The organism is Bacillus sp. Marseille-P3661, assembly GCF_900240995.1.
GTDB lineage: Bacteria > Bacillota > Bacilli > Bacillales > Bacillaceae_J > OESV01.
Genome location: NZ_LT965954.1, coordinates 980,417 through 1,038,087 on the forward strand (window position 1 = coordinate 980,417; position 57,671 = coordinate 1,038,087).

Annotated in this window: 49 protein-coding genes, 1 riboswitch and 1 other annotated feature (2 of these 51 running past the window's edge); of the genes, 16 read left to right on the forward strand and 33 right to left on the reverse strand. The window is 36.1% G+C overall.

Annotation, left to right across the window (positions count from 1 at the left end; all coding sequences use genetic code 11):
• Positions 1-500: the final stretch of a sulfatase-like hydrolase/transferase gene (locus C1724_RS15935; RefSeq protein ID WP_102347692.1), read on the forward strand. 1,282 nt of this gene lie to the left of the window's left edge; only the last 500 of its 1,782 coding nucleotides appear in the window; the start codon falls outside the window, past its left edge; its stop codon occupies positions 498-500.
• Between the two features lie 274 nt (positions 501-774).
• On the opposite strand, the gene C1724_RS15940 is transcribed toward C1724_RS15935, so the two are convergent.
• Both C1724_RS15940 and C1724_RS15945 read right to left on the reverse strand, forming a co-directional pair.
• Positions 775-1,236, reverse strand: a complete 462-nt coding sequence (locus C1724_RS15940) for a CoxG family protein (protein ID WP_102347693.1) — start codon at positions 1,234-1,236, stop codon at positions 775-777.
• A gap of 334 nt (positions 1,237-1,570) precedes the next feature.
• Positions 1,571-2,839, reverse strand: a complete 1,269-nt coding sequence (locus C1724_RS15945) for an ATP-binding protein (RefSeq protein WP_102347694.1) — start codon at positions 2,837-2,839, stop codon at positions 1,571-1,573.
• 217 nt (positions 2,840-3,056) lie between these two features.
• On the opposite strand from C1724_RS15945, the gene C1724_RS15950 reads away from it, so the two are divergent.
• Complete coding sequence (locus tag C1724_RS15950) at positions 3,057-4,076, forward strand: DUF3231 family protein (RefSeq protein ID WP_102347695.1); 1,020 nt, start codon at positions 3,057-3,059, stop codon at positions 4,074-4,076.
• Between the two features lie 77 nt (positions 4,077-4,153).
• On the opposite strand, the gene C1724_RS15955 is transcribed toward C1724_RS15950, so the two are convergent.
• Positions 4,154-4,771, reverse strand: coding sequence for a stalk domain-containing protein (locus tag C1724_RS15955; RefSeq protein WP_219723271.1), 618 nt, complete (start codon positions 4,769-4,771; stop codon positions 4,154-4,156).
• Positions 4,772-5,094: 323 nt separating this feature from the next.
• Here C1724_RS15955 and C1724_RS15960 point away from each other — a divergent pair, with 323 nt between their 5' ends.
• Positions 5,095-6,795: a methyl-accepting chemotaxis protein gene (locus C1724_RS15960; protein WP_102347696.1), complete on the forward strand. Its 1,701-nt coding sequence runs from the start codon at positions 5,095-5,097 to the stop codon at positions 6,793-6,795.
• A gap of 207 nt (positions 6,796-7,002) precedes the next feature.
• On the opposite strand, the gene C1724_RS15965 is transcribed toward C1724_RS15960, so the two are convergent.
• Complete coding sequence (locus C1724_RS15965; RefSeq protein ID WP_308410506.1) at positions 7,003-7,584, reverse strand: CBO0543 family protein; 582 nt, start codon at positions 7,582-7,584, stop codon at positions 7,003-7,005.
• A 371-nt stretch (positions 7,585-7,955) separates the two neighbouring features.
• On the opposite strand from C1724_RS15965, the gene C1724_RS15970 reads away from it, so the two are divergent.
• On the forward strand, positions 7,956-8,345 hold the full coding sequence (locus C1724_RS15970; RefSeq protein ID WP_102347698.1) for an SET domain-containing protein: 390 nt from the start codon (positions 7,956-7,958) through the stop codon (positions 8,343-8,345).
• A gap of 54 nt (positions 8,346-8,399) precedes the next feature.
• Here C1724_RS15970 and C1724_RS15975 read toward each other — a convergent pair whose 3' ends face one another.
• Positions 8,400-8,981 carry a hypothetical protein gene (locus C1724_RS15975; protein ID WP_102347699.1) on the reverse strand — a complete coding sequence of 194 codons (582 nt, stop codon included), beginning with the start codon at positions 8,979-8,981 and terminating at the stop codon, positions 8,400-8,402.
• Between the two features lie 314 nt (positions 8,982-9,295).
• On the opposite strand from C1724_RS15975, the gene C1724_RS15980 reads away from it, so the two are divergent.
• Positions 9,296-10,372, forward strand: a complete 1,077-nt coding sequence (locus tag C1724_RS15980) for a hypothetical protein (RefSeq protein WP_102347700.1) — start codon at positions 9,296-9,298, stop codon at positions 10,370-10,372.
• A gap of 89 nt (positions 10,373-10,461) precedes the next feature.
• Here the strand turns inward: C1724_RS15980 and C1724_RS15985 are convergent, their stop codons facing one another.
• The 3 genes from C1724_RS15985 to C1724_RS15995 form a co-directional block, all read right to left on the reverse strand.
• Positions 10,462-10,974: a DUF4825 domain-containing protein gene (locus C1724_RS15985; RefSeq protein WP_102347701.1), complete on the reverse strand. Its 513-nt coding sequence runs from the start codon at positions 10,972-10,974 to the stop codon at positions 10,462-10,464.
• Positions 10,975-11,137: 163 nt separating this feature from the next.
• Positions 11,138-11,851 carry a GntR family transcriptional regulator gene (locus C1724_RS15990; RefSeq protein WP_102347702.1) on the reverse strand — a complete coding sequence of 238 codons (714 nt, stop codon included), beginning with the start codon at positions 11,849-11,851 and terminating at the stop codon, positions 11,138-11,140.
• A 151-nt stretch (positions 11,852-12,002) separates the two neighbouring features.
• Positions 12,003-12,866, reverse strand: a complete 864-nt coding sequence (locus tag C1724_RS15995) for a mechanosensitive ion channel family protein (protein WP_102347703.1) — start codon at positions 12,864-12,866, stop codon at positions 12,003-12,005.
• A 356-nt stretch (positions 12,867-13,222) separates the two neighbouring features.
• On the opposite strand from C1724_RS15995, the gene C1724_RS16000 reads away from it, so the two are divergent.
• On the forward strand, positions 13,223-14,590 hold the full coding sequence (locus C1724_RS16000) for an MFS transporter (protein WP_102347704.1): 1,368 nt from the start codon (positions 13,223-13,225) through the stop codon (positions 14,588-14,590).
• Between the two features lie 94 nt (positions 14,591-14,684).
• Here C1724_RS16000 and C1724_RS16005 read toward each other — a convergent pair whose 3' ends face one another.
• The 3 genes from C1724_RS16005 to C1724_RS16015 all read right to left on the reverse strand — a co-directional run bounded on the left by C1724_RS16005 (position 14,685) and on the right by C1724_RS16015 (position 17,750).
• A complete protein-coding gene (locus tag C1724_RS16005; RefSeq protein ID WP_102347705.1) occupies positions 14,685-15,905 on the reverse strand; it encodes a CynX/NimT family MFS transporter in 1,221 nt (406 codons plus the stop codon).
• Between the two features lie 14 nt (positions 15,906-15,919).
• Positions 15,920-16,741: an alpha/beta hydrolase gene (locus C1724_RS16010; protein ID WP_102347706.1), complete on the reverse strand. Its 822-nt coding sequence runs from the start codon at positions 16,739-16,741 to the stop codon at positions 15,920-15,922.
• A gap of 455 nt (positions 16,742-17,196) precedes the next feature.
• Positions 17,197-17,281, reverse strand: a riboswitch (cyclic di-GMP riboswitch).
• Positions 17,282-17,495: 214 nt separating this feature from the next.
• Positions 17,496-17,750, reverse strand: a complete 255-nt coding sequence (locus C1724_RS16015; protein WP_102347707.1) for a GlsB/YeaQ/YmgE family stress response membrane protein — start codon at positions 17,748-17,750, stop codon at positions 17,496-17,498.
• 234 nt (positions 17,751-17,984) lie between these two features.
• Between C1724_RS16015 and gmd the strand changes: the two genes are divergently transcribed.
• Positions 17,985-18,953 (forward strand): GDP-mannose 4,6-dehydratase, encoded by a 969-nt coding sequence (gmd, locus tag C1724_RS16020; RefSeq protein ID WP_102347708.1) that lies wholly within the window; start codon positions 17,985-17,987, stop codon positions 18,951-18,953.
• Entirely contained in the window at positions 18,946-19,893 is a 948-nt protein-coding gene (locus tag C1724_RS16025) for a GDP-mannose 4,6-dehydratase (protein WP_102347709.1), read from the forward strand. The genes gmd and C1724_RS16025 overlap by 8 nt, the downstream gene beginning before the upstream one ends.
• 140 nt (positions 19,894-20,033) lie before the next feature.
• On the opposite strand, the gene hprK is transcribed toward C1724_RS16025, so the two are convergent.
• The 3 genes from hprK to C1724_RS16040 form a co-directional block, all read right to left on the reverse strand.
• Positions 20,034-20,972, reverse strand: a complete 939-nt coding sequence (hprK, locus tag C1724_RS16030) for an HPr(Ser) kinase/phosphatase (RefSeq protein WP_102347963.1) — start codon at positions 20,970-20,972, stop codon at positions 20,034-20,036.
• A 268-nt stretch (positions 20,973-21,240) separates the two neighbouring features.
• Positions 21,241-22,239 (reverse strand): inorganic phosphate transporter, encoded by a 999-nt coding sequence (locus C1724_RS16035; RefSeq protein ID WP_102347710.1) that lies wholly within the window; start codon positions 22,237-22,239, stop codon positions 21,241-21,243.
• Between the two features lie 12 nt (positions 22,240-22,251).
• Positions 22,252-22,869 carry a DUF47 domain-containing protein gene (locus C1724_RS16040; protein ID WP_102347711.1) on the reverse strand — a complete coding sequence of 206 codons (618 nt, stop codon included), beginning with the start codon at positions 22,867-22,869 and terminating at the stop codon, positions 22,252-22,254.
• A 2,027-nt stretch (positions 22,870-24,896) separates the two neighbouring features.
• Between C1724_RS16040 and C1724_RS16045 the strand changes: the two genes are divergently transcribed.
• Together C1724_RS16045 and C1724_RS16050 are read left to right on the forward strand one after the other, a co-directional pair.
• The gene (locus C1724_RS16045) at positions 24,897-26,258 is read left to right on the forward strand and encodes a YheC/YheD family endospore coat-associated protein (RefSeq protein ID WP_102347712.1); all 1,362 of its coding nucleotides are present in this window, start codon (positions 24,897-24,899) and stop codon (positions 26,256-26,258) included.
• The gene (locus C1724_RS16050) at positions 26,255-27,466 is read left to right on the forward strand and encodes an ATP-grasp domain-containing protein (protein ID WP_102347713.1); all 1,212 of its coding nucleotides are present in this window, start codon (positions 26,255-26,257) and stop codon (positions 27,464-27,466) included. Before C1724_RS16045 ends, C1724_RS16050 begins: the two co-directional genes overlap by 4 nt.
• A gap of 55 nt (positions 27,467-27,521) precedes the next feature.
• Here C1724_RS16050 and C1724_RS16055 read toward each other — a convergent pair whose 3' ends face one another.
• From C1724_RS16055 to C1724_RS16090, 8 genes are all read right to left on the reverse strand, one after another.
• Positions 27,522-28,502: a phosphatidylglycerol lysyltransferase domain-containing protein gene (locus C1724_RS16055; protein ID WP_102347714.1), complete on the reverse strand. Its 981-nt coding sequence runs from the start codon at positions 28,500-28,502 to the stop codon at positions 27,522-27,524.
• 455 nt (positions 28,503-28,957) lie between these two features.
• A complete protein-coding gene (locus tag C1724_RS16060) occupies positions 28,958-30,100 on the reverse strand; it encodes a mannitol-1-phosphate 5-dehydrogenase (RefSeq protein WP_102347715.1) in 1,143 nt (380 codons plus the stop codon).
• A gap of 71 nt (positions 30,101-30,171) precedes the next feature.
• Complete coding sequence (locus tag C1724_RS16065; RefSeq protein WP_102347716.1) at positions 30,172-32,076, reverse strand: PTS mannitol transporter subunit IICBA; 1,905 nt, start codon at positions 32,074-32,076, stop codon at positions 30,172-30,174.
• Positions 32,077-33,056: 980 nt separating this feature from the next.
• A complete protein-coding gene (locus tag C1724_RS16070) occupies positions 33,057-34,532 on the reverse strand; it encodes a protein adenylyltransferase SelO (protein WP_102347717.1) in 1,476 nt (491 codons plus the stop codon).
• 150 nt (positions 34,533-34,682) lie between these two features.
• The gene (locus tag C1724_RS16075) at positions 34,683-37,067 is read right to left on the reverse strand and encodes a polyprenyl synthetase family protein (protein ID WP_102347718.1); all 2,385 of its coding nucleotides are present in this window, start codon (positions 37,065-37,067) and stop codon (positions 34,683-34,685) included.
• A 224-nt stretch (positions 37,068-37,291) separates the two neighbouring features.
• On the reverse strand, positions 37,292-38,290 hold the full coding sequence (locus C1724_RS16080) for a DUF3231 family protein (RefSeq protein WP_102347719.1): 999 nt from the start codon (positions 38,288-38,290) through the stop codon (positions 37,292-37,294).
• 262 nt (positions 38,291-38,552) lie between these two features.
• On the reverse strand, positions 38,553-39,491 hold the full coding sequence (locus tag C1724_RS16085) for an SDR family NAD(P)-dependent oxidoreductase (protein ID WP_102347720.1): 939 nt from the start codon (positions 39,489-39,491) through the stop codon (positions 38,553-38,555).
• Positions 39,492-39,539: 48 nt separating this feature from the next.
• Positions 39,540-40,115, reverse strand: coding sequence for a TetR/AcrR family transcriptional regulator (locus C1724_RS16090; protein WP_102347721.1), 576 nt, complete (start codon positions 40,113-40,115; stop codon positions 39,540-39,542).
• A 556-nt stretch (positions 40,116-40,671) separates the two neighbouring features.
• On the opposite strand from C1724_RS16090, the gene C1724_RS16095 reads away from it, so the two are divergent.
• Positions 40,672-41,922: a cation:proton antiporter gene (locus tag C1724_RS16095; RefSeq protein ID WP_102347722.1), complete on the forward strand. Its 1,251-nt coding sequence runs from the start codon at positions 40,672-40,674 to the stop codon at positions 41,920-41,922.
• Between the two features lie 121 nt (positions 41,923-42,043).
• On the opposite strand, the gene C1724_RS16100 is transcribed toward C1724_RS16095, so the two are convergent.
• The 6 genes from C1724_RS16100 to C1724_RS16125 form a co-directional block, all read right to left on the reverse strand.
• Positions 42,044-42,721 carry a phosphoribosylanthranilate isomerase gene (locus C1724_RS16100; RefSeq protein ID WP_102347723.1) on the reverse strand — a complete coding sequence of 226 codons (678 nt, stop codon included), beginning with the start codon at positions 42,719-42,721 and terminating at the stop codon, positions 42,044-42,046.
• Positions 42,718-43,431, reverse strand: coding sequence for an indole-3-glycerol-phosphate synthase (locus C1724_RS16105; protein ID WP_180994298.1), 714 nt, complete (start codon positions 43,429-43,431; stop codon positions 42,718-42,720). Before C1724_RS16105 ends, C1724_RS16100 begins: the two co-directional genes overlap by 4 nt.
• Before the next feature lie 31 nt (positions 43,432-43,462).
• Positions 43,463-44,494 carry an anthranilate phosphoribosyltransferase gene (gene trpD, locus C1724_RS16110; protein WP_102347725.1) on the reverse strand — a complete coding sequence of 344 codons (1,032 nt, stop codon included), beginning with the start codon at positions 44,492-44,494 and terminating at the stop codon, positions 43,463-43,465.
• A gap of 305 nt (positions 44,495-44,799) precedes the next feature.
• Positions 44,800-45,591: a tryptophan synthase subunit alpha gene (trpA, locus tag C1724_RS16115; protein WP_102347726.1), complete on the reverse strand. Its 792-nt coding sequence runs from the start codon at positions 45,589-45,591 to the stop codon at positions 44,800-44,802.
• Positions 45,584-46,768, reverse strand: coding sequence for a tryptophan synthase subunit beta (gene trpB / locus C1724_RS16120; RefSeq protein ID WP_102347727.1), 1,185 nt, complete (start codon positions 46,766-46,768; stop codon positions 45,584-45,586). The genes trpA and trpB overlap by 8 nt, the downstream gene beginning before the upstream one ends.
• 88 nt (positions 46,769-46,856) lie before the next feature.
• Positions 46,857-47,100, reverse strand: a binding site (T-box leader).
• A 140-nt stretch (positions 47,101-47,240) separates the two neighbouring features.
• A complete protein-coding gene (locus C1724_RS16125; RefSeq protein WP_102347728.1) occupies positions 47,241-47,747 on the reverse strand; it encodes a hypothetical protein in 507 nt (168 codons plus the stop codon).
• 565 nt (positions 47,748-48,312) lie between these two features.
• On the opposite strand from C1724_RS16125, the gene C1724_RS25710 reads away from it, so the two are divergent.
• The 3 genes from C1724_RS25710 (at position 48,313) to C1724_RS16140 (ending at position 49,499) form a co-directional block, all read left to right on the forward strand.
• Positions 48,313-48,462, forward strand: coding sequence for a hypothetical protein (locus C1724_RS25710; protein WP_180994299.1), 150 nt, complete (start codon positions 48,313-48,315; stop codon positions 48,460-48,462).
• A gap of 291 nt (positions 48,463-48,753) precedes the next feature.
• The gene (locus C1724_RS16135; RefSeq protein WP_102347730.1) at positions 48,754-49,143 is read left to right on the forward strand and encodes a hypothetical protein; all 390 of its coding nucleotides are present in this window, start codon (positions 48,754-48,756) and stop codon (positions 49,141-49,143) included.
• 5 nt (positions 49,144-49,148) lie between these two features.
• Complete coding sequence (locus C1724_RS16140) at positions 49,149-49,499, forward strand: RsiV family protein (RefSeq protein WP_102347731.1); 351 nt, start codon at positions 49,149-49,151, stop codon at positions 49,497-49,499.
• 125 nt (positions 49,500-49,624) lie between these two features.
• Here the strand turns inward: C1724_RS16140 and C1724_RS16145 are convergent, their stop codons facing one another.
• From C1724_RS16145 to C1724_RS16155, 3 genes are all read right to left on the reverse strand, one after another.
• Positions 49,625-50,356, reverse strand: a complete 732-nt coding sequence (locus C1724_RS16145) for a polysaccharide deacetylase family protein (protein WP_102347732.1) — start codon at positions 50,354-50,356, stop codon at positions 49,625-49,627.
• Between the two features lie 97 nt (positions 50,357-50,453).
• The gene (locus tag C1724_RS16150) at positions 50,454-50,810 is read right to left on the reverse strand and encodes a hypothetical protein (protein WP_102347733.1); all 357 of its coding nucleotides are present in this window, start codon (positions 50,808-50,810) and stop codon (positions 50,454-50,456) included.
• Between the two features lie 182 nt (positions 50,811-50,992).
• Entirely contained in the window at positions 50,993-51,523 is a 531-nt protein-coding gene (locus tag C1724_RS16155; protein WP_102347734.1) for a cell wall hydrolase, read from the reverse strand.
• 575 nt (positions 51,524-52,098) lie between these two features.
• Between C1724_RS16155 and sstT the strand changes: the two genes are divergently transcribed.
• A complete protein-coding gene (gene sstT, locus C1724_RS16160) occupies positions 52,099-53,331 on the forward strand; it encodes a serine/threonine transporter SstT (RefSeq protein WP_102347735.1) in 1,233 nt (410 codons plus the stop codon).
• A gap of 85 nt (positions 53,332-53,416) precedes the next feature.
• Here the strand turns inward: sstT and C1724_RS16165 are convergent, their stop codons facing one another.
• Both C1724_RS16165 and C1724_RS25335 read right to left on the reverse strand, forming a co-directional pair.
• Positions 53,417-54,340 (reverse strand): DMT family transporter, encoded by a 924-nt coding sequence (locus C1724_RS16165; RefSeq protein WP_102347736.1) that lies wholly within the window; start codon positions 54,338-54,340, stop codon positions 53,417-53,419.
• A gap of 127 nt (positions 54,341-54,467) precedes the next feature.
• On the reverse strand, positions 54,468-54,638 hold the full coding sequence (locus tag C1724_RS25335) for a hypothetical protein (RefSeq protein WP_142386560.1): 171 nt from the start codon (positions 54,636-54,638) through the stop codon (positions 54,468-54,470).
• A gap of 2,916 nt (positions 54,639-57,554) precedes the next feature.
• Between C1724_RS25335 and C1724_RS16170 the strand changes: the two genes are divergently transcribed.
• Positions 57,555-57,671, forward strand: partial view of a copper amine oxidase N-terminal domain-containing protein gene (locus C1724_RS16170; protein WP_102347737.1) — the 5' portion only. 342 nt of this gene lie beyond the right edge of the window; only the first 117 of its 459 coding nucleotides appear in the window; the start codon lies at positions 57,555-57,557; its stop codon lies beyond the right edge, outside the window.

The window sequence follows — 57,671 nt, forward strand, 5'->3', positions numbered from 1 at the left end:
TCATTACTGGTGATTCTAACCTTACACAAGCTAATGAACCACTTTACTTTATGACAGATGATGAAGTAACGAAAGGGCTAAACCAACAAAGTTTTACCGGCCAACCATACGAATCTGTAAAACAACCGAATCATCTTGAGACTGTTATTACTACATTAAAAACAGGCGAAAATAATCAAGAAGAAAAATGGAAACTATCCCGATATTATGATAATCCTCAATTTTGGAGTAACCCAGGGGTTGAAGATGTTAGGACGGTACAACAAGGGAATATTCCCCTTCCTGATGACTCTGTGGCTTCAGTTTGTATTACCTATACTAAAACTCAGCCAGTGCCTGAACAATTTGAATTATATAATGTCACACGCGATCCTTTTGAGGAAATAAATCTAGCACATTCTGATAACGAAACACCTGAATCAAGAATTGTACAACAAATTTTAATGGGCGTTCTTGCAGAACAACGTCAACTTAAAAGACTATCTCCCAATAATGGATAATTCTCTACCTTAGTCTGAAACAAAAGCATTGAATCTGATTGCACTCTTTATTAAAGTGGTCATTCCATCAAAGCCATTTTTATATCTAAAAAAAGGCCTATTCCCTTGATGCTTAAATGAGACTTTAAGTACCTAGTGAATAGACCTTATTTATTTCATTAACATCATAGCACATTAGTTTGAGCGGTATGCTTTCTCACTAGCAATAATAGTAGGATGAAGAGATGAATATCGACGAGTGGAGATGATTTGTTCTATAATAATAGGTAGTTTTCTACCTAATTTCGACTGGACTTTCTTCGGATTCCAACACTTTTGTCAGATTATCCTTTAGTATTTTGCAGTCGCGTGGTAATGTCTTTGATAATAAAACATTTACTACTTTAGCCGCCAATCCCTGTCCTGACATATCAAGATTAAATTCTACATCGGTAGCATCATCCCCAACAGCTACTGCTTTATAAGAACCAACACCTTTAATGCCTTCGGTTTTTGCCTCTAGGGTAAAAGCAATTCGATCAGGAGCTACTCGCTCAGTTACAGTAACTGTAAAGTCTACTTTTCTCTTAAAAATTCCTACATCACCTTTAAGGCACCAAATTGAAACGTTCTTATCAACTTCCTTAAAAGAGACATAGCCTGGCATACACGGAGCCCAATTTTCCATATCCTTAATAAAATCCCACATTGTATGGATATTTTGATTAACACGGCCATGCTCTTTAGCTATTGGCATAACCCTATCCCCTTTCAACCATAGTTTTAGTTATCTTTCTAATTGTATGTTACAAACAATTTGTCCTTGAACTTTTGAATTAAACACACTATTCCAATTTTAATACTTAGTTTAACGACTGCCAGAACCTAAGTTTTACAAATCTTTAACAGTATTTGCATCATGACGCCAGCAATGTAATTTTCCCAAAATTACTCATTTAAAACATTACTACATTAATCTATGGTGTTTTAATTACATAAAAAAGTAGCCAATGAGTACTATACCATTGGCTTTTCACTTATATTTAATTTTTTAGAATAGAATTATTATTCTATCCTGTGATCTACAAATATTAGCTAACTACTTCTTCATAGCTTTTATTACAAATACGTGGCAATAAGATTGTAAAAGTGGTGCCTTTCCCTACTTTGCTATTTACTTTTATTTCTCCATTTAATTCCTGTATCACTCGATAAGCTACCATCATACCGAGTCCGGTTCCTTTTTGGCCTTTCGTAGTGAAGTACGGTTTTCCTAGTCTCTCAATTTGTTCAGGAGACATTCCTACTCCTGTATCTTTAAAAGAGACCTTAAATGTCTGTTCATCAATATGCACACTTATCAACAAATCCCCACCATCCGGCATAGCTTCAACAGCATTTTTAAGTATATTTAAGAAAGCCTGTTGAATAATTCTTCTGTCACCTTGAATCCAAAATATTGAAAGTTCTCTTTGAATTATAATCGAGTGCATATTGGCAAGCGGTTTGATTAATTCAATTGTATAGCTTATTAGCTCTTCCATATTGATATTCTCCACTTTTTCAGGGGCAGGTTTTGCAAAAGTTAAAAAGTCACGAATAATTCCTTCTGACCTTTCTAATTCCTCCATTGCAATCCCAATATATCTTTTCTTTTGTGAATCATGTTCGCCTTCCTTTAAAAGCTGCATGAACCCTTTTGCCCCTGTTAAACCATTTCTAATCTCATGTGATATAGATGCACTTAGGTGGCTGATTATTTCCATCTTTTCAATATCTAATAGTCTATTACGAATTTCGAAATTCAACCTAATTCTCTCGATAGTTAAAATAATGAGGACAATACACCAAACCTTAATAAAAGCGCCTAACATTAATATATTTACAGGCGTATTTGATACAATTAGATGTGAGTAAATAAAATGACTTGTGAGTATATGGAAAAAGACAAATCCAAGTGACATCAAGATTTTATTTTTTATTCCAGATTTCAAATAATGTTTATGAATAAAATAAATAAAAATTGGAATTAGCGCATAATTAAGAACTACCCCATATAAAACTAGGTCTACGCCGAGGATGAATCGATAAAAGACGATAAATATATACAACCCAAAGCTTGTGAGTGGACCACCGTACAAGCTTGCTATGATAAACGGTACGATCCGTATATCTATATTAAAACCATGACTTACATGAAAGGGAAAAGTCATACAAAAAAAGATTGAAATTAAACCAGCAAAAAATGCGTATATCATAACTACTTTTTTTGTTAATCTTTTAGTATATACTTCAAGAATATGCTGTGTAACTAATAATACTACCAGTAGAAATAAAACATTGATTAGTATCTCTTTCATTATTAAACTCCTAATAAATAATTAGTAGTATTGTATCATAATTTTTCGAAAAACTTATGTAATTTTTAAAATAATGCAAATTAATAAACAATTATTTGGAACTTCAGTAAAAAAAGGCTTGGAGAACATGACCTTTCCGCTCTATTTAAACACTTTACTTTCATAATTACTGCAATATCCGGGAATATTATCGGCATCAAGTACAGGAGGTCGTCTAATGGATAGCCATCACGATCCAATTAAGCTAACCGCGGCGGAATTGTCTTATTTATGGACTAGCTATATTACCGATAGTATGTCAGTGTGGATTTTACGATACTTTCGTCAAAATGTTGATGATCAAGATATAAAAACGCTTTTAGAGCATGCTATCGACTTATCACAGCAGCATATTGAAATTATTAAAGGAATTTTTATTGGAGAAGTAATTCAGGTTCCACAAGGTTTTACTGAAAATGATGTTAATCTAAGAGCCAAACGCTTATTTTCAGACGTATTCTATTTAAAATACATACGCAATATGGCTAAAGGCGGATTAGTGACCTACGGGAGGATATTACAAAATGTATATCGCCAAGACATACGATCATTTTATTCAAAGTGCCTTACATCTACGTTGGAGTTGGATAATGAAGCGACTAATATGCTATTAGAAAAAGGCCTTGATCTCCGCCCACCAACTATTCCTTATCCGAAAAAACTGGAATTTATTCATAAGCAATCCTTTATTTTAGAAGCACTAGGACGAAGGGAATCCTTAACCGGGACAGAGATTACCAATCTCCATGCTAATATCGAAACGAATCAATTTGGAACTTGTATTGCGATTGCTTTTAGTCAAGTGGCCCAGTCAGACAAAGTCCGCCAATATTTATTACGAGGTAAAAATATTGCTTTAAAACATATAGAGGTTTTTCGGAGTTATATGGAGATGAATTCCTTACCTGTTCCAATGTCCATTGATCAGGAAGTTACCGATTCGACCGAATCTCCCTTCTCAGATAAATTAATGATGTTTCACTTTAGCTTAATGATTTATGCTGGAATCGGCAACTATGGAATAGCAATATCTGAAAGTCAGCGAACAGATTTGGTTGTCGATTATTCTAGACTAACAATGGAAATTTTGAAGTACTCTGAAGATGGCAGTAATCTTATGATCGCCAACGAATGGCTCGAACAACCACCTTTATCTGCTGACCGGAAAAGCTTAGCAAAGAAAAATAAGTCTATGTAATCAAACTGAAGATTGCAAACAAACAAAATGGCCGCTCACCACTCAGCATACAGTTGGAGACAGGCCATTTTATTACCTTAATTTAAATTCAAACGGTATGAATAATCATTCGCCATTTTTTCCTCATATAAACCTAAATTACTTGTTTCAGGTTTATATGGAAGGTGGAAATATTCTGTATAAAACTTTTGGCTATACGTACCCGGTGCTGTTTCTTTTAATATGATCGTTTCATAGGTTGCAATTTTGTTATTTTGATTTAGCACTAGGAAGGTAGCAGTAGCTTGTGTATCAAGTTTCTCTGAAATGGTATAAATAATCTCACCCTCTTGCTGCCCGCTTATAATATCAAATGTCTTCATGACATTCGGTTTCGCGACATAATCAACCACTTTCACACCATTTTTCTCAATTACTGCATGATCATCTTGTGGCTCCATTAGGTCAATTCGATTATTTGTACCATCCCACTCAACGTTAACCCCTATCGCTTCACTTACCGCTCGCAATGGGACATAGGTGCGATTATTATACATAATAGCTGGGTTATCCGTTACATCAATGTTTTTACCTGAGTTGACAATTTGAATATGCGGAGCTAATAACGCACTAATTTTTGTGCCTGCTCCAAATGCTACAAAAGGCACTGCTAAAAAAACAACTGTAAAGAGAATAATAAACTTCTTTTTAATCAAATTCTTTACCTCCCTTAAAATTTCTCACCGTTTAATACTCTTACAATATTACCCAACAAACAAGATAAACATTTCCTGATTTTGTAAAGTTTATTGCAGTAAAAAAGACACAAAGGTCCCATGAAATCTACTATTTATCAGCATCCCCTTAAGACCTTAGAACGGTTCGCTTTCTTCACTAATAATGACCTTTGTTCTATATATTTAGATTTAAACACACAACTCCAGTTTCTTAGTACTTAGATTTATTTTTTGAAAAATCTGTATATTCTAGCAATATTATTATATAATAACAGGTAAATTTACCTAATGGAGGAACAGAGATGAGGTTAACGGTAGGAAAAAAATTAGTTGGCGGAGTTTCAATTATGATATTTTTAATTATCATAATTGGAGTTCTTGCTAGTAATCGTATAAGTTTTATAAATGATAATTTAACAAACATAGCAGATTCCTGGTTACCTGGAGTCGAACTTATAAATAGATTTACTTATTTGAGTGAACATGTGCTTACCTTAACCATGCAGCACATTAATACGGATAGCCTTCAAGATAAACAAAAATTTGAAGAAGAAATTCAAGCTACTATTGAACAGGCTACCACAACATTGAATGACTATTCTGCAACTATTTACTTGACAGAAAATCGAAAAAACTTCAATGAGTTATTAACAAAATGGGATAGTTATCTCACAAGTAACACCGTGACATTAAATAATAGTAGAAATATAGATAAAGTAGCCGCAAATTATAATTTGGAGAAAACTATTAAAACTTTTAAAAGTATGCAAACTAACCTAAATGCTCTTGTTGAAATTAATAAAAATGGCGCAGTACAGGCAAGTCTAGAATCCAATACAGCGATGAAAACTTCACAAGTTATTATTATAATCGGCATGATTGCCGGAATAATCCTCGGTGGAGCTCTAGTTTACCTTTTAAATAGGGCTATCAGCAAGCCATTGGTTAGAGTAACAAATACTATAAAAGAAGTAGCAAATGGTAACTTAAAAGTTGATGATATTGAAATAAAAAGTCATGATGAAATTGGCGAGCTTGCAACCTCAGTAAACACTATGAAAACAGAACTTTCAAAAATGATAACCAATATGATTGTTGCATCGCAAAGTGTTAAAAGTCAGAGCGATGACTTAACTAATGCTGCAAATGAACTAAAACTAGGTGCAGAACAAGTGGCATCAGCCATTCAACAAATTACTTCCGATGCCGAGGAGCAGGCAACATCATCAACGAATGCTGCTGTAACAGTTAGTAACTTTAATAATCGCATTATTGAAACAAGTGAAAACGGATTAGTACTAAAGCAGAAAGCAGAAACTGTTTATAATGAATCACTTAATGGAAAGCAATTGATGGATCAGTCTGTTGACCAAATGAAGAAAATTAATGAGATTATGCTATTATCGATGGAGAAAGTGCTAGAACTTGATAAAAGTAATCAAAATATAAATCAATTAGTAAAAGTAATTCGAGATATTGCTGAACAAACAAATCTACTTGCCTTAAACGCAGCAATCGAAGCCGCCCGAGCAGGTGAACACGGAAGAGGATTCGCGGTAGTCGCAAACGAAGTAAAAAAACTAGCAGAACAAGTTGCCAACTCAATTAAAGAGATTACAACTATCACTGAAACAATAAAAATGGAATCAAGGTCTGTTGTTGAATCACTAGAGCTTGGAACTGTAACCACTAAAGCAGGCAATGAATTTATTGTTAATACGGGCTCAACTTTTGATAGTATCATTGAAGAAGTAAACGCTATGGTCTCACTCGTATACAGCGTATCAGATCATTTAGAGCAAACTAAAATTGATAGTGATGAAATAAATCAATTTACTCAAGAAATGTCATCTATATCTGAAGAAACGGCAGCTAGCACTGAACAGACTTCAGCTTCTATACAACAGCAAGCAAGTACAACAGAGTCTATTGCTGACAGTAGTAAAGCTCTCTCTGAGCTATCTGGTGAATTGTTTAATACGGTTAAGAAATTTAAAGTATAAGTTAATCGCCTGGTAAAATAACAATCTCTAAATTAACCTACTAGCGGGCTCTGAAATTGAAAAATCATAGCATAAAGCAAAGTAATAAGGCCAAATCACATATGATTTGGCCTTTAATAGCATTCGTACTCTATTCAACCTTCTCTTACTGCAATTGTCCGACTGGACTGCCTATTTGGACGTATCTTATCTTACTCTAGATAATAGTTAAACCCTCCCTACTATCTTTTGCAAAGTTCGAATTCCTATTAAGATGGCAACACCAGCAGCTAGTAAAGTATTTAACTTTAAAAAATTAAAGTTAATTCTTGCATTTATAAAATCCCTTCCTTTTTCAAGCTGTAGGACAATGTTTCGCTTTACAGGAACTTTAAACTTAATTAAGAAAAATAGCGTTGAAAAAATTGATAATATCATAGTAAGTATAGCATTCTTTTTTAAAAGCAAGCTATACAGGTACATTTTTACATAAATTAATAAAGACCAACCTATATTCCAGCCATGATCAAAATATAATACCTGCAGTTTCTTATGTGCAACCCACTCAACGAGTGTCGACATTATAACCCATTTTGTAAAATATAAAATTTGTTTGTATAATCTTTTTGGGAATTTAGCTAAAAATAACAGCATTATAAGCGGATCCATCGCCAATATATGTAAACATCTAAGCTGCTTAGTGGTAAACACCTTTGATCTTAAATCCCACATTAGGTAATCTTTACATAATAAATAATAAAGACAATTGAAAATGCTCACATAAAATATACATGGAAAGTACTCTAACATATCCCGCCAAGTTTTATGCCTTGTGTTTTGGATTATGAGCCATATGACTAATAATACATGCAATTATAACCAACTCATTTCGATAATATTTTCTTTCAATTGCTCATAAAAATAGTTCCTTTTGTGCATAGTATGGCCATAATTTTAAAAAATAAATAACATAAGCCCATAGTCATACAAATCAGCTTTGGTCTTTACAATATGGTATTGAATACTAAACTAAAGGGTAAAATATTTGCTTAAATGATCATCTACTGTCACACTAAGAAGAAATAGGGCTTGTTTTTTTCCGACGCTTAAAGAGTACTTAGGTCGCAAAGAAATGGTTAGCACAGTTACACAATACAGGACAGAATGAGTAGGAGACTAAAATGATTGAAATAAAGACTTCAACAATTAGTGAAGGAGAGTTCAACAGAGGAGTATTTGCAACACGCGATATAGAAAAAGGAGAGCTTATACACGCTGCACCGGTTATCTCTTATCCAAATGCTGAGCATGCTTTCATAGAAAAAACCACTCTTGCTGATTATGCGTTTGAATATGGTATTAACCATACAGCTATCTTATTAGGCTATGGGATGTTATTTAATCATTCATATAGTCCTAATGCTACTTACGAAATAAACTTCGATAATCACACATTTGACTTTTATGCATACAAAAATATAAAAGCCGGTGAAGAGATTTTAATTAACTATAATGGTGATGTCGATGATAATGAACCGCTATGGTTTAATAAAGAGAACTCTGAAGAGTAGTAAACCATAGAGCCTTGCTCGATGCGAAGCAGTATTACGCATTGAGCCAAGGCTCTATTTACTTTCTTTAATTTCATCCCCTCTTACATTGTCATTTAATAATTTAACCATCTTCTCTTTCACCTGATCTGAGGTAACGATACAACTAAACGAACGGACTTTAGTTTTTATTATTACTTCATAGCCTTCGTTAACTTCAATTGAATAGCCATAGTATTTATGATTAATATTAATAGGTACAATTTGATAAGATCTTATCTTGTTCCATGGAATAAATCGACTTCCACATAATATACCATCTTCTACAAATGCGAATAAATTTAATAGATCATGTGAATAGGACAAAGGGAGCAAAAATAACAAGTAGAAAGTCCAATCCATTTCTCCTGACTTATATCCTGCAATAAACATTACGATTATGAATAAAAGCATAAATGAATATAGGATGATACCTACTTTTTGTTTTGAATAAACCGGTGGGTCCACTACTTTCTGAGGATATTTTCTAATAACACCAAGTTCAGCGATATTCATAGGTAACAGGACAGCTTGTTTCATTTTTATCAGGACTTGAATAAAACTATACATGTAGTATCCAATAATAATAAAAAATAATAATTCTATAATTAAATTCAATACATTCACCACTTTTCAGATTAAACAATGCAATCGGTTATTATTCCTACGATATTTCAAAAATAAAACTTACTGGTACCTCTAAATACGATTTCCTAAGCAAAAGGTTTCAATCTCCCTGAATAGCTCTGCCTAGCGCTCTATCTTAAACATAAAGAATTAAACAAACGTTTAATTAAACTTTTTGTATGCTATTAAGTGTAACTAAATTACATTAGACACGACAATTATAGTAGTAAGTTAATGTGTCTTATGTATACCAAAATTAAGAATTGTATGCTAAACTTCTACACTTTAAGGAAAGGATGGGATCCATGAATAAATTCATACTCAGCATTTTACTATGTTTTACTTTAGTTAGTTTGACTGCTTGTACCAACAATGAACCGGAGACTAAAACCACCGCTCAAAACAAGCAAATACAAGCCGAAGTGAATAAAGAGACGGTGCCCCCTGAATTTAATAAACAAACAGCTTTGAACTTAATGAACGAATATTCCTCATTGATGAACTCTCTTTTAAAAGATGCACGCGATGACTTAAAAATCACCTCATACCAATCTAAAGAAGAGATCACTATTCATTTAAATGAAATTATGTCGAAGAATCTTGCTTCAACAATGACTGACTCATTTTTTACCGAAAAAGCAGAAGGGTTATACGTGATTCCGAGAGACGCCCCTACCTTCTTAAACGAATCACAGCCTTTTGATATCGAGAAGGTTACGGATACACATTATAAAATTATTCAAGAACAAAGTAATGAGTTAATTGGTCATGTAACAATGGTTTACCATGCAATATTAGAGAATAATAATTGGCTCATTAGCGATATAGAATCACTCGAAATGAATTCACTCACTAAAGAGGAGCCCCTAACTGATTCGGAGCCAACTGAAGATTTGTCAGAAGTAGCACAAACTGTTGTAAGCTTAATTGCCGATAAAGACTTTCATTCACTTTCATCCATGATAAATCCAGAAAAGGGCGTTTTATTTTCTCCATATGTATATATTGAAAAGGATGCAATAGTCTTTCCACCGAAAGATATTAAAACTTTCTTTGAAAACAGCTCTGTATATACATGGGGAACCTTTGATGGCAGTGGTGAGCCAATAACACTTACACCAAGTGACTATTATGAAAAGTTTATCTATGAAAAACCCTATATTGAAGCAGAGGAGATACTTGTCAATGAGTTCAAACAACGTGGCAATACAATCAACAATATAAAGGACCGATTTCCAAATTCGGCTATTGTCGAGTTTCATATAACCGGAACTAGCGAATTTGCTGGAATGGACTGGGCAAGTCTCAATCTTGTCTTTGAAAAAGAGCCTAATGGTGTGTGGACACTAGTTGCTATCATAAATGATCGCTGGACCATATAACCCCCCGATTGTCACTTACATCGGCCTGATGAAGAGGGTTCTACGCGTTTTTCTACCCTGTTTCCCTCTTCATCGGTCTAGTTTTAGCTCTACAAAGCCAACAACTCCGCAAACCTAATATCAGACTGTGAAAATTCACGTACGTCTTTGTTTAATCTTTCTTCAGCCCATTCCCGAGTAAATTGGAAAGGCGTTCCCGATACCTCATCTTCAACAAAAAACTCAACTATATCTGCATTACCAATTAGCGAAAACATTAAGATAGCATTTTCCTCAAGCTGCCTTTGTAGTGAAGATATCTCATATTCATATCTTAACTCGGGATTATTCTTTAAATAGACAATCACCTTGTAAGGCCGGTTGGCAGTAATAAGCTCAAAAGATTCATTAACTAGCGGTTCGGGATATTTAAGCAATGAAAGGATATTACCAACCTTTGACGCATCACCTATATAATCCGTTTTGTATGACAGATACTGCTGAGCGTTTCGAATTGATTTGTCTTTACTCCCAAGTGGAAACTGAAACCACAGAGCAGCTATTATACCTAGCAATAAAAATGCCAGCCCACCGCATATTACAGCCTTCTTTAAATTTAACATCTTATTAAACCTCGTTTCCGTAGCCTATCTATACCTCCAATAGACGTTAAGTTTTAAGTATAGTTGCAGATTTAGTAGAACTTTTTATATCCTATGGACCCATTTGTCCGCAAACAATCCTGCAATAGAGTTTTAAAAACTTAAAAATGCCAGTATTCATTATTTAAAATACTGGCATTTTGTATGCGAAATCAAAATAATCGACATATGGACTAGTTTCACTGTATAAAACAGCCCACTGCTGAGTTGGCTTTAGGATATGTTGCCTAATACACTCGTCAATTTTCTTTAAGTTTTTAGTCTCTATCTTCTCAATTATTTCTCTATGCTGTTGGATAGCCGTTTTAAAGCTATGTTCCATTTCATCTAAAAGTCTAATACGATTATAATGAGTGCTCAATCGCATAATGGCTTCCCACACATTTTCCTTTTGATTTCCTTGATATATAGTTTTATGAAATTGCTTATCTAATTCATGGAATTCTAATGCACTTCCACCTTTTTCACTTAATCTTTCTTGCAGAGATACGATTTTTTTCAACTCATATAATCCTTCTTCAGGAAACTCTTCACAAGACAATTTTAAAACCTCTCGCTCTAAAGCGTAGCGCATAAAAGCCGCTTCCTCGATTAATAGAGGATTAATCTTTGAAACATACGTACCCACTTGTGGACGAACTTCAACTAAATGCTCTTCCCTAAGTTTAGCCATTACTTCTCGAATTGGCGTCCTAGAAATTTGTAATTTTATCGCCAATTCAGCCTCACTGATTGCTTGACCAGGCTTTAATTCTAATGACATAATGGCATCTTTCAATATCCGATAAGAATATTCCTTATTATTTTCACCCGCTACCTTCTTTTTTACAGTAAACATATGTCCTACACCTCTAAAGTTTATTAAAGCGCCTTCACTTGTATACTAGCATGCTTAATTTATAATTTCTAGTGCAAAAAAAATGCCTAACTTCGAAAGCGTTACGCAAACGCAGGAAGTTAAACACTGAAATCTTAATATATGTTATTACTCACGCTTGTCCTAAAACTTTTTCTGTACCTTCATTTGTTTTATTAATATAAACTTGATGTGGAAAAGGAATCTCAATACCATTTGCATCAAACGCTTCTTTGATTGTTTTACGCAGCTCGCGCTCAACTCCCCATTGTTCTCCATTTTGAGTCTTAGCAATAACACGTAAAACAACATCCGATGATCCTAGAGCTTGAACTCCAATTACACTTGGACCTTCTGCAATAACAGAACTCTCAGCGGCCACTCGGTCACAGGCAGCTTGCATTACTTCTATTGCTTGATCGATGTTTACATCATATGCTATACCAATATCAACAAGAGCACGCATATTTCCTCGTGAATGGTTTCTCACACTAGTTATATCACGATTCGGAATAAAATTAAGTGTGCCATCAAAGCTGCGAATTTGTGTAGTCCGCAAGCCGACTACTTCAACAACTCCATCAATACTGCCAACTGTTACATAATCATTAACATCAATTTGCTTTTCTAATAACAAGAAAAAGCCAGTCACAACATCGCTAACAAGTCCTTGAGCTCCAAAACCAACTGCTAGTCCAACAATCCCTGCGCCAGCAATTAAACTTGCAACCGATAATCCAAAAATACTGAATAACGTTGCCACAAGAATAAAGATTAACACATATGAGAAAATATTCTCCGCTAGCCTTTGTAATGTCAACGCGCGACCTTCCGAAATATCCTTTCTATTACTAAGTTTGTTAAATGTACGCTCTAACAATTTCTTGCCAATTGCCTTAACTATAATAAAAGCCAGGAAAATACCAATTACCTTTAATGCCACTAAGCCAGCATTAATTAGTAGTGCTTCCCAATTAAAGTTTCCTAAGTTAAACAAATAATCATCTCCTCAATTCTCTTGATGTTTTCAGCAAAATATAACTTGTATATCAGCGGTTAATTTATTCTCTTATTTGTTATAACATAATCATCAATAAACGTCACGGACGTTGTCTGACTGCTACTGATTATTCCTAATACAAGCTTTATTTATTTTAGTTTAATAAGATAGGATAATAGGAATTTTCACATAGATGATTTAGAATATTTATAGAAAGGCTGAAAACTTTAAAGCTAACATTCAACCTCACAAAAAAGCTATGATTGCCATAAAATCTGCTACGTATAAATTTTTAATAAAAAGAACTATTAAAGTACCACTTTAGGTACATATAAGAGGAGTTTGAAGTGAATATGTCACATAGCCCAAATGAACTTTTAGCTAAAAAAAACAATCTAATCATTTTAGCTGTCGCATTGGGAGCCATATTAAATCCATTAAATACAACGATGATTACAGTTGCATTGCCAGACATACAGAAGGAATTTGCATTAACATCTAACCAAGTATCTTGGTTAATTTCCTCCTATTTTATTGTAAGTGCGATCTGTCTGCCGCTGATTGGTAAATTAAGTGACTTTTACGGTAGAAAACAAATATTCTTAATTGGATTATTACTGGTAGCTATATCATCCTTGACAGCTCCCCTATCCAATAACATGTTATTTTTATTAGGGATGCGCTCGATTCAAGCCATTGGTACATCCGCTTTATATCCAGCTGGTATTGGCATTGTACGATCCTTTATATCTAAAAATCAAAATCGAGTGATTGGTACACTAGCGGTCTTTGCCAGTACTTCTGCAGCTTTCGGACCAACGATTAGCGGCATACTAATTCAATATGGTGGCTGGCCGATTATTTTTTATGTGAATTTTCCCGTAATTATTTTATCCGCAATTTTGGCTTATAAGTATATACCTAATGATACTAAAGTGGCTAAAGCATCTTTTAAATGGGATTCACCTGGAATATTTTTATTTAGTCTATTAATATTCTTCTGGATGTATTTTTTCCAAGATTTCAAAAATGGCTTGAATGTGTGGGCCCTTGTTATTTCTGTAATGGTAAGCTATTTATTTTATCAGCATGAAAAAAAGAGTTCAGAGCCATTTATTAATGTTAATTTTTTATTAAAAAATTTAAATATATCATTAGTTTTCATTCAATATATTTTTACAACACTGGTCTTTTTCGCAATGCTACTGTCAATGCCTACTTATCTACAAAGTGTGCTTATGTTAAACTCCAAATCAACTGGTATTACAATGCTTTCTATTTCTGTATTTGCAATGATAATGACTCCACTTGCAACAAGGTGGATGGAAAAGTCAGGTTTCAGAGTCCCTTTAATGTTTGGGGTGGCAGTAGGAATAGTTGGGGTTATCCTACTTTTCACTACAAACCATACCATTTATTGGATATTAATTATATTATCGATTATTGGCATAAGTAATGGAATTTTAAATGTCGGCTTACAAACTGTTTTGTATAGCTTTGTTTCTAAGTCCGAAAGTGGCATAGCATCAGGATTGTTAATGACTTCTAGGTTTATTGGTAATATTCTTGCCTCAAGCTTATTTGGAGTTATGTTTGCTACAGGCATAAGCGATCAAAATTTAACCTCCATGTCGATTGTTTTATTGATAATTTCTGTTGTTTTAATACCGGGAATGCTTTTAATAACCAATGCAAAATATCTTCTTAAGAAACAAGCATAGATAGTTTGATCTATAGATATCGACAAAAAACCAGCTCTCGTAACTAGAGCTGGTTTCTATATTATTATAACTTGATAACTTGATTACACACATACTACTTCTCAAAAACCGTTCGATTTCTCCCTGCTCCAAGCCCAGCTGCAACCATCAGAAACACAGTTAGTAGTAACACAACTAAGGCTGGTGCCCAAGAGTGGGTTACGTCGTATAGAACTCCAACTACAAACGGACCTAGTGCAGCCAGTATGTAACCCCCTGATTGAGACATACCTGATAACTCTGCAGCTTGTTTCGCATTTTCTGTTCTCAACCCAAGTAATGTAAGCGCCAAACTAATATTTGCTCCTTGACCAATTCCAATTAATATTGAGGATATGATCAATATAGTATTGTTAACACTGCTTAACAATCCGCTTAGTCCAATTATCCATAAAATCCCTATAGCTACAACAATCCCTCTTTGATTTTTAAAGCGCTCTGCATACACTGGCGTTAAAAATGTTGCTGGAAGACCACAAAGTTGCATAATTGATAGCAGCCATCCTGCCGTTGCCAAGCTCATTCCTTTAGCAATAAGGATCTCTGGCAACCACGCGATCACACAATAGTATAAAAGCGATTGCAAACCCATAAAAGCAGTTACCTGCCATGCAATAGCTGAGCGCCATAATCGATTTTCTTTTAACTGAACGGATGTCGTCACGGTAGGATTATTGCTTTTCTTGAGCTGCGGGATCCAAATAATTGCTGCTATTACTGCAAATAAGCCCCACGTCAGCAATGAACCTCTCCACCCTAACTGTAAATCTTCCGCTAGAATGACACTAAAGCCTGATCCTAACGCAGCAATCACAGCCATTGACGTTGTATAGATACTTGTCATTAGTCCTACTTTTTCAGGAAATTTATTTTTAATAATACCTGGTAATAAAACATTAGAAATAGCTATGCCTATCCCAATCAATGCAGTTCCCACGAATAATAATGAAATAAACCCACTTGAACGTATCAGAATGCCACCTACGAGTACCATTAAACCAACAAATATCATTCGTTCATTACCATAACGATGACCAAATTTTGGTGCTAAAATGGATAGAATCCCAAATGAAAGTAACGGAAGTGTCGTGATAAAACCAGCTAAACCAGCTGTGATCCCCGTATCTGCACGAATTAAACTAACTAACGGCCCAACCGATGTCAACGCTGGTCGTAAATTAAACGCAACCAAAATAATTCCTACTAACAATAGTGTTTTCCCTACTGTTCTTGTTTCGGTATTTACTAAAGTTTGACTTTTAGTCTGACTTTGCATTATGAAAACTCCTTTTATTGAAATACCTCTTCTATCCACTTTTTTGTCATTTGATAGGTAACAGGATGAGATAATATCCCATCATGATTTGCTTCACTAATCATATGTACCTTCGCATTATTATACTTTGTAAATAGTGGGTGATATTGGTCAGCTACAAATTCCTCATCTTTATCTCCTACAAGTACTAATGTAGGTTTATGCAATGCTTTTAGACTATCTTTGTAAAGATGTGGAAAACGAGAGAAAAATAGTCGGTAACTCAGTTGAAGGGTTTCCCTGCCATGTTGAATATGCTCGGGCTTATTATTTGTATATACCATCCAATTGTTAAATTTAGTAATCCTAAGACGATTAAGGAGCATTAATGAAAGTAATTTAATGAAACTTACACTCGAGCTGCTATTTTCGTTTTTTTTCGGTGTTGTTGGAGCAAATGGATGAATAAAGGGTGCCAGCAATAAATATCCATGGATATGCTCGCTATATGAGCTTACTGCAAAGCGCAGTGTCGTACCTCCGCCAGCAGAGTGGCCGGCTAGAATGATCGTTGGGTTGTTATGTTTACGATTGATCCAATTTATGAAGTCCATTAAATCATCCTCATGCTGGCCAATATAATCCAAGTCCCCTCTCCGTATTGACTGCTTTCCATAACCACGTAAATCTGGTGTATATACATGCGCAAGATTTTCATTTGCAATAAAATCGGCGATCGGACTTAAATATTTATGATCTTCACTTATTCCATGGAGCAAGATCATCACGTTATCTGATTCTGCTGGATAATAGTGAAAAAACAGGTCACTTTTATCCCTTGCCTGAAAAGAGTCCATTGTTAAAATCCTCCAAATAATGAGTCTGTTAATATTATACTATGTTTTTTTAATATTACAATAATTCAGGCTACTAGAACAAAAACCAAAAACTACACTAACATACTTACCTATTTCTAAGACATGCCAGGGTTAATTTCTCTAAGGACACTAAAAAGTCCGCAACGTCTTCTTCTTTATCCTGCGAATATATTGCACTCGTACTATTTTTAACTCAAATAAAAAGCGCCTTAACCCAGAACAAAAAGTTCGTGAAGTAAGGCGTTTTTTTATATGCTAATATACTACCTAAAATCTAAACCATAATGAATTATTCCATTGATTTTAATGCTAATTTCCATTGGATATACGATAGTCCTCCAATTAACACCATTGTTGCTGCGATGGACAACCACATAGTAAAAACTCCCTTCCTTGAAATGTACCTTAATCGCACCTCGTAGGAAGTATCGTTATTCGGTAGCTGGCGAACATGGTCGTTTGACTTTAGCCCCTCTAGCTTTGCGTCACTGACTTTCGTCAGGTTTGCCACTTCGTACGATTTCGGTTGTGTTACTTATACCCATATTAGCAAAAAATCAAACTTGGAAATATAGATCAATAGTAACAAATTTTGTTGAAAAATTGGTGAAAAGGTATTTTTTTATTTCCTTGCATCTAAACTATTAGGTTTAAAGTCTCGATCATTCGCAGAATTTTAATAAATAATTATGTTATCCATTTATAGTCAAACTGTTTCAATATTTTTTTAAAATTAATCAAAAAGTCTCGCAATTAACCCTGCAACAATCACAACAATAATGGCCCCAATAAGTGCAGGGCCTAACCAAATACCCGCTACTACCGGGCCCCAAGACCCAAATAAATCTGGCCCTAGCCAAGCCCCAATAAACCCAGCGACAATAGCTCCGGCCCAACCTCCAGGCATCCCAAAAGGTGACAACTTATCCGCTACGATTCCTATAACCAACGCCATAACTGCAGTCAAAATAAAAGTAATTAGATCCATTTATTTTACTCCTTTTTGCTATCTTATGCAGTCTTGTATGGTTTGTTCGAATTATCTTTAATACTGTCCATGAGGAACAGCATGTTGGGAAATTCATATATATAACATTAGCATAGCATAGCAATACCAATTAAGCAGCTATATACATGCCCTTAGCGATATACACCTTCGTTATTACTTATTATTTTTCCTAACGAAGGTACTGCACTATTACCTTATAAATGGGGGGTTAGAATGAAAACAGCTTTAGTAACAGGTATTACCGGTCAAGATGGTGCCTATCTCGCAAAATTTTTATTAGAAAAAGGCTACAAAGTAGTTGGGCTTAAAGCCCGCAGAAGTTCAGAGACACATTGGAGATTATCCTTCTTAGGAATACAAGAAGATGTAGATCTAATTGAAGGTGATATTACAGATCCTTCCTCCCTTATTCGCGTATTAAAACAGACAATGCCTGATGAAGTTTATAACCTTGCAGCACAAAGCTTTGTTGGAACTTCATGGGAGCAACCTATCCTCACAGCAAATGTAACAGGGGTTGGCGTTCTCAACATGTTAGAGGCGATCCGATTAGTAAACCCGAGCATAAAATTCTATCAAGCTTCAACCAGTGAGATGTTCGGTTTAATTCAAGAACAAATGCAATCGGAAAAAACGCCATTTTACCCTAGAAGTCCTTACGGCGTCTCTAAATTATTTGGTCATTGGATGACAGTAAACTATCGTGAAAGCTTTCAAATGTTTACATGCAGCGGGATTTTATTTAACCATGAGTCACCATTAAGAGGGATTGAGTTTGTTACCAGGAAGGTTACAGACGGAGTTGCTAGAATCAAATTAGGAAAACAAAATGAATTAAAACTTGGAAACCTAGATGCAAAACGCGATTGGGGATTTGCTGGGGATTACGTAACAGCTATGTGGTTGATGTTACAGCAAGCAGAACCAGAAGATTATGTCATTGCAACTGGAAAAACAACTTCTGTAAGAGAATTCTGCAAGATTGCATTTGAATATGTAGGTTTAAATTATGAGGATCATGTAATTGTTGATCCTAAATTTTATCGTCCTGCTGAAGTGGATATTCTTTTAGGTAACCCTGATAAAGCTAGAAAAAACTTAGGCTGGCAAGCAACCACAACGACACGACAATTAATTGAACAAATGGTCGATGCTGATTTGGAAAGGGTAAAAAATGAATAAAAAGATGAGAGTTTTCATAACAGGATCAAATGGTTTTGTTGGAAGACACTTAATCAACTTATTATCACAAAGGGGCCACACCGTTTTTGCCGGTGTTCACGAAAATATTGAAAAATTTCCTTCTGCAGTTAAAGTACATCATATAAATATTCTTGACCAAAATCGTCTATACGAGCTTCTGAAAGAAATTAAACCTGATGCAATCATCCACCTTGCTGCTTTAAGTAAGGTTCCTGACTCATGGGAAGACCCTGTGAAAACCTTTAACATTAACACAATTGGATCCATTCATTTAATTCAAGCTGCTCAAAAGATAAGTCCCGATGTGAAAATCCTTACAGTTGGCTCGAGTGAAGAATATGGATTAACCGGTACTATTGGAACACCTTTGACAGAAGAACACCCATGTTTCCCACAAAATCCCTACGCATCTAGTAAATTATCCATGGGGCAAGTAGTTTTGCAGTTAGCAAAGAAAAATCAGCAAACAATCATTCATGTCCGACCATTTAATCATTTTGGCCCACAGCAACCAAGAGGATTTGTAATCAGTGATTTCGCTTCTCAAATTGCCCAAATTGAAAAAGGTTTATCACAGCCATTTATTAAAGTAGGAGACCTTAGCGCCATAAGAGACTTTACAGATGTACGAGATGTTGTAAACGCCTATATACTTCTGCTAGAAAATAATGTTGAAACAGGTATTTATAATATTTGTTCAGGAGTTTCAAGAAGTATAAAAGATTGCTTGGATGAATTAATAAAACTTGCATCCTGCCCTGTACAGGTCATAGTTGATAAACACAAGTTTAGACCTTTGCAAGTCCCTGTATTCTTAGGGTCATATAAAAAAATAAACGAGAAAGTAAATTGGAAACCTGATATTTCTTTTGAACAAAGTCTACAAGATACTTTAGATTATTGGCGATCACATATATAAAAAGGTATATCCTGAAAAAAAGCATAGATTTTTTAAAAATAAAGAGCCTTAATAAAGGCTCACTTACATAAAACATTATTCTGTCTTTCATTATAGTAACAACAATTCCATTCATGTTTTTGCTGCCAACAACATTCTGTTTAGCTATTATCACTAGAATCCGAAAACTCAGACTCAAGTCTTTGCATAAAATCTTCAGCAGCACTGTACCCTTGCTGACGTAGATACCAGTTATTTGCAGCTGCCTCAATTAACCCCGCAACATCACGCCCAGGTTGTAGCTGAATTTCAATGGATGGTATTTTGACGCCCATGTATTCTGTAAACTGCATTTCCTGTTCTAATTCATTGTATAAGGCATCCTTCTGCCATTTCGTTAAATGAATATCAAGCGAAATTCGCGTTTCTTCTTGAAATGCTTTACGTCCATATAAGCGGACAACATTTAACAAGCCAATACTTCGGAGCGCCAAAAATTCCTTTGTTCTTTCATCATGTGTACCTAAGAGTGTTTGCGGACTTAACTTTTTTAATACAACTACGTCATCAGCCACTAACCGGTGTCCACGGCCAATTAATGTATGTGCTGTTTCGCTTTTACCTACCCCTGAATTACCGCGCAGTAAAATACCGATTCCAAAAATATTTAAACACACACCATGCACTGCAATTTCTGGCGCTAATTCTTTAACCATATAAGCATCAAGTTTGGTTATGAATTCTGAAGTAGTTTCAGGTATGTTGGTGACTAACAAGGGGATCTCCTCTTCGATACAATGATGTGTTAAATAAGTTAGTCCTTCTTCACCCGTCGTAACAATGAAACATGGTGGATGATATTTTACGATATTCCCAATTCGAAACGCTCTTTCCTCTTTACTTAATTTATGTAAATAAGTTATTTCTTTTCTTCCTAAAATTTGAACTCGCTCAGTCGGAAAAAATTCAAAATGACCAACGAACTCCAAGCCAGGACGATGCACCCGGGACTGTGTAATCGGTTTCTGAAGTTGGTCCTCTCCAACTAATACTTTTAATGAAAACTTACGAACTAAGTCTTCAACTGTTAATGTTTTCACGCTTATTCTCACCGCCTATTGCCTTCTAAATTTGAATTATACTTTAAAATTGTGAAAACGTCATCTATACGTATCAGATATCCATAAAAGTATAGAACAAGCGAGGTGGCCCAAACACTTTCTTGCGAATTATACTGTAATCCTTAAGGACAAAAAAGGTTTGAATCTATATGTTGAGATTCAAACCTTTGATAAGCTTTTAGCACGCACTTTTTAAGCACCTGTTACACGCTATGGTTAATTTATGTAGAAAACTCGAATTGAATAACTAAAAAATTGCATTTAAAATATAAAATGAAATTCCGGCTATCAAAGCAGAAATTGGAAGTGTTATTATCCAAGTAATAAGCATCCTTTGAGCCGTTCCCCATTTTACTCCTTTTATACGGTGTGCAGATCCTACGCCCAAAATAGATGACGAAATAACATGCGTGGTACTCACTGGTAAATGAATAAATGTAGCACCAAAAATAACTGCCGCACCTGTTAAATCAGCAGCAACACCATTTACAGGCTTTATCTTCATTATTTTCCCACCAACGGTTTTAATGATGCGCCATCCACCAACAGAAGTACCTAACCCCATAGCTAGTGCGCAGGAAAATTGTACCCAAGTTGGAATTTCACTAGACGTTGTATAGTTATTGGCGATAAGAGCCATCGTTATGATCCCCATAGCTTTTTGGGCATCATTGGTACCATGGGTAAATGATTGTAGTGCGGCTGTAAAAATTTGGAACAAACGGAAATTTCGATTTGTTCTTGTTAGATTATTATTTCTAAATACTACCTTAATAATGCTATAAACAATATAACCGACAACGAAGGCTATAATTGGTGAAAAAATTAAGGCTTGGATAATTTTAAGAAATCCATTGTAATTCAATGCATTAAAACCAGCCGCCGCAATCGCTGCCCCGGCAATTGAACCAATAATAGCATGTGATGAGCTTGAAGGAATTCCATAATACCACGTAATTAAATTCCAAGAAATCGCTGCAATAAGTGCTGCCAAGATAACGAGGGAACCGTTTTGGAGCGTAAAAGGATCCACAATATCCTTCGTAATTGTTTTAGCAACACCAGTAAAGGTCATAGCTCCAACAAAGTTCATAATAGCTGCTAGAAGTATTGCATGCCTTGGTTTAAGTGCCTTAGTGGAAACAGAGGTTGCGATTGCATTTGCCGTATCATGAAAACCATTAATAAAGTCAAAAGCTAAGGCACCAATTACTATTAATACTGTAATTATAAAAATAACATCCATTATAAAAGCCCCTTACGCATTTTTCATAATAATACTCTCTAATGTATTTGCTACTGCCTGACAATCATCAGCAATGTTTTCTAGACTTTCATAGATTTCTTTATATTGAATAATACGAATTGGGTCCTTCTCAACTGCAAATAGATTTTTTATAGATTGACGTAATATTCCATCGCATTTGGACTCATAATCCTTAATCTTAATTGCATGCTCTCTTATATCAAGAAGTTTCTTCGTAGATAAAAGTTCAACTGCTAATTCAATTTCAATTGCGCAATTCCGAATAGCATCGACAAATTTCACCATATACTCGTCTGCATTAGTAATTGAATACATTTCTAATAATGCGGCACAATGCTCAAAACCGTCTAACACATCATCTAAACTCATCGCTAAGCTAAGAATGTCCTCACGTTCAATTGGTGTAATAAATGCTTTATTAAGCTCAACAATCACCTCATGAACATAATCATCACCTTTATTTTCATACTTCTTCATCGTATCGAAAAAAATTTTCAGATCACTCGTATTCGATAACTTGTAGTCAGCAAAATAAATTGCACTTTCCTTTATATTTGTCGAAATTCGCATCAATAAATCCATGAATTTGTCAGCCTTTTTAAAGCCCATCTTTTAACCTCCACTAGTTTTAACTGATTAATAAAATCCTTCAAACGTAAATATTGTATACGAAAAATGTCGAATTAGGAATTATTTTTTTACAAATAATTAACAATCTCTTAACAAACTCTTAAAATCCACTAATATGTAAGTATATAGCTTCAGGTAACATCATTTCTTATACTAACCTATCTCACCTTTAGATATTACTGATATTGATCCAAGAGAAACAAACTTTATAGTGCGCCATACACACTTGAATTGTATTCTAACTAGACGAGCAACTTCATGGTTTAGTAGTCGGAAAATCTGATGCGGATTCTGACTACATTGAGCAATTTCATCCTTTTGGAGTCAGAATCAGATGGGTATTCTGACTCGATTGATCAATTTCATCCTTTCGTAGTCAGAATCTGATGCGGATTCTGACTACATTGAGCGATTTCATCCTTTTGGAGTCAGAATCTGATGGGTATTCTGACTCGATTGAGCAATTTCATCCTTTTGGAGTCAGAATCTGATGGGTATTCTGACTCGATTGAGCAATTTCACACTTTTGTAGTCAGAATCGGTGGCAGATTCTGACTGGATTGAGCAATTTCATCCTTTTGGAGTCAGAATTTGATGCGGATTCTGACTAGTTTGAGCAATTTCATCCTTTTGGAGTCAGAATTTGATGCGGATTCTGACTCGATTGAGCAATTTCATCCTTTTGGAGTCAGAATTTGATGCGGATTCTGACTCGATTGTACAATTTCAACCGAATGTAGTCAGAATCAGATGGGTATTCTGACTCGATTGAGCAATTTCATCCTTTTGGAGTCAGAATTTGATGCGGATTCTGACTCGATTGAGCAATTTCATCCTTTTGTAGTCAGAATCTGAAGCGGATTCTGACTCGATTGTACAATTTCAACCGAATGTAGTCAGAATCAGATGGGTATTCTGACTCAATTGAGCAATTTCATCCTTTTGGAGTCAGAATTTGATGCGGATTTTGACTCGATTGAGCAATTTCATCCTTTTGGAGTCAGAATTTGATGCGGACTCTGACTCGATTGAGCAACTTCAACCGAATGTAGTCAGAATCGGTGGCAGATTCTGACTAGTTTAAGCAACTTCATCCTTTTGGAGTCAGAATTTGATGCGGATTCTGACTCGATTAAGCAACTTCACCCTTTTGTAGTCAGAATCAGATGGGTATTCTGACTCGATTGAGCAATTTCATCCTTTTGGAGTCAGAATTTGATGCGGATTCTGACTCGATTGAGCAATTTCATCCTTTTGGAGTCAGAATTTGATGCGGATTCTGACTCGATTGAGCAATTTTATTCTGACTCGATTGAGCAATTTCATCCTTTTGGAGTCAGAATTTGATGCGGATTCTGACTCGATTGAGCAATTTCATCCTTTTGGAGTCAGAATTTGATGCGGATTCTGACTCGATTGAGCAATTTCATCCTTTTGGAGTCAGAATTTGATGCGGATTCTGACTCGATTGTGCAATTTCAACCTAATGTAGTCAGAATCAGATGGGTATTCTGACTCGATTGAGCAATTTCATCCTTTTGGAGTCAGAATCGGTTGCAGATTCTGACTAGTTTAAGCAACTTCATCCTTTTGGAGTCAGAATTTGATGCGGACTCTGACTCGATTGAGCAACTTCAACCGAATGCAGTCAGAATCGGTGGCAGATTCTGACTAGTTTAAGCAACTTCATCCTTTTGGAGTCAGAATTTGATGCGGATTCTGACTCGATTAAGCAACTTCACCCTTTTGTAGTCAGAATCAGATACGGATTCTGACTGGACCAGCAAAGTCCACCAGTTTATTAGCGAACATACCTTGGTCCGGAGGATGTAAACGTCAACCCTCTACAATCCCAGTTCCCACAAACTTTATAAAACAGTGGAAAAATTTCTTAACCCCAAAGTTACCCATACCAATCTAATAAGCCTTTCATATCCTATCAAGACGGTAATATTTTTTAGTACGAAACTTAGACCGTCATAATAAATATTTGGTGGTGAATTTGGATGAAAATCCAATGGATATCTGAACTTAGTACAGATCAAGTCAGGATTTCTCCAAAAAGTCTTCGCGAAAATCAAATAATACCAAGTAAGATGAAATTTCATTTTGGTGCTTGGGATTGTGAGATAAATATCGATATTGATCCACGCTTTTCAGACGATGTTATCGGACTACCGCAAGCATGGAGAGAAAAGTTCACATTTCCAGATGCTTTAACATACCAACTTCTAGTGGAGGATAACAATCTTCATTTAGGTCCTTTAATCGCACTAATTTCTTTTTCCAAGCATGATAAAATAACTGCAGACAACCTTAATCATCACCTTGATTACTTTCTGCAATTTGGTACAGGCATGTTAATTATTTGTGCTGTTGATGGAATAGATACAAAGAAAAAGTTAATAAAGGGCTACTATTACTATACAGATGGAACAGTGAATAATTGGAAAACTGGAGTATTTCCCTATCCAGATGCAGTTTACAATCGTACTAAGGTGAGTAAAGAAATTTTTGATGACCTTTCGCAGATGACAAATAATCGCATATTTAATAGTTTTTCGAATGGTTCCTTTAACAAGTGGGAATTGTGGCAACGTCTTACTCCTGTTCCGGAGCTTCAAAACCATCTCCCCCACACGATTCCTTTAACAAATATCCAGTCATTAAATGGGATGATTGACCTTCATGGTTTTGTTTATTTAAAACCTTCAGGTAGTACACTCTCAAAAGGAATTATTAAAGTATGTAGAACAAAAAACAAAAATGGATACGTTCTACTTTATCCCAATCGTAAAAAAGGTGGAAAAGGTACCATTCAACATATTCTTGTCGATCGTAAAAAGATAAGAAGGTGGATCCAAAGACTGAATCGTAAAAAGTATATAGTTCAGCAAGCAATCTCAATGAAAAAATATGAACAAATGCCAATCGATTTTAGGGTTATTATGCAAAAAAACAAAAACAATAAGTGGGGTTGCACAGGAATATTCAGTAAATATGGAAAAAAGGGTAGTATTATTACTAATTTTAGTACCTCCGGAAGACTGCTATCTGGCGCTGAATCTCTTCAGCTAGCTTTTCAAATGAATGAGCAGCAAGCCCAAAACAAACTAAATAAACTCGCTTATTTATCACACCTAATCTGTCGAACCTTCGATAAATATGGACTATATGGAGATTTGGGAATCGACCTTGTTGTTGACGAGTTCGAAAGAGTTTGGATTTTAGAAGTTAACACGCTTGATACGTATCATCGTTTCCCATTGCATTTGAATAATAAACAACTTTATGAACAAGTAATAAAAAATCCACTCGAATACGCAAAATTTTTAAGCGGCTTTAGAAGGAGTACACAGATTCTATGACCCAGTATGGTAAACAAGTAATTTCCCCTAGTATTACGTTAAAAGAAATATACGGCCCCAATCATGTATTAAATCCAAGGCCTTCTTATTCCGGTTATGGGTGGTTATCCAAAAATCAAATATCTTTGAATTCATCCACCGGTTCTCCTTTTGCAATAGCAGGAAGTATGCCGGTTGTTTACAGCAATTTTATTTCCACAAAGGAATGCTTTGAATTATATCGATTAGCAAATCTAACAATTCCTTCGAGTATCTATGAATACGGTTCAGCTGAACAATATCAGCAACTATTGAACACCTTCATTAAAAACAACCAAAAATTAATCATCAATTACGTTCATCCACCAGAAGAAATTCCAGATTATGCTTATTGGATCAATCCGCAGCTGTTGGCTTATTTAAATAACAAGATGAATTTACAACAACTCGTTCCAATTGCTCATATTCCGAAGAGGGAGACTGTCCACCCTAGTGATCTAACATCCTTTCAACATTCCACTTTTCCATTTGTCATTAAAGCGGGTACAGAACAACCTACAGGCGGCGGTCATGATGTAATAATTTGTACGAGTTCCGAAGATCTTACCATTGCTCACAAATTATTTTCCGCCAGTGAGTTTGTAATAGTAGAAGAATATCTGCCAATTTTAAAAAATTATTGTATTCAATTTGCAAAGACTTTTGATGGTGAAATAATTTATCTAGGGGTTACCGAGCAAATTACAAATTCTAACGGACTTTATATGGGCAATTGGATTGAAAAAGATCTTGAACCTCCAAACCGCGTTCTTGCACTTGGCCGTGAAATTATGGAACAAGCGTGCGCGATGGGATATAGGGGGATAGCTGGATTTGATATTGTTGAAACAGAGGATAACCGCGTATTAGCTATTGACCTTAACTTTCGATTCAATGGTTCAACAGCACCTTTACTGCTTAGCAATAACATCTTTAAACACTCTAAGTCTTCTATTCTACTTTTCCGTTCCTGGGCAACAAATTTACCATATAGCAAAGTTATGAATATATACCGGCGTGCAATAAATAATGGCTGGCTAATCCCCCTTTATATTTCCAAGCCATATTATCATCATCATAATAAACCGGTTACTCGCCTCTCAGGAATTATTGCTGGAACCTCAAAGAAAGCTATTAGAAAAAAGATACTTCCAAAACTGCCTAGGCGATATAGATATAAAAAGAAATAAATAAAAAAGTGACAGTTTACTTTACTTGTAATCTGTCACTTCATTATGCAAGTTTTCACATGAGATAAAGCGAATATCTTTCCTCATTTAAAACTGGTCGAAACTTATTCTTAAAATTGCGCAATCCACTGCCAACCCCAATGTCCGTTCCAAGATTTATCGTTTCTACGCTAGGATTGATTCGGTGAATTTCTTTTGCGAATTCTACGTATAGATATTCTGATAATCCATCAAATTCTTCCCTTTTCTTATGCAAACCTGCCCATGCCTGACCGTGCGGCAAAATCCCCCCGGTGTACATTCCTATGATTTGCCCGTCTAATTCTGCAACAAGTACGATATGATTTAATTTCTTCTGATATTTTAAGATTCTGCGGTAGCGACTATCATCACGGATTTTGGGATATTTTTTACCTAAAGTTTGATTCCAATCCTGTTTTAATTTTACAAGAGAAGCGAAATCATTTATAGTACCTCTTCTTATCCTTACATTCGGGTAATCTCTTTTAAAACGGTTAATTGCATACCTGACTTTTTCAAATTCAGAGCCTTTTAATTCAAGCAACTTTTGAACACTTAAATGACGCTCAACGCCCATTCGTTGTACACACCTAAATTTTTGTTTAAATGAATTTAGTTCATTTAAACAAGTAAGTTGGGAATGGTTGACTCCTAGAACAACAGACTTACTTTTATCACCGCCATTCCATTCATGGCAAAATAGAGCACATTTATATAAAACCTCAGTTACATGTTCAATCTTACCTTCTCCTAAGGGTAAAAAAGCAATTTTAAGCGTTCGATTTTGATAAAGACGAAAAACAACCAACATCCCATCGACAATTCTCCAAAGAACATTCCCATACATTGGACCTGAGGAGGACCACAAAAGGTCAAAATTGGATGAGAATAGATTTTGATTGTATTGTGTTTTCATGACATACTTTGTATAAATTTCCTTATCTTTTAGTCTCAGACTAAAAAATTGCCAATCTCCTAATTTCACATTACGTGCTAAACGAAATCTTCCCCTCAATAAAAACGCTCCTTTTAAGCATTTTAGGCCTCTAATTACTACTTCCCCATTCGCCTATAGCTGATTCTCTTACTATGTTTCGTCCTGTTGATTTTATGATGATTTTTTGGAAAATAATCAACCTTATTTCAAAAAAGTAATATATGTATATTCTATGTCCATTGTTTTTCAATGTATCGACTATCACCTATGATAAAGCCCGTTTTATCTAATAGGCACAGTTTGTCGCTCAGGAACCTATAATTGACTAGACTAATAGCATCTTTTTGCGGCAATAAGGTACCCTATGTCCGCTTAGACATCCGAAGACTTTCGCGGACATCCATTGCGTTATTTACATAATAAACCTCTATCTAAGCCGATAGACAAAAAATAAGGCAGCAATTTCGCTACCTTAAAAATGGTACTATTAGGTTTATTGAACAACTAAACATATCGTCGTGATGTCGAAGACCTTACCCTTTTAACAATTGATACTGCCGTAGAACCTCTTTTGTAATCTCGCTATTCTCTTCAAGACCACTTACTTCCTTCAATACTTTTGCTATACCTTGTTCTTTAATCATACCTTGCAGTTTAACAGCCTCTTCGTCTTCCTGATAATCAAATAACAAAGCAGCTGCAATTGCTTTTGCTAAGTTGGAATAAGCTAATCCAGCTTTTTGTGCTTCGGTCGCAGGTCGTACTAAACGATCCTCTGGTCCAAGTTTTCTTATCGGTGAACGCCCTACTCTTGTTACCCCATCATTTAAATATGGATTTCTAAATCGATCAATAATTTTTTGAATATAATTAACATGCTCTTCTCTATCCAATCCATATTGCTTAACTAAATAATCACCAGTCTCCAACAATGTCGCTTCAACTTGAGCAGCAATGTTATCATCCGCTAACGTTTTATCTATTGTCGATTTTCCATCAAGATAACCCAAGTAGGCGATTACAGCATGCCCGGTATTGACTGTGAATAATTTCCTCTCAATAAATGGAGCTAATTCATCAACAATTTTCATCCCTTCAATTGGAGGAATCTCTTCCGTTGTCTCTACAACCCATTCATAATAAGGCTCGACCAGTACATCCAATGATACTTGATTATCTTGAATAGGAACAATCCGGTCTACAGCAGAATTAAAAAAGTAAACCCTACCATCTAACTTTACTTTAGCATCTTCTTCTAAATGCTCTAAAATATGTCTCTTTAGTATATCTGTTGCACCTATTTGATTTTCACAAGCGATTACATATAGTTTTTCATCCGTTTCACTAACCCGTACCGATATGCCGCGAGCAATAAGAGGTGCAATTCTCGGTAAAATGTTAGGTCCAATCGCAGTCGTTAAATAAGTTGCTTTTGTAATTGCATCAACCACTTCATTTTCCTGTTTCAAATTATTTAAACCCGAAACATTATGAATAGTCGTTGTCTCTTTCTTATCAGTAGCTAATTTTACTTGATAGCATTTTTTTTCGTTTAATTTATTAATAATTTCATCAGCTATATCAACAAAAGTTACATGATAGCCTGTGGCAGAAAATAATGCCCCAATAAAACCCCTACCAATATTTCCTGCTCCAAAATGAACGTTTTGTTTCAAAAATTATCATTCCTTTAGCAATTTATTTAAATGTTAACCGATAAATAAGAGTAGGACTACTATGTTTTATCTTATTTACTATTAATGATATCGAGTAATTCTTTTGTTGTTTTAGCTTGGACCATTTGATCAATATTTTCCATTTCAGAACAAATCACCGCTATTCCAGATAGGATTTCCAAATGAGTATTGTCTTTACCCGCAATACCGAAAATCAGCTTCGCTTCTTGACCATCAAAATCTACACCCTTTGGCACTTGAATAACAGTAAACCCTGAACGTATTACAGCCTTTTTGGCTTGTTCTGTTCCATGTGGTATCGCTACATTATTCCCCATATAAGTAGATGTCATATTATCACGTTCAATCATTGCATCTACATAACTTTCTTCAACATACCCTGCTCTAACTAATACTTCCCCAGCAAAGCGTATCGCTTCTTCTTTAGTTGCAAATTCTTTGTTAAGGAAAATATTTTCTTCCAGTAACAAATCGTCGTCATCATGACCATGATCTGCACCTGTAGCTTCTTGTTGTGATTCTTCAACCACTTCAGTTAATTCTTCAGTTACACCACTTTGTATACTATCGATGAGCTTATCGTATTCCGGGCTTGATAAGAAGTTCTCCACCGAAATATGATAGACATTAGGCAATTTAGCTTTCGCACGTGGTGTTAACTCTGCTTGCGTAATAACCACCTGTGCATCACTCGGTAAATTACTAATCGATGTATTTGTTACTGAAACATCTAGGCCTGCTTCCTTCACTTTTTTACGAAGAAGAGATGCTCCCATTGCGCTGGAGCCCATTCCTGCATCACAAGCAAATACAATTTTATTCACATTTTCAAGTAATGTACCAGAATTAGCTGTAAAAGATCCTGCAACAGAACTTTTCTTTCCTTTCATTTCTTGCATCTTCCGCGCAGCTTCTTCAATATTTTCATCTTCTTGCTTACTTGTTTTTAATACGATAGAAGAAACAGCAAAGGACACGCCCGCTGCCACTAAAACTGCCGCAAAGTTAGCAATATATGCCCCTGCCTGTGGCGGTGTAACAGCTGTAATCGCCAATATACTACCTGGTGATGCGGGCGCTACTAAGCCCCCACCTAATAGTACTAGTGTAAACACACCGCTTATACCGCCCAAAATAACTGCTAAAAATAACGCAGGACGCATTAAAACATAAGGGAAGTAAATTTCATGAATCCCCCCTAGGAAATGGATAATTCCTGCACCTGGTGCAGATTGCTTAGCAGTACCTTTCCCAAACAGCATAAATGCTAACAAGACACCTAGTCCAGGACCTGGATTTGCTTCCAAAAGAAATAGAATCGATTTCCCCTCATTTTGAACCTGCTCTAGCCCAATTGGAGAAAGTACGCCATGGTTTATTGCATTATTTAAAAATAAAATTTTAGCAGGCTCAATAAGAATGCTTGTCAATGGTAATAAACCCGCAGCAATTAACCAATCCACACCTGACACCAATATTTGTGTAAAGCTGTCTACAGCTGGTCCGATAGCTAAAAAAGCAACAATTGCCAAAATTGCACCAAGAATGCCTGCCGAAAAGTTATTAACAAGCATCTCAAAGCCCGTCCTAATCTTCCCTTCAATCGCTTGGTCAAACTTTTTAATCACATAACCAGCAAGCGGGCCCATAATCATTGCACCTAGGAACATCGGTGTATCTGGTGCACCAACAATTACCCCTGCTGTGACAATCGCCCCAACAACACCACCACGATGATCATGTACAAGTTTTCCTCCCGTATAACCAATTAATAAAGGCAATAAGTATGTAACCATTGGCCCAACTAACTGGGCAAGGTTTTCATTTGGGAAAAATCCTGTTGGTATAAATAATGCCGTTATAAGTCCCCACGCAATAAATGCACCGATGTTTGGTAATACCATTGAGCTTAGAAAGTTTCCAAACTTCTGTACCCTCACTTTTAAAGTTGTCATGCCTAACTTCCTTTCTATTAAGTATTGGAAAATAAAAACGTAACAATAAAATACACGTATAATAACATCCATTTGTGCTATGTAAGACAAACCTATTTTTCCACAATGAATTACTATTATTCTTAGTAGCAGATTTAAAATGCCAATGTATTATAGAAATTTTAATCAAACGTTTGTTTGAATTTATTGCTGTACCTTGATATAACAAAGGTATTAATTAGAAAAAAGTAATCAAGAGTTTGTTTGTTTTAGAAGTTTACTTGTAAAAACCCAAACTGTGGCAATAATTCAATGGAAGGATTTTATAACGCTGATGAAGAGGTTTTACCGTAAAATTCATTAACAAAACCCCTTCATCCTACCGATGAAGAGGATATTCCTCTTAAAATTACACGTGAAACCTCTTCATCAGCTTAATGAAGAGGTTTTATCCGCAAAATTTATTAATAAAACCCCTTCATCCTACCGATGAAGAGGATATTCCTCTTAAAAATACATGCAAAGCCTCTTCATCAGCTTAATGAAGAGGTTTTAACCGTAAAATTCATTAACAAAACCCCTTCATCCTACCGATGAAGAGGATATTCCTCTTAAAATTACATGCGAAACCTCTTCATCAGCTTAATGAAGAGGTTTTAACCGCATAATTCATTAATAAAACCCCTTCATCCTACCAATGAAGAGGATATACCGCTTAAATATTCATACGAAATCTCTTCATCAGCTTAATGAAGAGGTTTTAACCGTAAAATTCATTAACTGAACCCCTTCATCCTACCGATCAAGAGGATATCCCTCTTAAATATACATGCGAAACCTCTTCATCAGCTTAATGAAGAGGTTTTAACCGTAAAATTCATTAACTGAACCCCTTCATCCTACCGATGAAGAGGATATCCCTCTTAAATATACATGCGAAACCTCTTCATCAGCTTAATGAAGAGGTTTTAACCGTAAAATTCATTATTAAAACCCCTTTATCACGTACCGCAAAAGGTTCGGTATGGTCGTGTAGATTCTGGGGGCAGTGTGGCAAACTCTGCCTGTTCAGGAGAGTGCGCATAAGGCGATGATAGAACATTGAGCAGTCTATTCATAACGCTGTAATCACCGTTCTCCACTGCAGCTTTAAGGGCTTCTTCTACTCTGTGGTTACGAGGGATTACAGCAGGGTTATTGTTTTTCATTAACTTTACTGAATCATCTTTACATTCCTGCTGTCTCTCTAATCTTGCTTGCCACCGCTCATGCCATTGCGTAAATTCTCCTTTTCCAAACAATACGGTACCTTCAAGTTTGTCAAAAGTTAAAGCAGTAAATGTATTTGTATAATCAGCACGATGTGTTTCCATCAAACCAAGGAGAGCTTCAATAAGCGATTTATCCTCAGGTTCTTCATTAAATATTCCAAGCTTTGCTCGCATTCCTGTGAACCAATATTTACTGAAGAGCTCTGGAAATTCTGAAATAGTATCCTGTGCTATTTTAACAGCTTCATCATCATCATCATGAAATAACGGCAAAAGTGTTTCAGCAAATCGCGCAAGATTCCATCCAGCAATCGGTGGCTGATTTCCGTAAGCATAGCGTCCTTGTGTATCAATTGAGCTAAAAACAGTTGATGGACTATAGGTATCCATGAAAGCACAAGGACCATAATCTATCGTTTCACCACTAACGGTCATGTTATCAGTATTCATTACCCCATGGATAAATCCAACAAGCTGCCATTTGGCTACTAGCGATGCTTGACGCTTCATCACTTCCTGAAGCAGTGAAAGATATGGATTATCATCAGTTTGAACGTCCGGATAATGGCGTCTTAAGGTATAATCGGCTAGAGCCCGAAGATCGTCAATTGTTCTCATGTTGGCTGCATATTGAAAAGTACCAACGCGAATATGACTTGCCGCAACCCTAGTCAAAATGGCACCCGGAAGATAAGATTCTCGAACTATTGATTCACCAGTTGTCACCACCGCTAAACTTCGAGTGGTAGGTATACCAAGCGCATGCATGGCCTCACTTATAATGTATTCTCGCAACATCGGTCCAAGCGCTGCCCGTCCATCACCACCACGGGAATATGGGGTTCGACCTGATCCCTTAAGCTGAATATCAACTAGATTACCTTGTGGCGTAATCTGCTCACCAAATAATAAAGCTCTTCCATCTCCTAACATTGTAAAATGCCCAAATTGATGTCCTGCATAAGCCTGCGCAAGTGGCGCAGCGCCTTCAGGTATCTCGTTTCCTGCAAGCACCGCTACACTTTCATCACTTTGGAGTGCTTGCTCATTTAACCCTAAGTTTTTTGCCAGCGGCATATTAAGAATAACCAACTCGGGTGAGCTAACCGGGTTAAGTTCAACGTTCGAATAAAATGCTTTTGGCAATTGGGCATAACTATTATCTAAGTTCCATCCTGTTTCTATTGCATCTTTCCCCTTTGTCATTGTATCTCCTTTACATCATCTGTTTTATTAGAAATTTCTTGTAGAGACAAATTATAGAATATTACTAATTTAGTTAGCTGTTATTGTCTACATCTGCCTGAGTATTATACGCTACATCGCAAACCCAGTGGACTTACGTTTTAAGAAAACTTAATGGTCACGGTTCACGATATAATTCAACAAATGATTTAGAAAAGCTGTATTGCGCGGTACCTCTTGTAATGTTTCTATGGCCGCACAATAATGGTCCCACATTACTTTTCTCGCGTCATCCCTACCTAAAATGGAAACAAAGGTCGAATTATTATTTTCTGCATCTTTTCCAACATGCTTTCCCAGTACATTTAGATCACCTTCAACATCAAGTAAATCATCTTTTATTTGAAACGCAACACCAGCATGATATGCATATTTTTTTAAAGCTCGTATTTCAAATTCCTCAGCCTGAGCAAGAATGGCTGGCATTATAAGTGATGCTTCAAATGCTAAACTTGTTTTATAAAACGAAAGCACATTCAATTGCTCTAGTGTCAATTGTTTCCCTTTAGATCCCAAGTCCATCCCCTGTCCCTTACACATTTCTGCTGTCACCTTTGTCGAATACTGAACTAGCTTAAGTACTGTGTTTGGGTCGAAATGCTCAAGTGATACTTGTTCCTCAATAGCTTTTTGAGTTAAAAAAAGACCAGTCAACTCGGCTGTAGCTATGTTATAAACCTGATGCAGGGTTGGGCGACCTCTTCGAATAGGTGCATCATCTTGGGACGGCAAATCATCAAAAATGAGCGATGCAGTGTGCATATACTCCAATGACTTTAGTAATGGGATTATTTCTCGCTCATTTAATCCATATTCGTTAACACCCATAACCCAAGTAATAATTGGTCTTAAACGTTTTCCATCACCCGCAAGACTATAATTTGCAGCATCAATTATAGTGTCATTTATCAAAGGGACTTGCTCTACTTTTTGGATAGGTAAGATACTATTAATCTGAGTTCGAACTGTTTCAATTGTCTCTAAGAAGGCTTCCTGCTCTTGCCGTTGATTTTTTAATATGGAAATAATATGGTCCCTTAACAATTTATCGAAGAAATCCACATCATCCGCTTTTCGAACCATCTTTTGAATAAGTGTATTGAAATTTATATGACCAGATGAGAATAGCTGCATGACCTCATCGTATTTTTTTGTTCCAATACGCTCTTTAAAACGTTTCAGACCGTTTATTGCACGATCTAAAATAACCTCACACGTTTTAGAATCTGAACCATAGACGTTATGAATTAAATTCGAGATGACCATCCAGTATAATTCAAAAGGATTGATAAGATCCGATCGCTCTTCATGATATTTCAAATAATAGGTATAAGGTGTGACCGCACCATCCTGCAAATCATCAAACATATCTGCAAAATCATCGGCAAGTTGATTGTATATACCATAGTAAAATGTTCGATTATCTATATCCTCATCTTCAGGAGCACTAATGACGGTACGAACAATTAATCGGGAATAAGCGGATTTCAATATGATTGGTAAGTATAACTCTTCATTGCTGTAGTTGGCATACGATAACTTTTTAACACGATCAACTTCCTGGGAGTGAAAAAACACATAAGCTTGCTCGAAAAATGATTGCAGTGTCTCTTGCCGCTGATTCTTCTTAATATACTCAAAAGCATCTCGAAGTTCGGAATGAATATACTCTATTAAATCTTTATTAGGTCCATTCCATTCGCCCAATTCAGGGACAGATCTAGTTATCAGAGTTGTCCGTATCAAATCTGAATACCGTTGTTGCTCTAAATTTGATAATATTCCTGAGTCGAGAAGGTCATCAATGAAAGGATAAGTCAAACCATAGGAATAGCCAAGCCTAAGTGCCTTAACAAGTCTTTGTTTACGTTCTTCAGGGTCTGTATTCTCATCCATTTCTTCAAGCACGTTCATGATTATCCCAGCTATAATTTTTATCAGCTTCCGCTGAGCATGATCTGCATCCATACCTTTTGGAATGCGGGTGGACACAGTCTTAAGTTTTTCTATTAACCAGATGACAGAAGACTCGATGCCTTCCTTCTGAGCAATTCGATAAAGTCCAGCCATGCTAAAAGTCTCTACTTTATTAGTTTGTTCTGTTGCCGTAGATTGAAGCAGGTATTCTTTTAATTGATCTACTACACGCCGAATCCTAGTTTGAGTATTAGGAGAATATAGTGCTTTGCCTAAGTCACGCATGAAAATATATGAAATACTCCGATCCAAATAAGAATCTAATTTACCTGAATAATTCAACCATTGAATATATTGATGATATGAATTAGAATCTTTCATGCCCTTACCTCGGCAAAAAAAGGATAAAAATGAATACCCATGAATATGGTTTTGTTTCCATGACTTTATGTCCTTTGTTAATAACGGAACATAGGTCTTTTGCATAACTTGGACATTAAGTAATTTAAAATAATGAGCGGCCTTCTGCTCAGCTATACGGTAACATTCATCAGCGCTTTTCACTAACTCCTCATTCATAATACACATACCTCTACTTACTATCTGTTTTGCCATGCCATCAGACCTTAATATTAAAAAAGCCGTTCTTTAAACCCTATTTTAAATATAATCCAAAAATAACATATTAATTCCCAGATTGCTTAATATATACATTCTAATATCGCAAAAAAGGTAACCTGTAACTTTTAGTGTAAAAATAAAAATCCCCTCAATGCCATGTTGAGGGGACCCTTCATTAGATATTACATATTGGTTTTATTAAGTATTTCCTTTCGATTTGGTGCCTGTGGTGGCTCTTCTAACCACCCATTTTGAATCATTATATGGGCCCCATCCTGTGCATATAAAGCAATTTCAATAGATAACCGCTGATAGTTTAATGCGATGTCATATCGTAAACTTGCTGTTGATGCAGTTGAATAATTTCCTTGTCCAGTTGCAGACAGAACTGACATTAGGAAAGTTATTAACCGATCTGAAAAAACTGGAATTGTCGAATTAGTAACATAGTATTCTGACCCCATCGGAGGTATAATATCTGAATCTTCCAATGTTTTAGCGAAGATTTTTATATGCTTGTGAGATATTTGTCTACCTCGCTCCATATAATTTTGAATATCCTTTGATCTCGTTGTTTGCGCAAAGCTTTTACATACCATTTCTCCAATAGTATTCGTTTTTATATTTTCAAAAAGATGGGTAACTTCTATCATATTTAAAATTCTTTTTTGAAAAGCACTTAAATATTTCTTGGATTCAACATACTCCACATCGTCTTGCACATCAATATGTGGCGGGCGTATATAAATCCCTTTTGATAAAGCAGTATCAACAGCCATATTAAACAATTGCATCGTAGCCTTCGTACTTTCATCAAAAAATTCCCTTAAATCCTTTCTTGTCGACACAGCTAAAGATGCCCCGTGTGCAACGATTCCTGCTTTACCCAAGTTTTCAATAAACGCAAGCATAAAAGTATCTGAATATAATCTAGGTGCCGTTAAATCTACATCCGCTTCGGAAAATCCATTAGGGTGTGGCAACTTTTCAGTTTTAAAAAGCAAGCTTGTATCTTCCATCACTTTTTTTGCAATATCTAAAGCATATTGGACGACAAGCTTTATATCCTCGTCCTCTACGATATGTAAAAAATAACTTAATATTTGTACTGACATACTATTTTGTATATATTGAGTCCAAAGAGCCCCGATTTCATTAGCGGTCACATCAATTTTTTTCAAATTATCCCCCCTAATATATGATAATGGTATTATTCCAACAATTTACTCTTTTATGATTAAGTAAAAGAGATTTAGATAGACAACCTATTCCTTATGGATTGCCTAAGAAATCCGCTCTTTATACACCTGTTGTTGTGATACCAACGTAACCTTGTACAACTAATCGCTTTCGCATATTAATAAGGGGACTCTACAAAAAAATACATAGAAAAACCCTTCAATACAAATATGAAGGGTTATGTGCTTTGATTAGACACGTGAATCAATCAAGATTGCGAACCATCTGCTCAATAGTTTGTTTAATACCTTCTTTATAAGGGGTTCTTGGTATACTATTAATGGCCTGTTCCAGTTTCTTTCCATCTAATACAACGGGATCTTCCGTTAAATAGGACAATTCCACAACTTCACGCATCATTTTATCAAATAAACCGATGAACATGATCATCGCCTTTGAAACCGTTCCTACCTTTTTTTTATAACCTGTATGTTCCCGCAAGTATGCTATAATCTCATCACCTGTAATTACACCGCTCCCAGGTATATTCCAGTTTTGTCCGTATGCGGAATCGCTTAACGCCAATTGAACTAATGCTTTTGCTCCATCGGGTGTAAAAATGTACTCTCTTGCAATCTTACGATCCCCCACAAACATAGATCTTTTATTTTTTACTACGTTCTCAAAAGTATAGTTTAATATTGTATTAGTTGCATTTGGGCCATAAAAGTCAGGAAAGTGTGCAATAAGAACAGGAAGATTTGATTGTTTAGCCATTTCTTCCAATTCTAAACGAATTTTACCCTTTTTCGTATGAGGTTTTTTAGGGATTTGCTCTGATACTAAATGACCAGGATTACGTCCATAAGCATAAATATTGTCAACTATTACAAGTTTAGCATTCACGTGTTTTACTGTTTCCAGAATATTACTCATTACCACTGGGAGGTTCTTTTCCCACTCCGGATAAGGAATATTCATTGCATGAAAGACGGTATCCACACCAGCTGCAGTTTCTTTTAGACTTTCTAAATCAAAGACATTTCCAGATACAATCGTAACCTTCTCCTCATTTTTAAAAAGCTTATGAAGCTTTTCTTCACTGCGAGCAAGAGCAACGACGTCAATTTCTCTTTGAACCAATTCCTTTACGATTGAATAGCCCATTCCACCGGATGCTCCTAATACTAATACCTTTTTCATCTTAACCCCTCCATTATTTAACCATCGGTCAATTAATCACAAAAAAAATCACTTTCCTATCAATGCTTTTAATATAAAATTAACATGTATATCAGCTAATGTCCTCACATCCTCAAATGTTTGACCACTTCTGCAATAATGAGAAACAAGTCCATGCAGGGAAAGGAAGGCTGACCAAATTTCTGTTACGCCAACTTGATTGTCACATAGTGAGTAAACTGCTTTCGCAAACTTTTCATAGCTTAGATTCGGCTCCTGTTGCTGAAAGCTTTTCAAATCCTCATCTTTAATAAGAAACATAATTTCATAATGACTTTGATTGGTAAGGCCAAACTCAATAAATCCCAATAACAGCTCCCTAAGCTTACTATAGTTATCTAAGGGTTTACTCATGACATCTTCTAATTCCTGATCTAGTAAGTAAAAGTCTTCTTTCACTAAGGCATAAAACAAATCTGCTTTGTTTTTGAAATGATAGTAGATCGCCCCGTGACTATAATTCAACTTTTTAGAAATTTGCCTCATTGAAACATGATCGTAACCATTTTTGAGAAACAATTCTCGTGCTGTTTCCATTATTACTTTTCGTGATAGTTCTTGTTCCACTGCTTTTCTTGGTGACATTTTAATCCCTCATCAAATTTTATTAACCACTGTTCAATAATAGTATATAAAAATTGGCTATTTTTGTAAATGTCATTTTATTAATTTACAGGTGCAAAACATTAGTATTTAAATAAGGAATACAGTATCCGATTTAAATTTTCATATTTATCAGTGTTGCAATGTGCACATTTTGTTACTTTAATTGGTATCTCGATATAGAAATATATGTAAATTTATGTGTTCACAACTTTTGACCCCGATTGCTGTTTTTTTCTTGAGAAACGATTTATTTACAAGAATATAGAAATACCCATAAGCAAAGTTCAATTTTAAGGTGCAGGTATAATGAAAACGTATTCTGTTCAAAAAATTTTCAGTCATAATCAGCAGAATTATCACAACATTATTTTGCAACAAGCTAATACCATAGTATATAATATTAAAAGAATAATAGTTTTGAAATGTCGTTTAAAATTATTATCGAATATTAAATGCAGTAATTCATGCTATTAAAATTCTGAAAAGTGTAAAAACGAGAGGAGGTAGTTAAGGATTTTCCTTAACACACAGCAAGATGAATATTTTGGATTCAATTGTAAACTCAGTACAGGAAGCAAGTGGCTTTTATTTCCTTTTTGAATTAGCTGTAATTATCTTCGCAGTAAAATTGTTTGGACATCTTAGCACAAAAATTGGACAACCTTCTGTTTTCGGAAAGTTACTTGTTGGTATTATTCTAGGGCCCTCACTTTTAAACATTATTCATCCGAATGCATTAATTTCTGAATTGGCTGAAGTTGGGGTTATTCTATTAATGTTCTTAGCAGGTTTGGAGACAGATTTAAAAGAATTCAAGAAAAATGCATTTGCGTCGACAACAGTTGCTATTGGTGGCGTTATCCTTCCATTCCTTGGTGGTATGGGGTTATCAATGATTTTCGGATTTGAGACAAACGTAGCGATTTACGTTGGGGTATTATTAGTAGCTACAAGCGTTAGTATCTCTGTTCAAACATTACGCGAACTAGGAAAGTTAAAAACTAGAGAAGGAGTCACTATTCTTGGTGCTGCTGTTCTAGATGACGTTTTAGGTATTATTATTTTATCAGCAGTATTAGGATTATCTGCAGGTAGTGCAGCTGGTGCTGGCGGAATCGGTGCTTTAGCGTTCCTAATCGTAAAAATTGCTCTATTCTTTGTAATCGCTATCGCAATCGGTTATTATGTTTTACCTATGGCATTAAAAGTATTTCAACGTTTTCAAGTTACTGAAACATTGTTAGCGTTTTCTGTTATCGTTGCCATGCTATTTGCATACATGGGCGAAATTTTTGGCGTAGCTGGGATTGTCGGCTCTTACGTGTGTGGTCTGATGTTAAGCTTAACTCCACATAGAGAAGAAATGACACATAAGGTTGAATCTTTTAGTTTTCCATTTTTCGTTCCGCTTTTCTTTGTAAATATCGGACTTGTAGCTAACTTTAAAGAAATTAATCCATCTATTATCTGGTTTGGAGTATTGCTAGTTATTGTTGCTATTCTTGGAAAAATATTCGGTTGTGCTTTAGGCGCTAAAGTTGCAAAATTTAGTAATGCAAGTTCATTTGGTATAGGTGCAGGAATGGTTGCACGTGGTGAAGTAGGTTTAATTATTGCAATGATTGGAATCGAGCGTGGCATTATTACAAATGATCTTTTCAGTGCTGCAATTATTGTCGTTATTGCAACTACCCTTGCAACGCCACCACTTATTAAGCTACTAATGAAAGATGACAATAACAGCAAAACAAATATCGAATCGTCGTCTACTGCAGTAAATTCTTAAATTAATTGGCCATAATTGCAAACTAAGATGCAGCTAAGGCTTTTGATACTATAGATTTAAACCTTTTTAAGGAATAAATAGTCCACACCGATTTGGTGTGGACTTATTTTATCTAATTCAATTAATCAACCGCTTGGCAGCATCTTAAAAACTCCGTAATCTTCTCCGCATCCTTCTTACCTGGTATTACTTCAACCCCTGTTAAAACATCAACTGCATAGGGTTGTACATCATCAATGAGAGCTTGAATGTTCATTGGATTAAGGCCACCGGCAAGTATTACAGGCAAGGAACTTTCCCGCTGAATCGTTTGAAAAGCCGATAAATTGACCATTACACCTGTTCCGCCTGGCATTGACTCTGTATAGGAATCTACTATTATAGCCGAAATACCTGACGTCGAAAGTGCTTTTGCTGCCTGAACTGGATCTCTTATTTCAAAGTCACAGTTGCCATTACTGTCAATACGCAACGCTTTAGTTGTCTGAATTCCCTTTGACCGTAACTGACTTGCAATCTCTTCAACATCAGCTAACGTTTCTTTATAATGTAATTGAACAATATTGGGATTAGTTTTATTCGCTATATCTATGACCTTTTCAACTGTCCCCCCCGTTACTATGCAAGTATCAACAAGTGGTGGAACGCATTGAATTAGGTTTCTTGCTTCTTCATGAGTTAAGTTCCACGGAACAGGTAATGGGTATTCTACAACCAAACCAACCATATGAACTCCCGCTTGTACACATAAATTTACATCTTCCTCATTCATTAAACCGCATATTTTAACTCTTGTCATGGCAACCTTTGCTCCCTAGGAACACTCAATTCCTTGTACATTTTTACAGGATCCTTTGCTCTTAGAATCGCTGTTCCCACTAAAACAGCGTGAGCACCGGCCGATGTTGCCCTCACCACATCCGCAGCTGAAGCAATTGAACTTTCGCTCAAGATTAAAGCATTTTGAGATATAAAACGTGCTAATTTTTCGGTTGTATTAACGTTTCCATCATCAGTTTCCCATTCGAGTATATTTCGATTATTAATACCTAAGAATGTCACTTGTAAATCTTTAACGGCCATAATCTCTTCTTCATTGTGTGTTTCAACTAAAGGTTCTAATCCTAGAGATAATGCATCATCAATCAGTTTATTAAGCTGGTTTGTCTCTAAAATAGAGGAAATCAGCAGTACCCCTTTTGCTCCATTAGCTGCACTTTCCTGCAATTGTTCCTTTGTTTTAATAAAATCCTTGCGTAAAACAGGAACGGATACAGATTCAGCAATTTGCCTCAGCAATTCCAAAGAACCACCGTAATGCTCCGATTCCGTTACAACAGATATAACAGGAGCTCCTGCTGCTGCCATGCTTTTCGCATATGCAACAGGATCCCTCCCTAACATCAAATCTCCTTCACCGGGTGACTTGCACTTAATATCGGGAATCACTGGTGTAATACCTGAATGATATATTTCCCAAATAGCTCTCGTACATATAGCACTTCGCATAGCAGGGCTCCCTGTTTTATCCAGAACCATATTAATTCACCACTTTAAGGTCATTTGAGGCTGTAATAAGTTCGTTCAGTTTTCGCTCAGCTGCACCGCTATCAATAATTTCATTTGCAAGCTGAATACCTTCAGCAAAAGAACCTGCTTTTTCACCTATCATTAATGCACCAGCTGCATTCATTACCACAGCCTGACGTCGCGCTCCTTTATCTTTTCCAGAGAATACATTTCTGATCATATTAGCATTCTCTTCTGGTGTTCCTGTTGAAATATCTTCGAGCGTACAACGTGACATGCCAAAATCTTCCGGTGCAATTTCATAGCTTGTAATACTTCCATTCTTTAATTCATTAATTCTAGTTTTACCAAGGAGAGAGATTTCGTCCAAACCATCTAGTCCATGCACAAATAATGCATGTTTATATCCTAATGACAGCGCTACTTGAGAGACTGTATCTAGCAACTCTGGTTTATATACACCTAGTACATGTTTCGTAGCTTTTGCAGGGTTAATAAGCGGACCAATAATAGTATAAAATATAGTCTTTATACCCAAATCCTTTTCGGGTGGCAGCACTTTTCCCATAACCGGGTGATATAGTGGTGCGTAAAGGAATGAGATGCCGATGTCTTCAATAAGCTTTTCAACAGCTTTAGGACTTAGATTAATTTCTACATTTAATGCTTCAAGCACATCAGCACTTCCAGATAAACTGGATATAGAGCGGCTGCCATGCTTAGCGATTGGAATTCCAGCTGCTGCTGCTACGAATGCTACCGAAGTAGAAATATTAAACGTGCTTAATCCGCCACCAGTACCACATGTGTCCATACATTCTTCTGCTACATTTGGCGTTATCGGGATGCAATTATCACGCATCGCTTGTGCGATTGCAGATATTTCTGTTAACGTTGGTCCCTTCATTAATAATGCAACCTGAAAGCCGGCAATTTGCACTTCGCTTAACTCATCATTTTTAATCGCAACAATTAAACTATAGGCTTCTTCTGCCGTTAAATCTTTTCTTTCCGTTAATTTCTGTAACACGTTCTTAATCATTGTCATCTCTCCCTATTAGGTATTTTTTTGACTAGCTTTTTTCTAGAGCTCAGTTAATCCTTAGGTGCTTGGGTGACAAACATGCTTCGATACTTTTCCGGACATTTATGAGCTATTTTGATAAAAATGCATAGTTTGAAAATTCATCCGGACATACAGTAGGTTATTTAATAAAAATCATCTAAAATGACTACCATTTCTATTGAATAGCGTACTGTATTTCCGCCGAACTTTTAAAGCCTTTTTAGCACATATAACGGAATAAATGCCCTGTTTTACTTTTAAAGACTGCTATTACTTTAAAGCTAAGCCAATGGTTCCCTGCTTTTACTTATAGCCTTTTTCATTTCTCGCACATATTCCACGACATGCGGTACGCAGTCGAGTCCATATTGGGCTACGATTCTAACGATTGCACTTCCGACAATCACTCCATCAGAAAATTGAGCCATTCGCTCGGCTTGTTCAGGTGTAGAAATACCAAAGCCAATCGCACATGGAATTCCCTTCACGTCTTTTACAATTTTGATCATTTCCTCAACTTCATTGCCAATCTCTTTACGCACACCCGTTACTCCCATTGAAGATACGCAGTAAATGAATCCTTCAGCTTCACTAGCAATCATGCGAATTCGGTCATTCGAAGTTGGTGCGATCATGGAAATTAAGGTAACATCATGTTGAGAACAATACGGCAGCAATTCATCTTTTTCTTCATAAGGCAGATCCGGAACAATGACCGCATGAACGCCTACCTCTTCACAATTTTTCATAAATCTCTCGGCACCATAAGTAAAGATCGGATTGACATATGTCATAAATGCGATCGGAACTGTACAAGTTTTGCGGATTCGCTTCACCATTGCAAATATTTTATCTGTTGTTGTACCAGCAGCAAGCGCACGAATATCAGCTTCCTGAATAACTGGACCTTCTGCGATTGGATCTGAAAAAGGAATACCAAGTTCAATTAAATCCGCGCCTGCCTCTGCCATTTGCAAAACCAATTGCTCAGTAATTTCTAAAGATGGATCACCCGCAGTAATAAACGGGATAAACGCCTTGCCATTTGAAAACACTTGTTGAATTTTATTCATATATTTGCACTCCCTTATAACGTGCTATTGATGCAACATCCTTATCACCTCTACCAGACAGGCAGATCACCATGATTTGAGCCTCGCTCATTGTCGGCGCTAGCTTTTTCGCGTGAGCAACTGCATGTGCACTTTCGATTGCAGGAATAATTCCTTCTAAACGTGACAGGTATTCAAATGCCTCAACCGCCTCATCATCAGTAACCGGAACATATTCAGCTCTGCCTTGATCATGTAAATTCGCATGCTCTGGGCCAATCCCTGGATAATCAAGCCCTGCGGAAATGGAATGTACAGGTGCAATCTGGCCATATTCATCCTGACAGAAGTAAGACTTCATGCCATGGAAAATTCCTAGCGAACCCGTTGCGATCGTTGCCGCTGTTTTTTCAGTTTCAACACCATGCCCAGCCGCTTCACAACCGATTAGACGGACACCTTCATCCTCAATAAACTCATAAAATGTACCGATGGCATTGCTACCCCCACCTACACAAGCAAGCACGGCATCTGGCAATCTGCCCTCTTCCTCAATAATTTGCTGTTTGATTTCGCGACTAATAACACTTTGAAAGTCACGAACAATTGTTGGAAACGGATGCGGCCCCATCACCGAACCAAGTACATAGTGTGTATCATCAACCCGCTGTGTCCATTCGCGCATGGTTTCATTTACTGCATCCTTAAGTGTTTGTGTACCGCTTGTTACTGCGTGCACCTTTGCACCGAGCAGTTCCATTCGATACACATTAAGTGCCTGACGGTCCGTGTCCTCCTTACCCATGAAAATCTCACATTCTAACCCCATAAGGGCAGCAGCAGTTGCTGTGGCAACACCATGCTGCCCTGCACCAGTCTCAGCGATAACACGCGTTTTTCCCATTCGTTTGGCAAGAAGAACCTGTCCAAGCACATTATTGATTTTATGTGAGCCTGTATGATTTAAATCCTCTCGTTTTAAATAAATCCTTGCCCCACCAAGGTCCTTCGTCATTTTTTCTGCAAAATAAAGCAGCGACGGCCGACCCGCATATTTAGTAAGCAAACTATCAAACTCTTCTAAAAATTCCGGATCAGTTTTATAATGATTATATGCATTCTCTAGCTCTTTAACGGCATTCATTAGTGTTTCAGGTATATACTGACCGCCGTGAACTCCAAATCTTCCTTTTGTCATTTTCCTCATACTCCTTATTAGTAAAGACACAAATTTTTGTACACAACAATTTTTGTTCAAAAAATAAAAAAAGCCTTTATCCCTCTTGAAAAGGGACAAAAGCTTTTAACTTCTGCGGTACCACCCAAATTGACGTAAAACGCCCACTCATTATTGTATACAATCATATACAACCTACTGATAACGGACAGATCCCGTAAGCGCCTACTTTCATAAGAGTTCAGCCTTCCCTCACAAGTCCATTCAGAATATTCTTTGTAACTGCCTTTCACCAACCGGCAGCTCTCTTTATACAAGTCATTATTCCTACTTCTCTTGATCATCGGTTTAATAATTGTATGAATATTTTAATATTTATAAAATTGTAACATTAACAGCTTAACTTGTCCATCCTAAATTTTTATTAGGACGTTCACCTGGAGAACTATGACTCTGTATGTTTTTTTTAGTAGTTTAATTGTTTATAACAAGCTTACTTTTTTATATTATTTTTACTCCAATAATCATAAATAGCTTCTTTCAAAATTCCTGTTAATTCTTTATTCTTATACTGCTTAAGCCATTCCGTTTGAGCGATTGGTAAGTTTAATTTTAAAGTGATTTTTTCATCCGGCATTTCATATTGCCTTATTTCTTCAATGGTTATTCCTTCCTCAATAGACGGAAACGAAAGATCATTTTCGTGAACTCTATAAAAATCCTGATAGTCATCCGAATCTTCTAATTCAGAAAACAAATTTAGCTGTGGCAATCCACCTGTCAGACTTTTTACATGCATATATGTATTTATGACTCTGCCATCTTGTAATTCTATCTCTACAATCAAATTTTCCTCATTTCGATATTTATTAACAACTACTTCACTAACAATCATATCCAATTCAAGGGTATTTCCTGTACTAGATTGAAAAATATAGATCGCACTGTTAAATAAATGGACATTTTCTCCATCAATTTTTACAGACTTAACCTCTATCATACGAAAAGTCTCCTTCCATCCTATTTTCCGCCAATTTTTATTTTATCTACTTCTTCTTTTTCCACTGAATTCCCTAAAAAGTTGTATAAACACAGTACCTATTAAAGTTGATATTATAATAGAGAATACTATGTATATTGGTCTTCCTGCATAACCAAATACTATTTCATTTTGAAGGTAGGTAACATTCTCATAGGATCTTGAACTATCAGGTATATAGCTTCTAGTTAAAAGCCGGCTGTATCCTACTATCCCTCCAATATAGATAATATGAACAACGGATGAAAAAATCAGAGATTGCATCAGGATTTTCATAACGGCCTCCACTAATCTTTCTTATATTATAATATTTCCCACCTTACAGCGTAACCTCTAATTTATGGCTTTTCTCTACTTTGATACATGCTAGTTCACTACTTCAGGTATAGTTTAACTCTTCCAGTTATGGCTAGTATAGTCTTTGAGCCTTTAACTGGATCTCCCTTATAACAATGACAGCGGTGGGTAATATTTCCTGTAATTTGCGTTTACTTTTCAACCATCCTAAAATATGGAGGTGAAAATTATGCCAAACCAAGAACCTGTTGAATATAGCGGAAGGGTACTAGATCAACGAAATGATCTAACAGGCCCTGATAATCCTGGAGAATTATCAAAATTAGATCGACCTAAACATGTACCGGTCCAAAAGCCGAACAAACAAAACGTTAAGTAAAGAAAGACCCCGTGTATTACGAAAAAGGGTGGCTGCCAGTTGGCGGCCTTCTACCAAACATAATAGCTTAAAAATCCTCGTGTTCTAACCTAACTTTCTTCAAACAAAAGCTAAATTTTCCTTACTACTTTCCAATCAACCAATACCCTGCCACAAGAGCCTCGAAAGCTCTCACTGAAATCCATTTCTTGATAAATTATAAGAGCGTTCCTTATACATTTCCTGTCAACGCTATCCATTTAATCGGCTAATTTAATAGCTAATGTTATACTTTCTACAAGGAGGATAGTCATGATAAATAAAAAACTAATAATTGTTGTTACAACCTTATCAATTTTGCTACACGGCTGCGGGATTAATACTAAAACCGAAACTGCTGTTGAAGAAGCAGTAACTCCTTTACCAGTTAACGAAGTCCAGAGTTTATCGATTCAGTCTAAAACCTTGGCAAAAGAAAAGAAGAGTGTGGTTTTAGACATTGTTGTGCCACAGGTACAAGGACTTAGTAACATAAATAAACAAGAAGAAATCAACAATTATTTTATAGAATTGGGTACAGCTGTTGAAAAAGAAACAAGAAAAGCTGAAGAAGAATTGAAGGACTTAAATCACGAAGGATCAGCGCTCCATGCTGAGGGTATTGTAGAGTATGATGTCAAGTTACAGAATGAAAACATCTAAGTATCTTGATAAATGAATATGTTTATAGCGGCGGCGCACATGGGACCCCTATCAAAATCGACTTTACCTATGATATTAAGGAAGAAAAAGAAAATTCATTAATGGATTTATTCAAAACTGATGATTTTGTACACGTTTTAACTGAACTGGCTAAGGAAAACATACAAAATAGTGACATAAAAGATCTGTTATTTAATGATTTTGAACAAATTAGGAAAGAGCAAGACTTTTATTTAACTGACGATGCGCTTGTCCTTATATTTGGTCAGTATGAGTATACAGCTGGAGCAGCAGGTTCCCCAGAATTTTTTATTGAAAAAGAACATCTTGAAATATTAAAGGATAAGTTTAAATAGAACACATACTAGATCTATACTTTATGAAATAAGAAAAGAACAATGCTAAAATCAGGTCACTCTGAATACACATTGTTCTTTTACTTTTTTAAAAAATTTGAACCTAATGGTAATGGCTACATTCATTAGTACTGGTTTTCAGAATCATTTTCTAATGCTAACAATTCTGAAACAGTTTTAAACGTATATCCTTCTTCTCTTAATGACGTAATTATGTTTTTAACTGCTTCCAAAGACTCTCTACGGCTTTCATACATAACATGCATTAAAACAATCGAACCCGGTTTTGTATTTTTTACGACATGATCTACAATTTTAGTTGAATCGGCAGCAATTTCAGGATACGTTTCAGGCTCAATGTTCCATAGAATGGTCTTCCGTTCATGTTTCGCTAAGTAATACGGTAGCACGATCAGTCTCTTTCCATAAGGTGGTCGGAAATGAATTTCTCCTTTATAACCTGCTTCTCGGATTAATGTATCTGTTAGTTCGATTTCATTTCTAATAAAGTCTGGCAACTTTAACACCATGCGTTGATGTGAGTAGGAATGGTTTCCAACTTCATGTCCTTCGTGAACAATTTTCTTAGCGGCATCTAAATTTCCTTTAATCTCCCGCCCGGTAAGAAAAAAGGTCGCTTTGATATCTTCTTCATCCAGTACCGAAAGAATCTCATCCGTATAGATACTAGGTCCATCATCAAATGTTAATGCTAAAACCTTTTCGGAAGTTTCTACTTGAGTTACGAGACCACCAAATAATTGTGTACTTCTAGATTTAGATAGATTAAACAAACCATAGCTAGTAACAAGAATACCAAAAACCACAAAACTTATAACGATAATTAGTTTCTTCATATATTCCTCCAATAAACCCATTTACTGCTTATTATATTACGCTATTTAATATAATGGTCTGTACTAGGTATGATTTGAATAGTTACGGAGCATACCGTTAATCGTTCTCGTTATATAACATACTAAGGCTCTTTAATGTGTAAAGCCTAGCAGTAAAAATGAATAAATCATTGTAGTTATTTTCAACAAATTCATCAATAACATTTAGCCCTTTTTTAAATCTACCAACTAATAGATAAGTGTACTTTTCATCCCAGGCAAATTGATTTATTCGTAAAAGTTCATCGGCTAGTACTTGAAACTTAAATTCTTCAACAAAAAGTTTTAATTGATATAATTTATCCCGATTTAAGACTAAGCTATTCTGCTCCTTTTCATAATTTTTATAAACAAATTTTATAAAATGATCTATATTTTCCGCCAATAGCCTTGCTTTTTGCATCTTTGTGTTCATTTGTTCATCTCCTCAATGTCCCTTACTACTATAAAAATTGTATGATTTAAGAAGATCATTTAACACATTAATATAATTAATCCTGAAGTTCCTGAACAATAGAAAAAAGACGAATTCCTCTACGAATTCGCCTAAATATGTTTGTTACTATCTTGTAACTCTAAATCTTTGCTGTAGGGCAGTTAAATAGCAAATACATGATTACCGATTTTCTTAATTACTTCACGTTCAAATATCCAATCACTAGTTGCCGTTTCAGGGTTATAGAAGTATACCACTTCTTTATTTCTCTCCTGTTTTGTCAGTGCGTCCTGTACTGCTTCCAAAGCTTCTTGATCAGCAGGTTCATTAATAGAGCCATTTTTTACAGGTGCAAAAGCATTTTTTTCATAAATTACTTCTTTTATTGTATCAGGGAATTGTTTATGTTCAACACGATTTAGTACAACTGTAGCAACTGCCACCTTACCCGCATATGGCTCACCTTCTGCTTCAGCGTGAACAAGTCGGGCAAGTAACTTCTTTTCTTCGCTTGAAATTGTTGGAGCATTATCTTTCTCTACCACTTTAGGTTCAGGAAAAACAGGATTCACCTTTTCATTTTGACTTGCCACAAGTGAATTTTTTTCAGCATTAACTTGAGTTGATGGAAAAATAGTATATGAACCCACTGATAGGGTAATTGTAAGTAGTAAATTCATTAGTTTTTTCATATTAAATATACCTCCTGTTAGTTTTTTAGACTAATCCAGGCCCACTTGTTAGGCTAACAGGTATATAAAAGTATTGCATTAGTGGACTATTAACATTTCTTCCAATAACAGGATTTTTTATTTATCGCCTTGGATAATATTTCAAACAATGTTGTCGTAAAAATATCACCATTTTTAGATTTAACTTATACAAAATCAACATACATTTAATTATTTCGATAAAACATTATTTCTCTTAAACAATATAATAATCGTTCTTATAGAGCATTCTAGTTTTTATCTTCATCAAGTTAACTTTTAGTTTTCATCGCCTAAAAAAAAGCTTTTGTATACAATTTTTAGACATTCAACAACCGTAACTACATTAGCTTTAGTGATAACCGGAAATTAGACTTTTCAATCATAAATCGCCCTTATTATTATTTACTAGCAAATATTTCAATATAATAATTTGTTTCACAATTGACAATATTCGTGTTAAAATGACACTTGTACACGTCACACGTACAAAATCGACTTCTTAACATAGCGCAATAGTTATTCTTTCTTCTATAATATTAAGCGGAGGTTAATACATGAAAAACTTAATTCTCAAGTGGAATCAAGTGAGCCTAGTCAAACGAATTATTATTGGTATTATTATTGGTATTATTTTGGCGGTAGCGGCTCCAGAGTCTGCAAAGTGGGTCACTATTTTCGGTTCTTTATTTGTAGGGGCTTTAAAGGCAGTTGCACCTGTATTGGTACTGTTCCTTGTAATCCATGCGATCTCTAAGCATAGAAGCGGTCATCAAACAAATATGAAATCGATTATTGGCCTTTATATTATAAGTACATTCCTAGCTGCATTAGTTGCAGTTATCGCAAGCTTTCTCTTCCCGGTTAAGCTATCACTTGTTACAGGCGCAGAAGGATTGACTCCTCCTGGCGGTATTGTTGAAGTACTTCAGACATTATTGTTTAACATTGTAGACAATCCGGTTAATGCATTATTAAATGCCAATTATATCGGCATCTTAACTTGGGCAGTCCTTCTTGGCATTGCGTTAAGAAATTCAAATGATAGTACTAAAAATATGATTGGAAATGTTTCAGAAGCCATCTCCCAACTAGTAAAATGGGTTATTAATTTGGCTCCAATCGGAATCCTGGGCCTTGTTTATGAAGCTATTGTAACAAATGGACTCTCAGCCTTACTTGATTACGGAAAATTACTACTAGTTTTACTTGGATGTATGTTCTTTGTAGCGCTTGTAGTGAATCCGATTATCGTTTTCCTGAATATCCGTAAAAATCCTTATCCACTTGTGTTTAGGACAATTAGAGAAAGTGGAATCACAGCATTCTTTACTCGCAGTTCTGCTGCCAATATTCCTGTTAATATGAACCTATGTGAAAAGTTAGAATTAGATGAAGATACGTATTCAGTATCTATCCCATTAGGCGCTACGATTAACATGGCTGGTGCCGCTATTACTATTTCAGTCTTAACTCTTGCTACTGTTCACACGCTAGATATTCAAGTTGATATCATTACAGCCCTAATCCTTAGCGTTTTAGCTGCTGTGTCAGCGTGTGGTGCTTCAGGTGTTGCGGGTGGCTCACTTTTACTCATTCCTTTAGCATGTAGTCTATTCGGAATTCCAAACGAAATTGCCATGCAGGTTGTTGGTGTTGGATTCATCATCGGTGTTTTACAAGACTCATGTGAAACGGCACTTAATTCATCTTCAGATGTACTTTTTACTGCAACAGCTGAATATGCAAAAATGCGTAAAGAAGGTAAAGAAGTTATTATTAATTCTTAATAGTACCTTTAAATCTCAAAAACCCCTCTATTCACAAATCATGAATGGAGGGGTTTTTCTTCATAATCAAAATGTTTGGTTTATTTTATGTAATAGTCATCTCCTCTCCCACCGTTGCCTTACTATTACCGCCTACCGATAACCACGTAACAAAGACAAGCATAATGACAACACCTAATAATTGGACAATATCTAAACTTGTCCCAAACCAAATAACTGAAATAACCATTGCTGTTAAAGGCTCAAAAGTTGATAAAACGCTCGTCTCAACAGCACTGATATATTTCATACTGCATAGAAAGAAAACAAACGCCATCGTTCCAAATAGCAATAAAGCACTCAGCATAAATGCAACATTAGGCTGAGCTAAAATAGACCACTCTTCCGCTTTCCACACCTGACTGACCATACCTAGTACGATGCCGCCGATGAGCATACTCCAACCAACAATAATAAGAATATCCCATTCCTTCATTAATCGTGCAGGATATAAGGTATAAAAGGCAAATGTCAAACCTAATCCAACGCCCCAAAGGATTGCTTCTTTACTGACTACTAAGCTTGAGACAGAACCTTTTGTTAGTAACATAATTAGCCCAATCAACGTTCCAACTATGCCAATAATTTGATATCGTGGTGGAAAATTTTTATGTACTAAAGAAACATAAATAACTATAAAAATAGGCGCTGAAAATTGTAATAACGTTGCTAAAACAGCGTTACTCGCCTCAATTGCTGAAACGAATGTATATTGCATACCCAACATCCCAAAAATACTAAAAAGAATTAACTGATTTCTCCACAAAGGCTTTTTCCATACAGCCAAAATATCTTTTTTTCTAATAGCTAAAATTAATAATAACAATATTCCTGCTACTATTAATCTAATAACAAGCAAAAAAGTTACGGTCAGTTTCATATTTTCAAGCAACCATTCCATTAAAGGCCCTGTTGCTCCCCATAGCATTGACCCAATGATAATCATAAGTATTCCATTTAACCGTAGCATGTTTTTAAAGTCCCTCATTTATAAATATATTTTCCTTAGTCCCCTGTTCACTTTTGGCGATTTTGTTCAGTCATATAAAAAAAGCTTATGCCTTATCTATTATACCTCGGATTACGAACAATTAAGCTTATTGATCCTCGAATATATTCAGAGATAATCTGATTATATTTTCTAGAACAAGCAATTCTAATGCTTGAAGTACCTCATCATCCTCTACTGTTGAATGACCACTTACAAGTTTTCTAGCTTGCATATTAATGAAATTATAAATTATATTAATCAGCTTTATTAAAAGCATCCACCTTCAATCAGAATCGAGACCGGATTCTGACTCAAAATCAAGCTTAACCCTATTTCCTGTCCGAATCACACACGGATTCTGACTCAAAATAGAGCTTGACCAGGTTTTCTGTCAGAATCGAGACCGGATTCTGACTCAAAATCAAGCTTAACCCGATTTTCTGTCAGAACTACACACGGATTCTGACTCAGAATAGAGCTTGACCAGGTTTTCTGTCAGAATCGAGATCGGATTCCGACTCGAAATGGTGCTTAACCCGATTTCCTGTCCGAATCACGCACGGGTTCTGACTCAGAATAGAGCTTGACCAGGTTTTCTGTCAGAATCACGCACCAATTCTGACTCAGAATAGAGCTTGACCAGGTTTTCTGTCAGAATCGAGACCGGATTCTGACTCAAAATAGAGCTTGACTAGGTTTCCTGTCAGAATCACGCACCAATTCTGACTCAAAATCGTGCTTAACCCGATTTCCTGTCCGAATCACACACGAATTCTGACTCAAAATCAAGCTTAACCCGATTTCCTGTCCGAATCACACACGGATTCTGACTCAAAATAGAGCTTGACTAGGTTTCCTGTCAGAATCACGCACCAATTCTGACTCAGAATAGAGCTTGACCAGGTTTTCTGTCAGAATCGAGACCGGATTCTGACTCAAAATGGCGCTTACATGGGTTTCCTGTCAGAATCACGCACCAATTCTGACTCAAAATCGTGCTTAACCCGATTTCCTGTCAGAATCACACACGAATTCTGACTCAAAATCAAGCTTAACCCGATTTCCTGTCCGAATCACACACGGATTCTGACTCAAAATAGAGCTTGACCAGGTTTTCTGTCAGAATCGAGACCGGATTCTGACTCAAAATCAAGCTTAACTTGATTTCCTGTCCGAATCACGCACGAATTCTGACTCAGAATAGAGCTTGACCAGGTTTTCTGTCAGAATCGAGGTCGGATTCTGACTCAAAATCAAGCTTAACCCGATTTACTGTCAGAATCACGCACGGATTCTGACTCAAAATCGTGCTTTTCCAGGATTCCTGTCCGAATCACACACCCATTCTGACTCAAAATCGTGCTTTTCCAGGTTTCCTGTCAGAATCACGCACCGATTCTGACTCAAAATCGTGCTTTTCCAGGTTTCCTGTCAGAATCACGCACCAATTCTGACTCAGAATAGAGCTTGACCAGGTTTTCTGTCAGAATCGAGACCGGATTCTGACTCAAAATGGCGCTTACATGGGTTTCCTGTCCGAATCACGCACGCATTCTGACTCAAAATCGTGCTTTTCTAGGTTTCCTGTCAGAATCACGCACCAATTCTGACTCAAAATAGAGCTTGACCAGGTTTTCTGTCAGAATCGAGACCGGATTCTGACTCAAAATGGCGCTTACCTAGGTTTCCTGTCAGAATCACGCACCAATTCTGACTCAGAATAGAGCTTGACCAGGTTTTCTGTCAGAATCGAGACCGGATTCTGACTCAAAATGGCGCTTACATGGGTTTCCTGTCAGAATCACGCACCAATTCTGACTAAAATCGTGCTTAACCCGATTTCCTGTCCGAATCACACACGAATTCTGACTCAAAATCAAGCTTAACCCGATTTCCTGTCCGAATCACACACGGATTCTGACTCAAAATAGAGCTTGACCAGGTTTTCTGTCAGAATCGAGACCGGATTCTGACTCAAAATCGTGCTTTTCCAGGATTCCTGTCCGAATCACACACCCATTCTGACTCAAAATCGTGCTTTTCCAGGTTTCCTGTCAGAATCACGCACCAATTCTGACTCAAAATAGAGCTTGACCAGGTTTTCTGTCAGAATCGAGACCGGATTCTGACTCAAAATGGCGCTTACATGGGTTTCCTGTCAGAATCACGCACCAATTCTGACTAAAATCGTGCTTAACCCGATTTCCTGTCCGAATCACACACGAATTCTGACTCAAAATCAAGCTTAACCCGATTTCCTGTCCGAATCACACACGGATTCTGACTCAAAATAGAGCTTGACCAGGTTTTCTGTCAGAATCGAGACCGGATTCTGACTCAAAATCGTGCTTTTCCAGGATTCCTGTCCGAATCACACACCCATTCTGACTCAAAATCGTGCTTTTCCAGGTTTCCTGTCAGAATCACGCACCAATTCTGACTCAAAATAGAGCTTGACCAGGTTTTCTGTCAGAATCGAGACCGGATTCTGACTCGAAATGGCGCTTAACCCGATTTCCTGTCAGAATCACACACGGATTCTGACTCAAAATCAAGCTTAACCCGATTTCCTGTCAGAATCGAGACCGGATTCTGACTCAAAATCAAGCTTAACCCGATTTCCTGTCAGAATCTCACACGAATTCAAAACAAATAATTTCCTTTAATTAACAATGTACCTCTAACACTTTATTACGAGACCTTTTTCGGACATACGATACTCTATTCTCTCAAGTATCAATGATTTGAGAAGATTTTCGATCATTTAATTCGTTATTTAACAAAAATTCACCACCACCATTTATGCCCGATAACTGAATGTATGTCCAGAAAATTTTTGCGATGAATAGGTTAATTGACTTAATGCCATTTGTTCCTCAGGCAAATAAATAGTATTTCTTTTTCCTGCATTAAGCTGAAATATACGGGATTAAAAAACAGTGTATTTGATGAAAAAAGGACCCCACGTCCGGAAAAGCTCGATGTTTTAATAGTAACCTAAACTAAAAACCTTTCTGAACGATAGCAGTTTACCTCCTAAAGTTTTTATTGTTTTGGACTAGTTCAATCTCGGGTAAATGGTTTGTGTTGAAGTAATAAAGGTGCATCCACTCTAACACATTCTATTGTTGTATGGACTTTAGCATCAAGAAGAAATTTCAACAAAAAGATTATTAAACGGGAGGATATAACGATGAAAAAGAAAATTGTTCAATTAGCTACAATGTTTGGAATGTTATTAATAGGCGGATTGGAAGTCTCTGCTGCACAAAAAGATAATGAGTCATTTATCACGAATGGACACTCGCTT

Coding starts and splice junctions, on each gene's coding strand:
- C1724_RS15940 (WP_102347693.1), bottom strand. CDS start 1,236: ATGCCAATAGCTAAAGAGCATGGCCGTGTTAATCAAAATATCCATACA.
- C1724_RS15945 (WP_102347694.1), bottom strand. CDS start 2,839: ATGAAAGAGATACTAATCAATGTTTTATTTCTACTGGTAGTATTATTA.
- C1724_RS15950 (WP_102347695.1), top strand. CDS start 3,057: ATGGATAGCCATCACGATCCAATTAAGCTAACCGCGGCGGAATTGTCT.
- C1724_RS15960 (WP_102347696.1), top strand. CDS start 5,095: ATGAGGTTAACGGTAGGAAAAAAATTAGTTGGCGGAGTTTCAATTATG.
- C1724_RS15965 (WP_308410506.1), bottom strand. CDS start 7,584: ATGTTAGAGTACTTTCCATGTATATTTTATGTGAGCATTTTCAATTGT.
- C1724_RS15970 (WP_102347698.1), top strand. CDS start 7,956: ATGATTGAAATAAAGACTTCAACAATTAGTGAAGGAGAGTTCAACAGA.
- C1724_RS15980 (WP_102347700.1), top strand. CDS start 9,296: ATGAATAAATTCATACTCAGCATTTTACTATGTTTTACTTTAGTTAGT.
- C1724_RS15985 (WP_102347701.1), bottom strand. CDS start 10,974: ATGTTAAATTTAAAGAAGGCTGTAATATGCGGTGGGCTGGCATTTTTA.
- C1724_RS15990 (WP_102347702.1), bottom strand. CDS start 11,851: ATGTTTACTGTAAAAAAGAAGGTAGCGGGTGAAAATAATAAGGAATAT.
- C1724_RS16000 (WP_102347704.1), top strand. CDS start 13,223: ATGTCACATAGCCCAAATGAACTTTTAGCTAAAAAAAACAATCTAATC.
- C1724_RS16005 (WP_102347705.1), bottom strand. CDS start 15,905: ATGCAAAGTCAGACTAAAAGTCAAACTTTAGTAAATACCGAAACAAGA.
- C1724_RS16010 (WP_102347706.1), bottom strand. CDS start 16,741: ATGGACTCTTTTCAGGCAAGGGATAAAAGTGACCTGTTTTTTCACTAT.
- C1724_RS16015 (WP_102347707.1), bottom strand. CDS start 17,750: ATGGATCTAATTACTTTTATTTTGACTGCAGTTATGGCGTTGGTTATA.
- gmd (WP_102347708.1), top strand. CDS start 17,985: ATGAAAACAGCTTTAGTAACAGGTATTACCGGTCAAGATGGTGCCTAT.
- C1724_RS16025 (WP_102347709.1), top strand. CDS start 18,946: ATGAATAAAAAGATGAGAGTTTTCATAACAGGATCAAATGGTTTTGTT.
- C1724_RS16035 (WP_102347710.1), bottom strand. CDS start 22,239: ATGGATGTTATTTTTATAATTACAGTATTAATAGTAATTGGTGCCTTA.
- C1724_RS16040 (WP_102347711.1), bottom strand. CDS start 22,869: ATGGGCTTTAAAAAGGCTGACAAATTCATGGATTTATTGATGCGAATT.
- C1724_RS16045 (WP_102347712.1), top strand. CDS start 24,897: ATGAAAATCCAATGGATATCTGAACTTAGTACAGATCAAGTCAGGATT.
- C1724_RS16050 (WP_102347713.1), top strand. CDS start 26,255: ATGACCCAGTATGGTAAACAAGTAATTTCCCCTAGTATTACGTTAAAA.
- C1724_RS16065 (WP_102347716.1), bottom strand. CDS start 32,076: ATGACAACTTTAAAAGTGAGGGTACAGAAGTTTGGAAACTTTCTAAGC.
- C1724_RS16070 (WP_102347717.1), bottom strand. CDS start 34,532: ATGACAAAGGGGAAAGATGCAATAGAAACAGGATGGAACTTAGATAAT.
- C1724_RS16075 (WP_102347718.1), bottom strand. CDS start 37,067: ATGAATGAGGAGTTAGTGAAAAGCGCTGATGAATGTTACCGTATAGCT.
- C1724_RS16085 (WP_102347720.1), bottom strand. CDS start 39,491: ATGAAAAAGGTATTAGTATTAGGAGCATCCGGTGGAATGGGCTATTCA.
- C1724_RS16090 (WP_102347721.1), bottom strand. CDS start 40,115: ATGTCACCAAGAAAAGCAGTGGAACAAGAACTATCACGAAAAGTAATA.
- C1724_RS16095 (WP_102347722.1), top strand. CDS start 40,672: ATGAATATTTTGGATTCAATTGTAAACTCAGTACAGGAAGCAAGTGGC.
- C1724_RS16100 (WP_102347723.1), bottom strand. CDS start 42,721: ATGACAAGAGTTAAAATATGCGGTTTAATGAATGAGGAAGATGTAAAT.
- C1724_RS16105 (WP_180994298.1), bottom strand. CDS start 43,431: ATGCGAAGTGCTATATGTACGAGAGCTATTTGGGAAATATATCATTCA.
- trpD (WP_102347725.1), bottom strand. CDS start 44,494: ATGATTAAGAACGTGTTACAGAAATTAACGGAAAGAAAAGATTTAACG.
- trpA (WP_102347726.1), bottom strand. CDS start 45,591: ATGAATAAAATTCAACAAGTGTTTTCAAATGGCAAGGCGTTTATCCCG.
- trpB (WP_102347727.1), bottom strand. CDS start 46,768: ATGACAAAAGGAAGATTTGGAGTTCACGGCGGTCAGTATATACCTGAA.
- C1724_RS16125 (WP_102347728.1), bottom strand. CDS start 47,747: ATGATAGAGGTTAAGTCTGTAAAAATTGATGGAGAAAATGTCCATTTA.
- C1724_RS25710 (WP_180994299.1), top strand. CDS start 48,313: ATGCCAAACCAAGAACCTGTTGAATATAGCGGAAGGGTACTAGATCAA.
- C1724_RS16135 (WP_102347730.1), top strand. CDS start 48,754: ATGATAAATAAAAAACTAATAATTGTTGTTACAACCTTATCAATTTTG.
- C1724_RS16145 (WP_102347732.1), bottom strand. CDS start 50,356: ATGAAGAAACTAATTATCGTTATAAGTTTTGTGGTTTTTGGTATTCTT.
- C1724_RS16150 (WP_102347733.1), bottom strand. CDS start 50,810: ATGAACACAAAGATGCAAAAAGCAAGGCTATTGGCGGAAAATATAGAT.
- C1724_RS16155 (WP_102347734.1), bottom strand. CDS start 51,523: ATGAAAAAACTAATGAATTTACTACTTACAATTACCCTATCAGTGGGT.
- sstT (WP_102347735.1), top strand. CDS start 52,099: ATGAAAAACTTAATTCTCAAGTGGAATCAAGTGAGCCTAGTCAAACGA.
- C1724_RS16165 (WP_102347736.1), bottom strand. CDS start 54,340: ATGCTACGGTTAAATGGAATACTTATGATTATCATTGGGTCAATGCTA.
- C1724_RS25335 (WP_142386560.1), bottom strand. CDS start 54,638: ATGCTTTTAATAAAGCTGATTAATATAATTTATAATTTCATTAATATG.